The sequence below is a fragment of the Hymenobacter roseosalivarius DSM 11622 genome (genome assembly GCF_900176135.1).
Lineage (GTDB): Bacteria > Bacteroidota > Bacteroidia > Cytophagales > Hymenobacteraceae > Hymenobacter > Hymenobacter roseosalivarius.
Map to the genome: position 1 here is coordinate 1 of NZ_FWWW01000073.1, position 52627 is coordinate 52627.

The window sequence follows — 52627 nt, forward strand, 5'->3', positions numbered from 1 at the left end:
TATGTGGNGGGCTTTTTTATATTGGCAGCTAGGCTGCAACTACCTAGCGCACGGCCGTCGAGATGCGCGGCGCGTCGGCATCGGGCGTATCGGTGGCTACCGTAGCCTGACGGATTTCCTTGTCGCCGTACGTGTCCAAAATGATTGGTGTGGCGATAAACAGCGACGAGTACGTGCCGAAAATTACCCCAATAATCATCGCGAACGAGAACGAGCGAAGCGTTTCGCCACCGAAGATGTACAGTACAACTACCACCAGCAATACCGTGGTAGCGGTGATGATAGTACGGGAGAACGTGCTGTTCAGGGCCGGATTGGCCACCTGCTTAAAAGTCAGGTGTGGGTTCTCTGTCAAATACTCCCGAATTCGGTCGTAGATAACTACCGTATCGTTGATGGAGAAACCAAGAACAGTGAGGATAGCGGCCACGAATACCTGGTCCATCTCAAACGTGAGTCCGAACAGACGAGCAATGGGGAAGGCGGCTATCACAATCAGCACGTCGTGCAACAGTGCGATAACAGCGGCCAGCGAGAACTGCCACTTTTCGAAGCGGAACAGCACGTACACGAAGATACCCAGGATAGAAAGCAGCAAACTCACGGCGGAGGCTTGCTTGATATCGTCGGCAATGGTTGCACCCACTTTCGACGTGCTTACTATCGTTGGGTTGCTAACCGCATATTGCTGCAAGCCTGTTTTTACCGCTTGCTCTACCTTCTGATCCGCTTCGGTGCTTTCGTCGTTGGCGAGGTAGCTGGTCGTGATGCGCAGACGGTTAGAAGCACCGAAGGTTTTTACCTCAATGCCGGAGTTCTGCAAATCATCGGTTAGCGCGGCGCGCACGTCCGAAGCCACCATGTCTTTGTTGAAATCAACGGTGTAGCTGCGGCCACCCCGGAAGTCAACCCCCAGGTTTGGCCCGTCTTGCACGGCCATTAATACAAAACCAAGAACAATGATAGCTGTGGAGAAGACGTAAGCTATTTTGCGCTTGCCCACGATGTCATAGTTGACATTCTTGAACAAGTTGAGCGAAAGAGGCGTGGTGAACGTCATGTTCGACTTGTCTTTCGTGATCCACTCAATGATCAGGTGCGACAAGTACACCGCCGTCAGGAAGGAGGTAAGTACCCCGATGCCGAGCGTGATGGCAAAGCTTTGTACCGGACCCGTACCGAAGAAGCCCAGAATAACGGCGATAAGCAGGGTCGTAATGTTGGAGTCGAAGATGGCCGAGAAAGCACGACTGTATCCTTTATTGATGGCGTCCTTGAGGGTGAGCCCTTGCGCTAATTCCTCCCGAACCCGTTCAAAAATCAGTACGTTGGCATCTACTGCCATACCGAAGGTGAGCACCAGACCAGCAATACCCGGCAGCGTAAGCGCCGTGCCGAACTGGGCCAGTACGCCCAATACTAGGAAGATGTTGAAAATCAGGGCCAAGTCGGCCACTAAACCAGCTTTGCCGTAGTAAATCGCCATGAAAATCATGATGATGACCAGGCCGGCGAGTGAAGAATACAAGCCCTGATTGATAGCTTCCTGGCCCAGCGACGGACCAACTACCGCTTCTTCCACGATACGCGTAGGGGCAGGCAGCTTGCCGGCTTTCAGTACGTTGGATAAATCCTGAGCTTCCTCAATGGTAAAATTGCCGGAGATGCTGGAATTGCCCCCCGAAATTTCGGCCTGCACTACGGGTGCCGAATACACGTTGTCGTCCAGCACGATGGCCACCTGACGGCCCACGTTGGCGGCGGTCAGCTTCTGCCACTTGCGGCCCCCGGTGGGGTTCATTTGCATTGATACCTCAGGCCGGCCACCTTGGTCGTAGTCCTGGCGGGCGTCGCTTACTACCTCGCCACCTAGCGGTGCTATGGCATCGCGCGTCTTACGAATGGCATAGAGCTGCAAGTATTCCTGCTTGTCCACTACGGTAGGCTTCACATCCCATAGGAATACTAGGTTAGGAGGCAATACGGCGCGGGCCTCCGCGCTGGCCAGCAGGTCGTTTACGCGGGCTGTATCGCGCACATTGGAGCCCAACGCGCCCGGCATCGTAAACAGGCGAGCCAGCAGGCTGCTCTGCTGTAGGTTGGCCGAATCGGTGGGAGCGGCGGCGTTTTTCTTGGCCAGCTGGCTGGCCAGAGAAGTAGAGTCGCCGGTGGTGGCGGTAGCAGCAGTGTCAGTAGCGGTAGCCTGAGCTACCGCAGGCTTGGTGGTAGCATCTTTTGCTACCAGTACTTCATTGAGCTGATTGAGATAGGGAGCAAATTCGTCGTTGCGCCATACTTCCCAGAACTCCAGCTTGGCCTGGCCCTGCAACAGCTTACGCACGCGCTCCGGGTTATCCACGCCGGGCAGCTCAATCTGAATGCGGCCCGTGCCTTTTACCCGCTGAATGTTGGGCTGATTTACCCCGAACTTATCAACGCGGGTGCGCAGGATGTTGAAAGAGCGGTCAATAGCTTCTTCTACTTCCCGGTCAATAGCCCCGACAATCTGGGCATTCGTGGAGTTAATGTCGATACCACGGCTTTTGTTGGTGGTGTTGGCGAAAATGCGAGCCAGCTTGCCCTCAGGCGCAACTGAGCGGTAAGCCTGCGCAAACAAGGACGTGAATGGCGTGCCCGAGTTGGTTTTTTGCAGTTCCTGGGCTTGGGTGAGCGCTTTGGTGAAGGCCGGATCTTTGGAGTTGCCGGACATCGCCCGCACAATCTCAACCGGTGATACTTCCAGCGTTACGTGCATGCCACCCTTCAAGTCAAGGCCAAGGCCCAGCTCGCTCTGGCGCACGTCTTTATAGGTGTAGTCTACACCCAGTACGTTTATCACGGGTGCGCGCCATACCGAGTCGAGGTAGCGCTGACGCTTCAGCTGGTTTACCTGCCCATTGCGGGTGGCATAGGTTTCGGCCTGCTGCTGCACCCGGCGCGACACCATGGTGAACGACAGGAAGTAAATGCACAACACCGATACGATAAGGGTGAGGGCGATAATAAGTCCTTTATTACGCATACTAATAAGTTGTTTTGTTACTGTGCTATTGTGCTGAGTACTCTAAATGCTGATTCTTCTCTACTGAAGCGGATTGGCGAAAGCGATAAGCACCCGGCACTAGCGGCGCATCAGCTTTTTATTCAGTAGAAAGCAGCAAATCAGCTAGGGAGCCTGCGGCGAGAGCGCGGCCAGCAGCAGGCGGGCGCGGAAAAAATCCGGCAGAGCGCCGGGTTGGGGGGCAAATTTCAAGGTATGCGCCAGCAGGCGAGGCCAGGTAAGCGGCACCGATGCCGGAAACCAGGCGTCAGCGGCGGGAACAAGCCACACGGCCACGCTACCCGTGGCTTCCAGGGTTACTTTCTGCTTTACTACTGCTGCCTTCGGGGCGGCGCCAATACGCGCCATTTGCCCCCCAGCAACCCGCAGGGTAGCTACTGCCCGGTGGTTCAGTCCCAGCACAAACAGCAACGTCGCCGCGAGCAGCACGAAACGTAAATAAGCTAAAACAGTGAGGCGCGCTGAGACCATGAGCAAACTAAACGCTGCAAATATAGCCATTTGGGCTGCGCGGCCCAACAGAGCCAGGACGCACGCGAATTTTTAACCGCTAAATGCAACTGCCACCGCCGCTCATTAATTCAAAGGATACGTTGTCAAACACTTCTTTAGAGCCATTCTAAACCCAAAGAGCGCGTCCAGGCAGCCGCGCTCTTTGGGTTGACATCCCTATGAAAAAGACTACTCCTGGTGAGCAGCCGCTACTTTGCTGCGCAGAAACGATACGAGCACTTCCAGGCCTTTATCAAAGTGCCGATTGTTTGGAATCACAATGTCGGCGTCCTGCTTAAAGGGCTTGATATATTTCTCGTAAGTAGGTGCTACGTGGTTCGTGTAGCGGTACAGTACATCTTCCAAATCGTAGCCCCGCTCGTCCCGATCGCGCGCAATGCGGCGTTGCAGCTTCACATGCTCGCGGGCGTCGATGTACACCTTCAGGTCGAGCAGGCGAGCGACTTCCTCGAAGTAAAAAACAAAAATGCCCTCCACCACTACAATCGGGGAAGGGCGAAACACCAGCTCTTTGGGCTGAACATTCGGGTTATTAAACGTGTACTCCGGGCGCCGAACCTCCAGCCCTTGACTTATGCGCAGCACGTCGGCCGCGTAAGCCGCTGAGTCAATAGAGGAAGGTAAATCGAAATTGGTGACGCCGTTGGGGTCAACCAACTGGCTTTCACGCGGGTGGTAATAGTTGTCCTGAGATATCAGACAGATATCGTCTTCGGGAAAGGAAGCGAGCAAACGGCGCAGAAACGTGGTTTTGCCAGAGGCGCTGCCACCCGTAATACCGACGATGAAAGGATGTTGCATGGGGTGGGAAAGCGGCCCGTACCAACAGGGCCAACCGTGCAAAATTAAGCAAAATGACGCCAGCGTTACGCTTCTTTGAAAAAACGTGGTCTAGCTAAGCCCACTACTTCATTGTATAGAACAGGTTTAAACAGGCATTTGCCAACAGCCAGCGCGCAGCGAATAGTCGCGCTGGGGGGCTTTTTTCACAGAAAATAACGGTCCTTCCTAACCTTCCCTTCCAGCCAGAAACGCTACCAGCTGCGCTACTGCCCGACCCCGATGACTGAGACTATTCTTCTGCTCAGGCGTCATTTCAGCGAAGGTTTGATGATGGCCGGCGGGCTCGAAAATCGGGTCGTAGCCAAAGCCCGCCTGCCCGCGCACCTCCTCGATGATGCGGCCTTGCACTACGCCATTGAACTCCTGCCACTCCCCATCGGGGAGCACCAGCGCAATGACGGTGCGAAACCGGGCACTGCGGTCGGTGCTGGGGGGCAAATTCTGGAGCAGTTTGGCCATGTTGTCGGCGGCGGCGCGCTGGGGGCCGGCGTAGCGCGCCGAGTACACGCCGGGCGCGCCGTCCAGCGCATCTACTTCCAGGCCGGTGTCGTCGGCGAAGCACGAGGTGTGGTAGTGCTCCCACACGTATTCGGCCTTCTGCCGGGCGTTGCCCGATAGCGTATCCTGAGTTTCGGGCAGCTCTTCGTGGCAGCCAATATCCTGCAAGCTCACCAACTCAATCGTTGATGGCAGTAGGGCTCTAACTTCGGTAAGCTTGTGCTCGTTATTCGTGGCAAAGCAGATACGCATGTGACTCAATTAAAGTAAGGTGCAAAAACCAGCTGAGACGATGTCTAAAATAGGGTTAAATAGCTGCAAGCCCGTCTGGTACTGATTACCGAAGCAGAACTCTGATACTGCGCCAAGCCCGTTCCAACCCATCGGAAACCGAATCCCAGAACTGAAGAAAGCTATCCTGAGTGCTTGGCTGTTGCTGATAACCGGACAACCGCGTGGCTTCCGCACGCAAAGCGCTGGAGTCGGTTGTTCCACTGGGCAAATAGAGTTCACGGCCAAACTCAGGCGCTACTTTTTGGGCAAGAAACTGATACGCCAACACATTCGCAGCAAAGGGCAAGGGCGGAGTCGTACTCGCTGCATACTGAGTATAAGAGTAAATCGAACCAGCTGGTGGCAAAGTGGAAAAGCGAAGCTGTGAAGCAACCATAAACAAGAGGAAATCAGCCGAAGACACCATAAATCAGTAGTGGAAAACGCAATAAGGATAGTGTTCAAAACTAGTCAAAAACCGCTAGTGTGCTCACTATAAGGCGTAAGGAGTGTGAAATGCCGCCCGTAAGTTTTTAATTTCGAATGGAACGCGTACTTTTGCAATCCCTTCCGCAAAATCGGCAGGCTAAGAAGGCTTTAACGGTATTTCCGACCATGAGAAAAGACATTCACCCCGAGTATCGCGAAGTCGTGTTTCAGGACACCTCCAGCGACTTCAAGTTTATCACTCGCTCCACGATGAACTCTACGGAGACCATCACGATGGAGGATGGTAAGACTTATCCAGTTGTAAAAGTGGAAGTTAGCAGTGCTTCGCACCCTTTTTATACTGGCAAAAACGTATTTATTGACACTGCTGGCCGCGTGGAGAAGTTCCGCAACCGCTACCAGAAGAAGTAGTCATTCTGTTATCCGTTCCATGTCGTCCTTGGTGGCGACGTAGAGAAAGTAGTATTGAAACTCCCGCTGGCTTGTCTGGTGGGAGTTTTTATTTATGCCAACTTGCCGCCGAATACATCTAGGAGCCAAATTGCCCTCCAGTCCTGACAACCGATTCGTGACGTCTGTCACCAAAAAGCTATGCACGTCCTGCTCTTCGACGACCCTGCTATTCGGCCGCACCTGTTGCCCTTTACGTTTACCCGGCCCGTGGCTGCCTTGCGTTGCGGCATCCTGACTATCGCCGAAAAGTGGCAGTATCGCTTAGGACAAGACGTATTTTACCTGGCTCAGACTTACCTGCAAGCAAAATTTCCGGCCGGTGCCGTCAGCGGTCCGGCCCTGGTAATCAACGGTGCCGTGCTGCCCGATGACTTGTTGGCGCGACAGGTGCAAAATTTGACCCCCGGCCAAGCCCTTGTCGATGGCGACCTGCTGGTAGCTGCCCATCTACCCGACGCCAGCAAAGTAGCTGAGCTAATTCAGGATGGCCTAGCCAGCACCACCGAAGTGGCAGAACCCGTCACAGTAATCAGTGAATTGTGGCACCTGTTTTTGCGCAATGGGGCCGAAATTCGCCAGGATTTCGCTCTCCTCACCCGTGGTCGGCAGTCGGAGCCCATTGGCGATGCACATACCATCGTGTACGGAGCCGAAAACATCTTTATTGAGCCCGGAGTGAAAATTCGAGCGGCTATTTTGAATGCGGAAGATGGCCCGATTTATCTGGGCAGAAACTCCCGAGTTCACGAAGGTGCTATCATAAAAGGCCCCCTGGCTTTGTGCGAAGGCTCCCACATCAACCCAGGTGCCAAAATGCGCGGCGATAATACTGTGGGCCCCTACTGCAAAGTGGGCGGTGAGGTCGGCAACTCTATCTTTTTTGGCTACGCCAACAAAGGCCACGATGGCTACCTGGGCAACTCTGTAATAGGAGAATGGTGCAACCTCGGCGCCGATACCAATACCTCCAACCTCAAGAATAACTACGCGCCGGTTAAAATCTGGAGCCACGCGGCGGGTCGTTTCGTGAATACGGGTCAGCAGTTTTGTGGCCTCATGATGGGCGACCACAGCAAGTGCGGCATCAATACGATGTTCAACACGGGTACGGTGGTGGGCGTGGGGGCCAATATTTTTGGCGCCGGCTTTCCGCGCACGTTTATCCCGAGCTTCAGCTGGGGTGGCTCAGCCGGCTTCGAAACCTTTAAGCTGCCCAAAGTAGCCGAAGTGGCCGAGCGCGTAATGGCTCGGCGCCAGCTGGAATATGATGCCAAAGAGCAAGCAATTATGCAGCACGTATTTGAGGCCACGGCCAAGGATAGAGTTTGGGAAAAAAGAATTATCAATGAGCAATGAACAGTGAGCGATTCAACAGAATAGCCAGATAGCAAATTGCTCATTGATAATTGTCCCCCGAATGCGCTTTGCTGAAATTCCTGATCAAACCAAAGTCAAGCAGTTGCTGGTGCAGTCGGTGCAGCGGCGGCATGTGGCGCACGCGCAGCTTTTTCGGGGTGCTGAAGGCTCGGCCGCTTTAGGACTGGCACTAGCCTATGCTACGTTTCTGAATTGCGAGGGCCGCACCTCAACTGACGGGGATTCTTGCGGGCACTGCCCGGCTTGTCAGAAGCTGGATAAGCTCGTTCATCCGGACTTGAATTTTATAGTGCCCGTCACCAGCACCAAGCAAGTGCCGAAGGATGCGGTAAGCAGCAAGTTTGCCGCCGACTGGCGCACGTTTGTGCTGGAGAATCCTTACCAAGGACTTAATGACTGGATGCAGCACATTGGCGCTGAGAACAAGCAGGGCAGTATTTCCAAGGAGGAAAGCTTACAATTATTAAAGCTGGTATCACTGAAAGCATTTGAGGGGCGCTTCAAAATCGTGCTAATCTGGCTGCCCGAGCTGATGCACCCTGCCGCCTCCAATGCGGTGCTGAAGCTGCTGGAAGAGCCGCCGTCCGCCACTATTTTTTTGTTGGTCAGCCACGCGCCTGAGCAACTGCTGCCCACCATTATCAGCCGCGTGCAGCCCGTGGTAGTGCGACCTTTCACCGAAGATGAGTTGACGGCTTATCTGCACGATGAGCAGCACATACCCGAGGCCAAAGCTCGCCAACTCGCTCAGATAGCCGATGGTAACCTCGGTGCTGCCCTAGCCGCTCGCACCGCCCCCGACAACGACTATTTCACCTTTTTCACCGAGTGGATGCGTTTATGCTTTCAGGACAACTTCGCCAAAGTGCTCGAAAAAAGCGACGAGTTTCAGAAAATGGGGCGTGAAAATCAGAAGGAGTTTTTACATTACGCCCTCGGATTGCTCCGCAAAGTATTGCTTTACGGCCTCGACGCACAATTAATCCCGCATCTGCCGGCCGCCGAGCAACAGTTCGTGAGTCGCTTCAGCCGCTTCGTGCATCCGGGCAATGCTGAGTCGATTACCACTGAGCTGAACGATGCTCACTACCATGTGGAGCGCAATGCCAATCCGCGCATGGTCTTCGTGGATACCTCTTTGCGGGTAGCGGAATTGCTGAAAATCCCTGTTTAGAGGCTATTAAACTACAAAATACACTTTGCTAATTAGCTATAGCAGCTGCTAAACAAGCTATAGTCATGTCATTGCTAAAGGCATTTGTAGCTTTGCACAACGACACGAAAGGGACCGATAAAAGTAATCTAAGACCCCTCATGCCGGGCTTGCCAAAATGGGATGGGTTAAAAAAAGCCCCCCAGCGAGCTTTAATTAGTTGTCTTACCTTAAAATAGTTAGTTGAAAACCACGCTTTTTGATCGTTCTATCCGTATAGGTACCCGTGGTAGCCGGTTGGCGCTGTGGCAGGCTAACCACGTAGCAGCCTGCTTGGAGCGGGAGCTATTCCAAACCGAAATCGTCATTATCACCACCAAAGGTGACGTGGTGCTCGACCGCTCTCTCGATAAAATTGGGGCCAAAGGCGTGTTCACGGAAGAGCTGGAAGAAAGCCTACGCAATGGCACGATCGATATTGCCGTACACAGCGCCAAAGACGTGCAGAGTACTATCCCGGATGATCTGGAACTGCTGGCTTTTATGGAGCGCGAAAAAGTGAACGATGTAATTGTCAGCTTTGACCCCGCCTTTTCCCTGCAACAGCCGAGCATTGTGCTCGGCACCAGCAGCACGCGGCGGCGGTCCATGCTCAAGCGCTACTACCCTGATATTATCACGGCGGAATCTCGTGGCAACCTGCAAACCCGGTTGCGCAAGCTGGAAGAAGGACAATACGATGCGCTGGTGCTGGCCTTTGCCGGCGTGCACCGCATGGAGTACGACCACCTGATTACGCACATGCTGCCCGAAACGCAATTCGTGCCAGCGGCCGGCCAGGGAAGCATTGCTATAGAGTGCGCCAAGAATCTGGACTTAGGGCGTAAAATAGCGCTCCAAGGAATTCTGGACCACACGGATACTCATGCCTGCCTACGCGCTGAGCGGGCGTTTCTGCGCACTATGGAGGGCGGCTGCAGCATCCCATCCTTTGCCCTGGCCACTTACACCGATGAGGGCTTGCTACAGCTCCACGGCGGCCTGATCAGCCTCGATGGGCAGCAGTACGTAGAGGAAATCAGCGCCGTCACCGACGTAGATCAAGCAGAGAATATGGGCTTCAGTTTAGCTGAAAGCGTGCTTAGCCGTGGTGGCAAGCAAATATTGGCTGAAATCCGCGGCCACAGGGAGTCGGACTCGAGTACGTTTTAAGCTGAACAAGCCTGAAATCCAGATTCTACTGGCGTTAAACCCACTTGATCCAAAACCAATTACTGCACTAGCTTTTCGTATCATGAATACTATTTCCCGCGTTTGGGCGCTGAATTTGGTCTTTTTGTTGTCTCTCACACTTGTTGTTCAGGCTGAAAAAGCCCCCCGCAAAAGCAAAAAGGATGAAGTGGTAACACTCAGTACCAACCTGGGCGAAATGAAGCTGATTCTCTTCGACCAGACACCTGAGCATAAGGCTAACTTTTTGAAGCTGGCCCAAAGCGGGTTCTACGATGGCACAACCTTTCACCGTGTCATTCAGAATTTTATGATTCAGGGCGGCGATCCTAATACCAAAGACGCCGACCCTGACAACGATGGTGCTGGTCAGCCCGACGCCACTCCCATCCCCGCCGAAATTCGGCCAGAGCTACAACATAAGTTTGGTGCCGTAGCCGCCGCTCGTCAGGGCGACTACGTGAACCCCACCCGCGCCAGCAGCGCGTCGCAGTTTTATGTTGTCCAGAATCACCAGGGCACCAAGCACCTAGATGGGGCCTATACGGTATTCGGGCAAGTAATTAGTGGGCTGGATGTAATCGATAAAATCGCGGCCCAGCCCACCGGCCCCCGCGACCGGCCCATTACCGATGTGAAGATGACAGTGAAAGTGGATAAGCTGAAAAAAAAGAAAATCACGGAGCTGTACGGGTACCAGTATTAATCCATGCGTGAATGGAGGGGGGTATAAAGCTCGCAAGAGCGCTCCCCGCTCACTCACTCACCCATCCAATAACACACTATGCGTATTCTGCTCACCGGGTCTAATGGATTATTAGGCCAGAAGCTAGTTGAACTGCTCCGGCAGCAACAAGGCGTCGAAATCATTGCTACTTCGCGCGGCGCTAACAAGCTAGCTGCTCACTATCCTGATCTGCGCTTTGTGCCGCTGGATGTAACGGACCGCGCTCAGGTACAGCTGGTGCTAGGCACCGAAAAGCCTACGCACGTTATCCACACGGCCGCTATGACCAATGTGGATGAGTGCGAGCTGAATCGGGAGCCCTGCTGGCTTCAGAATGTGACGGCCGTAGAGCACCTCGTGGCGGCCTGCGAGCAGCATCAGGCTCACCTCACGCATGTGAGCACTGACTTCATATTCAGCGGCAAAAAAGGCCCCCTGACCGAGGAAGAAGTGCCAGCTCCCATAAATTTCTATGGCGAAAGCAAGCTGGCTGCCGAGCAGGCGGTGCAAGCCAGTAAAGGCTCCTGGGCTATTGTGCGAACGGTGCTGGTGTATGGTATCGTGCATGACTATGGCCGCACCAACATCGTACTCTGGGTGCGCGATTCGCTGCGAGCCGGCAAGCAGATCAACGTTGTAGACGACCAGTTTCGCACCCCTACCCTGGCAGAAGATTTGGCGCAGGGATGTTGGCTGGTGGCGCGGCAAGATGCGACTGGAGTTTACAACATTAGCAGTAGCGAGCTACTGACGCCTTATCAGATGGCGCTGCAGGTGGCCGACTACTTTGCGCTCGATAAATCGCTAATTGTGAAAGCCGACGGCAGCACGTTCACGCAGCCCGCCAAGCGTCCTCCCCGCACTGGCTTCATCATTACCAAAGCCCAACGCGACTTAGGGTATAAGCCTCATACTTTTCAGGAAGGAATTGCCTTGTTGGCGCGCCAGACTGAGGAAGCATAAACGCAAAAAACCCGCGGGCAGAACCTGCGGGTTTTTTAACACACCTATTGCAACAACCTTTATTGTTTCGACAGCGTCGCGAGCAAATGCCGCGTGCCGAAACCATTTATTTTAAAATTTACCAAGTACCATCCGTTGCTGAGGCAACCATGCCTACCAGCAGATTACCAACCATCACTGCCCGGCCACTGCGTAGAGCAGCTTGAGCCACAGCATAGGGAATCAAGTCTCCATCAATGGTTTCAAAATCTGACATCTGGGGGGCCGATTGCCGCGCCATTTCTATCAATAAGTAACGCAAAGCGTACCCCTGACGACGTTTGAAGAGTAAAGAGGACATAGGAGGGTAGAACAGGCAAGCGGAGTGAAAATCAGCAGCACTTCTAGGCGCTACCCGATCTTCGTTACAATAGTACAACCACAATAGGCCTTGTGGAAAGGAAGATAAACCTGCTTTTGTGACTTGAATTATTCTAACATTTTTTAATTATTCCTCTTTATCTAAACATTAACTATTAAGGGTTAATAGGGATATAAGCCTTTTTATGAGGTTTTAATGAATTCCAGGCTTCAAAATAGAATTTAACTGCCACCAAATCCCATTCACCTATATATCTGCCCAAAAGGAATAATTTGCTTGTATTTGTGACATATAGAAAAATATATATTAAGCAGAAATTTTGTTGGTGGTGAGTTGGCGGAGCGCTAAGGTGGTTGCAGCTAGTGCTAGGGCAGGAAAAAGAGCAAGCCACCAAGCGGTAGGGTCGAGCCTTGCTGCGGCTAATGTCCGGCCCCAACTAGGTATTTCGGGTGGAAGGCCAACACCAAGAAAGGAAAGGGTAGTTTCTAAACCAATAAGGGCGCTAAGACTGAGTGGAAAAGCCGTACGTGCAGTGCGCCAGGCATTTGGTAGAGCATGACGCCATAAAATTTGCCCCCCAGATAAGCCAATAGCTCTAGCCGATTCGATGTAAGGCAGCGTACGCACCCTCAAAAGCTCAGCCCGGACGAGGTGAGCCGGCTCGGGCCAGTGGGTGAGGGTTAGCAGTAGGAAAATCCCTGGCAAGGAAGCATCCTGCACGGCAGCTAACGCGAGAATAAGGACCAAGCGAGGTACTGACGATAATAGAGAGGCTGCCCCCAGCACGAGCCGATCGGTGGGAAAGGGCCAGGAGCGACGTAGCATAGGCACACGCATCAGCGATTTGCCTATGATAACAGCTGCCGCTAAGCTCAAGAGCAGGAGCCACCAAGCCGAAGGAGCAGTAGATACAATTTCTACTGCTCCCACTAGTAAGAGGCCCCCCATCAGCCAATAGACAATGGAAATACGAAGACCAGAATTGCCCCAAAAACCGGCTGCACTGCCCAAAAAAGTGCCTACTACGGTTGCAAATAAGGCCGCAGGCAGGCTCACCAGTAAAGCTGTGCGTGCGCCGTATACTAAAGCTGTCAACACGTCGCGGCCAAACCCATCGGTTCCCAGCCAATGCCGAGAAGTATCGGGGACGCTGGGGGGCAAAAATGGGGGCTGAGCTATATGATTCAGATCGACGGAATCGGCGGGAAAGGGTAAGGGCAACCAAGGTGCCAGTAGCGCGGCACTGACTATCAGTACCAGCCACCCGACCGCAATTGCGTGCTGCGCAGCGCCTTTTTTTCGAGGCCTCATGCCTGCAAACGAATTCGTGGATCCGTCAGAAAATACAGCGTATCAGCCACTACTAGCCCAATCAAGCGCATGATTGCCATCAGCAAAACGCCCCCCACGAGAACCGGAAAATCATGCGTTGCGGCTGCCTCGGCCATTAGTCGGCCCATACCAGGCAGCGCAAAAATGACCTCTACTACCACTGCTCCCGCCACAAGCGCGGGTAGCAAGTCGGTAAGCAGGGCTATTACAGGCAGCAGCGCATTGCGTAGGGCGTGCCGCGTAGCCACCTGATAAGCAGATAGGCCTTTAGCACGAGCAGTGGTTGCGTAATTGGCTCCCAGTTCATGACGAAGGGCATCATAAAGCTGAACCACCAAGGATGGCAGCTTCACCAAAACCAAACTAGCCAGCGGGAGAGTACTGTAATAAAGATAAGTACTGATTTGAACGTGCCAGGGAGCGTTGTCGGCGGTTTGTTGGCCCATACCATAGGCCGGAAAAAGTGGAAGAATATCGGGATTGGCAAGCAGTAGTAGCAGGCCCAATGCCACTACAAATAGCGGCAAGGCATCTATTGCATACAACATGCTGAGCAAGAATGCCGGGCCACCGCACACCAGCCACAACGCCAGAACCACGGAGAGAACAGTAGCCAATAGAGCAGCGCTAGTAGTTAGCGGCAACGTAAACCGCAAGGCCTCACCTAATACGGCTGTAACCGGCTGGCCGCTACGATATGATTGACCCAAATCGCCTTTTACCGCTTTTTTGAGCCACTTATGGTACTGATTATCACTGCCGTGCCACTGCCACACCGCGCCAGTAGTCGAATGAGTGCAGGAAAAATAGAAAACAGGCCCCGTAAGACCTAGCCGTTCTTGGATTCTTAGAAGCGCGGCCTCACGCTCGGCTGCGGTAAGGCCCCGATTTCCTACGCTATCATCACTTAAGGCCTGACCTAATAAATCATTGGTAGGAAGCGCGCGGCTAAGCAGAAAAACAAACGAAACAATGGCCCAGGTAGCCGGAATAGTGCGTAAAAGTCGGTACAGAAGAAAACGCCCCATGCTGATCTAGCCTTCCGGCAAGGGTTCGATCGCCATAACCTCGTAGCCCGGCCGTAGCCCCGATACGCGCAGATTGGTAAGCCGTCGGTTGGCAACTAGGCGGTAGCGATAAAAGAACAGAACGACTAGGGGGCTTTCTGTGCGCAAGATCACCTGAAACTTCCGCAGCAGCTGTGCTTTTCGGCCCAGGTCCTCCTCGCGCACAATAGCTTTTATCAGCCTATCGCTCGTGGGCGTCCCAAACCGAGTAAAGTTGCTGATACCAGTACTCGCAGAGTGAAGTAGGGGGCTGAAATCGTAGGCGAAAGGATTGCCTGATAGCGTACGCAGGTATATATCAAAGTTGCCCGCGCGCAACTTACCAAGCAGTAAGGTCGATTCGGTGGGTCGTAGCTGAATGGGGATGCCCAACCGCGCCGCGGCGTTGCGCAGCTGTAAAGCAATAGTTTCGAAGGCCGCATCGCCGGCCCGATAGGTTATACTCAACTCCAAAGCCTGGGTTTGGCCTCCTGCTAGGCGTCGTGTCCAGTTGCCTGTGCTTTGCCGTGCCCAACCTGCTTGCCTTAATAGCACTTCTGCCTGTTGGGGGGCATAAGTGAGCAGAGGCAGGCTGTCATTATACACTGCTTTTTCCTGTGGATTAATAAGCCCGACACTCGGATAAGCCATGCCATTTTGGGTAGCTTTAATGAGTGCTGGTATATTAAATAGGTAGCTTAACGCCTGGCGTGTCAGCCGGTCGTCAAGCGGCACGCGGCTGCTGTTAAAGCCTGCCAGAACCATTTCGTACGAGTCGGCCGTGTAAAAGCGCAACGCCTGCCTGCCACTCTCCGACTTACGAAGACGGTTGAATTCGTTCGCAGGCACCATTGGGTAAATGTCTATATCGCCTCGCCGCAACGCGAGCAATGCCGTGGCGTTATCAGGAATTATCTGGAAATCAATCTGTTTTGGCCGTGCTAGCAACTGGGGCTGCTGTACCGGCAATCGGTCGGCCCACCAGTTTGTTTTACGGCGAAAGGTTAGTGCCTGCCCATTACGCCAAGCTGTCAACTGATAAGGCCCCGAGCCGGGGAGATTCATTGGGCTCTTATCCAGATTGGCCGCGTTATAGCGTTGCACGAAAGCCGCTAGCACAGGATATTTACTCAAGGAAACGGGCGTCGGCTGAGTTAAAGCTGCCAAGGGGATAGTACGCAACTGCCGCTGCGGGTCCAAGGCGTACTCGGGTAGAATAGGATACTCGCCGGAGACGTATGCATACTCCGGGGCGCGGCCCTGGCATACGAGCGTGAATTGACGCGCGTCGGTTGAGTCTAACCGCACGTCTTGGATAAAGCTGAAGCGGGCTCGTGCTTCTTCATTCGGCAAACCCGGAGAGTTCATCACCTTCAAGGTAAAGGCCACATCCTGAGCGACTATGGGCTGGCCATTATCCCAAGTGGCAGCGCTTCGGAGCCGGTAGGTAAGTAAGGTCAACGAGTCCTGGTGTTGTACCATAGGCAGCTTTTCGGCCAGCCATGGTACATATTCCTGTTTCTGGTTGTCTACGGTTAATAAGTTTTGGTATAATAATCCAACAGCTTGGTTGGCAATATCATTAGGAATTGTAAGCGGATTTAAGGACTCGGGGTCACGCACCCACCGCACTCGCACAGCATCAGAAGTGGATGACTGTGGATTGCAGGCGGACAGCAAACCAAGAAATGTATAGAGCCACAGCCCCCAAAGTAGTCGCCGCATAAGCTAACAACCGCGTAGAAACGGCTCCGGGCAAGTTAGCTAAGATTCCCCAACTGGTGGAGATGAATCTCAGCTAACTTGCCCGGATTATTTTATAAAGAGGTAAATACAATAGGTATCTACCGAGCGTTTCTAGTACTTGTCGAGCCTAGCGAGCGTTACCATCGTTCCAGCCGCTGCTGCCCCCGACACTTTGGGTCGTCAGGTTACCATCGTTCCAGCCGCTGCTGCCGCCAGCACTTTGAGTCGTCAGGTTACCATCGTTCCAGCCGCTGCTGCCGCCTTTAGCAGTAGTGGTAGGAGACGAAGCTAAAGTGGTAAATTGGAGAAGTGCGAGAGCAAGTAATTGTAGCATGTTGTCGTTAGTTGTGTGTAGTTCGAGCGATGAACCATACAAATGTGAGGTGTTAGAGAGCCATAACAAAGGAAGATTGTCTGCTAAATATGACTAGGATATTATAAATATTAATTTGGCTGTATATTATTGAAGAAGATAAATATATGCTCGATTACATAAATTTTCTTATTATGATAGTGCTATACTACAGAGCCCTTAAGCAGCTTTAGTATAAAAAAGAGATATAGTATAATTATGAAATTACTCAGTTTTGAATCGATTATATATATGTAGGGTACTTACTGGGGAGCATAAATCACTGATATTTGCCTTTCCTACCAATGAAAGTATTAATGGAAGTATGTGCATTCATAAAATGGTACTCTATCTATGGAAGATATAAGTAATCTGGCTAAAATAGTTGTAGATAGACGGGTTGGCGTTCCTCCTCTAATTGATTTTAGCGCCAAGTCGTCTTCAAACAAAGAAATCGAGTTACTACAAATACTGAGTAGCGAACAACAAGCTACTCAACTCCAAGTAACTAAAGTATTGTATGGGAAAGCGAATACAACGAATCAGGCTGCTCTTCGCAAACTCAAGTCGAGGGTACAGAAGAAGCTGCTGAACCATTTATATTTTCTTGATCATACTGATCCGCGTCAATTTATTTCGAAGCGCTATGAATTACAGTGCTTAGAACTGTATCACCAAGCCAGTATCCTGTTCAAGGAAAGCGAAAGTGAACTGGCTGAGAGGCTGGCACGCAAATGTCTACGCTTAGCTCTGGACGGAGAATTTACTCAGTATGTAGTTATGAGTTTAGGATTTCTTCGTCATCTATATGCTCAACTGAGGAAGCCGAAGCATTACCGCGCTATTTCCAAGCAACTTAAGCACTACCAGGAAATAGCCAAGACAGAAGAAGAAGCACGACAGCTATACTTAGATGTTCGAATGGAGCAAACCCAAACCGTGCGGTCGCGACGCTTCTTACTGAATGAATTATCGGCCCACATAACTACAATGGAAAGCCTGCATCGGAAGGCTAATACATATAGTGCGTTCGAATATTTATATCGAATGCGCTTAATGCGAGAGGAGTTATTGGGTAACTTTGAGGAAATTATTGAGATAACAGGCACAACATCAGTCTTATTTGATAAGGGTAAAGTCAATAAGAAACGCTTCGATATTCGCTTCAACAAATTTATGAGTGTATGGGCGCACCTGCGTAGTAAACAAGTAGTTAAAGGATTAATTCTTGCGGAAGACTATATCAAAGATTTTCATCCTTCCTCTGATAATTGGTTTTACTTTCTTGAGCATTATATGCTGTTGGCATTACACGCCAAGGAATACAGCAAAGCCTATGAGATTTTGCGCTTAGCCCGCAAAAATCCATATTATAGTAAGCAGCGGGCGGCGGCAATACAGCGTTGGGATCTGTTCGAAGTGTATTTGCACTTCATTCAGCCTGAGAACTCTTCTTTGCGTCTACAGTTCAGCCAGTTTATTCAGACCGTGCCTGACTATAGCCGGGACAAGCAAGGTTATAACGTGGCTATTCTGGTATTGCAGTTTCTGTATTATCTGCGGCAGGGCAACTTGGATGCCTTGCTTACCCGCCTGGAAGGGCTGCGTAAGTATGAGCAGAACCACTTGCGTGACCCTGCTACTTTGCGAAGCCAGCTATTCTTTCGGCTGTTGCTGCTAATGGTGCGAGAGGATTTTGCCCCCCAGGCCTGCGAAAAGAAAGGTCAGACTTTGCTGAACCGTTTGCGGGAGGCTCCACAACCAGGTGACGCTTATGCGGAAAGCGAAATCATTCCATATGAGGATTTATGGGAATTAACGCTCAATATCCTGCGGGTAAATGCAGAGGCCAGAGCTACCGAAGAGGCAGCGCATGAACGATAAATGCCTGGCTACGGGCATAAAAAAGCCCCCAACATACCATTGAGGGGCTTTTTTATGCCCGTAGCCAGGCTATTTGGCAGTTACTTTAAACTCCGTACGACGGTTGAGCTGCCGGCCGGCCTTCGTGGTGTTAGGCACCACGGGCTGCGCATCCCCGTAGCCAGCGAAGCTGAGGCGAGCTTTATCGGTGCCTTTACTCACCAAATAATCAACTACCGCCTTGGCCCGGCGCTGCGATAAATCTTTGTTATAAGTGCCTTGGCCTACATTATCGGTGTGGCCGCTGATTTCGAGGCGCAGGGCTGGAGCCTCAGTTAGTAGTTTTTGCAAGCGCCCCAGCTCGCTGGTGCTTTCGCGGCGCAAGGTGGCTTTATCGAAGTCAAAGAAAATATTGTTGAGCACCACTTTGACTCCGACATCGAGCTTTTTGAGCCCGACGTCTTTTACCACTTCCGCGTAGGCAGCGCCGGCGGGCAAATCGAAGTTTTCGGAGTGGAACAAATATCCCTCCTGACGCACCACGATTCCGTAGTTAACCCCCGAGGGCAGTGACACTAGATAACGACCCGACTGAGCATTCGCCAAAAAGGAAGCAATTACCTCATTCCGTTGGTTATCAATTACTTCAATGGTAGCTTCCAGCGGTTGCTTCGTGAGGTCATCGGTCACTACACCTTTCAGGATAGTTACCTGAGCCGTGGCGATGGGCACGGGCGGAGCCAGTAACGTTTCCTTCACTGGTTGGGCCCGACTAGCCAGCAACTGATCCTCCTGGGAAAGCATGGGGAGCTTTTCTGAGCCGAGAAAAGTGATCTGATATATGTCTTTGCCCCCCAGTCCTTCTTCGCGGAAACTCGAATAGTAGCCGTGGCGACTGGAAGCCGAAATCACAAAGAATACATCGTCGTCGGGGGTGTTAATGGGCCAGCCAAGGTTTTCGGGCGTGCTCCACTTCCCGTTTTCAAGCACCGATTTAAAAATGTCGTAGCCACCCATCGAGTTGTGGCCCTCCGAACTGAAATACATCGTTTTACCGTCGGGGTGCAGAAACACACCCTCCTCGCCGTAAGGGGTATTAACAGTAGATCCCAGGTTTTGGGCCGGGCCGCGACCCTCCAGCTCTACTTTATAAATGTCACGGCTGCCAAGTCCTCCTTCCTTATCGCTCACAAAGTACAGGCTGCGGCCATCCGGCGTGTAAGCGGCCGACGACTCGTGGCCTTTACTGTTAATGCGCGCGCCCAGGCGCTGGGGCTTGCGCCACTCGGCCCCGCGTAGATTAGCTTCGTGCAGGTCGCCGCCATTGTCTTCTACGTATACCAGCATGCGCTGTCCATCAGGGGAGAGGCCAACGGTGGCATCGTGGCCATCGGTGTTTACGGGAGCGTTTAAATTGCGGGCATCGGTCCATTTTTGGCCTATGCGCGTGCTTTGATAAATATCTTCGAAGAAGCCGCCCGTTTCAGGGTCAGTCTGCCCCCCAGTAGAATTTTCGCGCCGAGAGGTGAACATCAGCACCGATTCATCGGCCGAAATAACCGGGCTGTAATCGGCATAGGGCGAGTTGACGGTTGGGCCGGCGTTATCAATAAAAGCCCGTACGGGCTTTTTGCTCATTTTCTGGCCGTTCTCACATTCGGTTATCTTCTTGCGAATATCAGCCAAAAGGGGAGCGGTATTTTTGCCCCCCGTCGCAGGCTGAGCGGCTTTGTATTCAGCAATGGCTTCCTGCCACTTCCCATTCAGGTGCAGGCCACGGCCCAATAGGTAATGAATGCGCGGATCAGCATCGGGGGTCAACTTATACGACTTCTGCAAATAGCTGAGCGCTCGCGGCTTGAAACCGGAATGCAGATAACAGTCGCCAATCTTCAAATTTAGTTCAGCATTATCCGGATTGAGCTTTTGGGCTGCCAGATAGTGAGGCAAGGCCTGCTCATAGCGCGGCGGGTCCGTATCGTAGCTGCCGTCGCCCTCTTTTATCTCGCGCAAAGCAGCTTTTAAGCCCTCTTTATCATTACCAAAATGGTCCTTGCTAAACTCGACGCTCTGCGCGTGGGCCGCTTGTGCGAAGAGCAGAATGGTGAATAGAAATAGTTTATACATCATCTCGCTGTGTTGTTCTGACGTGTTTTTCCTGAGCTTATTTGCCCTAGGAAGCATTAGGCATTTGTCGTCGGGCAGCTCGCCGGTGTCTATAATTTTGCTTTATTCGCTGCCGCAACCGGAGTTGGCGGCGTAGCTGCTGCCTGCTTCCAAGCCAAGCTCGGCGGCTTTGCGCCAGTCTTGGCAAGCGCCCGGCGTGTCGCGGAGCATTTCGCGGGCGTGACCCCGGTTGAGGTAGGCTTCCGCGTATTGCGGGTTGAGACCGATAGCTTTTCCTGCATCGGCGGCGGCCTTTTTATAGTCTTCCAGTTTTAGATAAGCTGCCGCACGGTTATTCCAGGCAAATGCATAGGAAGCGTCGAGGCTGAGCGCCTTGCCAAAATCTTCGGCCGCTCCGTGGTAGTCAGCGGCCTCGTAGCGGGCGCTGCCCCGGTTGCTGTAGGCAATGGCATTATCCGTTTTCTTCGCCAGATACTCATTATGGTCAGCTATAGCACCTTTTAAGTCACCCGCGCGGCGGCGAGTCGCTGCCCGGTTCAGCAGCGCCGGAAGCAACTCTGGTTGTAAGGTCAGGGCTTTCGAATAGTCTTGGATGGCCGCCGCGAAGTTGCCAAGCTGGCGCTGTGCACTGGCCCGGTCGTGGTAGGCGTAGGCATAGTTTGGGTCGGCTTTCAGGGCCTGATCGAAATCAGCCTTGGCCGCTTGATAGTCGCCTTTTTCGAAACGCAACGCTCCCCGATAATACCAGGCCGGAGCGAAATCAGCTTTGGTTTCGGTGGCTTTCGTATAGTCCTGCTCTGCTTCGGTCCGCTGACCCAGTGCTTCACGGGCCTGGCCACGCCCAAAATAGGAAGTATAACCCGTTGGCTCCAGTCGGATGGCAGCATCATAATCCTGCACGGCCTGCGGATAATCTTTCAGCTCATAACGGGTGGTAGCACGATTGTAGTATGCTTTGGCGAAGTCGGGCCGAGCAGCCAGTGCTTTATCAAAATCCTGAAGGGCAGCTTGGTAGCTTTTGCTGTTATACTTCGTTACGCCACTGTTGTACATCTTCTCAGCTAGCTGGGCGGGCGGCAGTGTAGTGGCGCGCACCGTGTCTACCTGAGCTTTGGCACCGATTGTAAAGCCCAAGGAAATAGCCAGAATATAGATTCGTAGCATAGTATTCTATATAAGTGATTTCTAGGTGTTAAATATAATTTTATTTGTTGAATAAGGTCTTTAAAGTGCTGTATTTGTTTGTTTAATTGTGTTTAATCAATAAAATTTATGCTGATTATATAATCTTTGCACTCTCTGTTTTTTTAGGTTGACCTTATACTCAGGCTATTTTATATTTAACATCTGCGCCACGCAACCTGCTCCACTTAATGATGGTTGTGCAGGCAGCCCCGAAGTTTGCGTATTTTTGCGTCGCCTACGGGCTCATCATTCGATTTTTCATCTTAGCCTATCTCACTCATGGCAACTTACCCCGAATACATGGTAGCTCCCATCCGCCAAGACCTTACGTCGGCGGGCTTTGAGCAACTTATGACCCCCGAAGAAGTTGATGCAGTACTGAACGAGCAGAGTGGCACTGTGCTAGTAGCCGTCAACTCGGTATGTGGCTGCGCCGCCGCTAAAGCCCGCCCCGCCCTAAAAATGGCCCTGGCCAGCGCCGACAAAAAGCCTGCTAAGCTGGTGACCGTATTTGCCGGCATGGAAACAGAAGCCGTCGACAAAGCACGTCAGCACATGCTACCCTATCCTCCCTCATCCCCCAGCATCGCCCTGTTCAAAGATGGTGAACTGGTCCATATGATTGAGCGGTACCATATTGAAGGCAGCGACACGATGCGTATCGTGAACAACCTGCAAGGCGCATTTGAAGAGTATTGCTAGATCACGGATTTAACCGGATTACACGGATTTTTCGATCACTGACTAGAGCAACAAAAAAGCCCCCCAGAACCTTTCTGGGGGGCTTTTTGCTAAACGGAATCAATCAGCTAAATCTGATCTGTGTAATCCGAAAAATCCGTGATCCTTAGTTGGCGTACTCGCTCAGGAACTTGATGCGCATAAGGCGCAAATCTTCCTCTGTGTATTCGTCGGGGCCAAGTTCTTTCAGAGCCACGGCAATATTGTCGGTATTCGACTGCAGGAAATAATCCGTGATTTCGGCTTGACGGTCGTGGTCCAGGATGCCATCGATATAGTAGTTTAGGTTAAGCTTGGTGCCGGCGTAGCAGATGTGCTCAATCTCCTCCATCAATTCGCGCATATCAATGCCTTTAGAGGAAGCTATTTCCTCCAAATCCATCTTCTTATCAATTTGCTGAATAATGTAAATCTTGATTTTTGACTTATTGACGGCCGATTTCACAACTACATCGGCGGCCGTCATTATGTCGTTATCCTCGACGTACTTCTGAATTAGCTGCAGGAAAGGCGCCCCAAACTTACTGGCCTTACCCTGGCCCACGCCGCCCACATGGGCGAGGTCGTCCATCTTCACGGGGAAGGTGGTGGCCATTTCCTTCAACGACGGGTCTTGGAATAGGACGTAAGGAGGCAAGTTTTTATCCTTCGCCATCTTCTTACGCAGAGACTTCAGCATTTCAAACAACGCTTCGTCGTGGCCGGCGGCCTGCTGCACCTCTTCCTGCTGCTGCTCCTGCTGCACCTCCTCGTCGTAGTTGTGGTCCTTGGTGAACTTGATTGAATGAGGATTTTCGATGAATTCTTGACCTTTAGAACTCATTTTTACGACCCCAAAATTTTCAATATCCTTTTCCAGGAAGCCATTGAGCAGTACTTGCCGGAGCACCGAATGCCAGAATGCGGCATCATGATCTTTACCTTGCCCGTACACTTCCAGCTTATTATGGCCGTAGCTTTCTACGTGGGCATTATTCATGCCCATCAGTACAGTGCCAATGTGCTCCAGGCCAAAACGCTCATTGGTTAGCACCACGGCTTTCAAGGCCATTAATACTTCTTCTTTCGCTTCAAAACGCCCCTTTGGGTGCTTGCAGTTGTCGCAGAAGCCACAGTCTTTCTCGAACGCCTCGCCGAAATAATGCAGTAGCTGCTTACGCCGACACACGGCCGAATCGGCGTAGTTGGCCATCTCCTGCAAGAGCAGCTTGCCATTGTCGCGCTCCGTGACGGGCTTGTCCTTATTGAACTTCTCCAGCTTCACGATATCATCGTAGCTGTAAAACATCAGGCAATTGCCCTCCAGACCGTCGCGGCCGCCGCGGCCGGTTTCCTGGTAGTAGCCCTCAATGCTCTTGGGCGTATCGTAGTGAATCACGAACCGCACGTCGGGCTTATCGATGCCCATACCAAAGGCGATGGTGGCTACAATAACGTCGGCTTCTTCATTTAAAAAAGCATCCTGATTTGCCATGCGCACCTGCGGGTCGAGGCCGGCGTGGTAGGGGAGGGCCTTCACGTCGTTTACGCGCAGCAGCTCCGCAATTTCCTCCACCTTCTTGCGCGAAAGACAATACACGATGCCAGCCTTGCCTTTGTGGTGCTTTACGTACTGAATCAGCTGTTTTTTGGTGTTGTGCTTGGGCCGGACTTCGTAATAAAGATTGGTGCGGTTAAATGAAGTTTTGAACACCGAAGCATCGTCCATCTGCAGGTTTTTCTGGATATCCAGCTGCACTTTGGGTGTGGCCGTGGCCGTGAGGGCGATGATAGGTACGTTGGCTCCCAGATTATCGATGATGCCGCGAATCTTGCGGTACTCCGGCCGGAAATCGTGGCCCCATTCCGAAATGCAGTGTGCTTCGTCAATGGCCACGAATGAAATAGTGGCCTTTTGCAGAAATTCGATGGTTTCGTCTTTCGTAAGTGACTCCGGAGCAACGTACAGCAGGCGTACCTCGCCACTGATCACGTCTTTCTTCACCCGATTAATCTCTGATTTCGACAACGTCGAGTTCAGAAACTGCGCGTTCACACCAAAAGCATTCAGCTGATCTACCTGATTTTTCATCAAAGCAATCAGGGGCGAAATCACGATGGCCGTGCCCGGCAGCACCAGCGCCGGCAGCTGATAACAGAGCGACTTGCCCGCCCCGGTAGGCATGATTACGAAGGTATTATGACCGTCGATGACGTTTCGGATGACGGCTTCCTGGGTGCCGCGGAACTGGCCGTACCCAAAAACTTCCTTTAACTTGCCTTTCAGATCAGCCGTTGGCGCTGTCACTTGTTTTAGGGCTGGCATGGTCTCTCTCACTTACTCGGTTATGGATTGCGAACGGGAGTGCAAACACGCATGTTGCACTCTCAATCTAATGGTTTTTTGGTATTTACGAAACAGTAGTTGGTTGCTAACCATTTAAATACAGTGTTAAAGCACCGGTATACACCACCAAAACAGCAACACAACTAACAGCCATAGGTCCAAGACTTGAAACCAACGACGGGATGAACAACCAACTACTCGGTACCGACTACTCAGTTCCGACTATCAAATTTAGATTGAAACCGCAGAACGAACTCAACGCAATTGCAAAAAAAGTGCTTCATGAAGAGGCAAGCGCCATTCAGTGTGTAGCAGAGGCATTGGATAGAACGTTAGATTTTGCACAATGCGTAGAAGCAATACTATCTTTGCGGGGTAGAGTAGTGGTGACGGGCATTGGCAAAAGTGCCCACATCGCGGCCAAAATAGTGGCTACGCTGAACTCTACGGGTACTCCAGCCCTGTTTATGCACGCCGCCGACGCTATTCACGGCGACTTAGGCATGATTCAGCCAGAAGATTTTGTCATTGCCATCAGTAAAAGTGGTGACACGCCGGAAATAAAAGTATTGGTTCCCTTACTGAAGCGGAAAGGGGTGCCCCTGGCCGCTTTGGTTGCCAATGCCGATTCCTACTTGGCTGTACAGGCCAACTACGTGCTGCACGCGCCCATTACCCGCGAGGCCTGTCCGCACAATCTGGCCCCCACCACCAGTACGACGGCCGCGCTGGCGCTCGGTGACGCGCTGGCCGTATGCCTGCTCGAGTCGCGCGATTTTACTTCCGCCGACTTTGCCCGCCTGCATCCGGGTGGTACTTTGGGCAAGAAGCTTTACTTGAAAGTCGGGGACTTAAGCCGGCAGAATCAGGCGCCGCAAGTGCTGGAAAATGCCCCCCTGCGCGAGATTATCCTGGAAATATCGGGCAAGCGCTTGGGTGCTACGGCTGTTCTTAGTGAAGATGATAATCGCCTGTTAGGAATCATCACCGATGGTGACCTGCGTCGGATGCTTACCAACTATACTAACCTAGAAGACGTTCGGGCCCACAACATTCTCACACCATTGCCTATTACCATCGACATAGATGACTTCGCTGCTGAAGCGCTGGCTCGCATGCAGCAGCGCAATATTACCCAGCTCATCGTGACGGATGCCGGCCGATTCAGCGGCTTTATTCATCTGCATGATTTGCTGCGTGAAGGCTTAGTATAGAGGCAAAATTTGCATTGAGGGAAGGGGCGCTTTGGTAGTACATTTTGGCCGGATTCGTGCAGAGGGGGCACAACCCTGAAATATTTCGGACCTTTGCCCCGATTTAACTTTAACCTGGTTTTGGTTAAGCCTATTCTATGACTCAAAACACCTACCTCGTTGTGATGGCGGGCGGCATTGGTAGCCGCTTCTGGCCCTTTAGCCGCACGAATCATCCCAAGCAGTTTCATGATGTGATGGGCGTTGGCCGGTCGATGCTGCAACTCACGGTGGACCGCTTTGCTGGAATTTGCCCCCCGGAGAATGTTTTTGTTGTAACTAACCGCGACTACACCGCGCTGGTGCAGCAACACCTACCCAAGTTGCCCCCCGACCAGATTTTGGGTGAGCCAATTGGTCGTAATACGGCTCCGTGCATTGCCTATGCCAGCTACCGCATCGCACAGCGCGACCCTAAGGCGGTTATCATCGTGACGCCCGCCGACCACGCCGTGCAACGTGAGGATGAGTTCCGCGACATTATCAGCCAGGCCGTAGACAGCGCCCGCACCCAGGATATTCTCATTACGCTTGGTATCCAGCCTTCCCGCCCCGATACCGGATACGGCTACATTCAGTTTATCGACGGCGACCAGAACGGGCTGTTCGGCAGCCTGCGGAAAGTGAAAACGTTCACTGAGAAGCCGAATCTGGAGCTGGCAAAAATGTTCATGGACAGCGGCGACTTTCTGTGGAATTCCGGCCTATTCATCTGGCGGGCCGAGGTGATTATGCAGGCCTTCCACCAATACTTAGGCGACATCGCCGAGGTCTTTGACGAAGGCCTTGACCAGCTCGGAACAGCGCAGGAAACCGACTTTATTACCGATGCGTATTCCCGCTGCCGCAATATCAGCATCGATTACGGCATCATGGAAAAGGCTGACAACGTATACGTTCTGCCCGCCGATTTTGGCTGGAGCGACCTGGGTACCTGGGACTCGCTGCATCGTATCGGGCGCGGCGACGAGAATGGCAACGTGATTGACGGTGACGCTATCCTCTATGACACCCGCGAGTGCGTAATCAAGACTCCCTCAGAGCGCCTGGTAGTGGTACAGGGCTTGGAAGGCTACATCGTGGCGGAGTACGATAACGTGCTGCTCATTTGCAAGCGTACGGAAGAGCAGCGAGTAAAGGAATTTGTGGCCGATGTGCGCGCCAAAAAGGGTAACGGCTATAATTAAAAAATCAAGGAATAATTAATAGTCAGCTCTTGCTCAACATAGAATTGAAATGAAAAAGCCGGACTCGAATTGTCCGGCTTTTTGCTGTTCCTAAACTTCAACAAGCGACCTTACTTATTGATGATTATTTATTGATTCAACAGCCGTTGGCGCAGTACCTCAAACAACATGATTCCGCTGGCTACCGATACATTCAGCGAGCTAATCTGCCCAGCCATCGGAATGCGAACTTTGTGATCAGCAAGTCTTAGATATTCAGGTGAGATACCGTCTTCTTCGCTGCCCATGAGCACTGCTACGGGGCCAGTGAAGTCTACACTAGCTGTTTCAAGGCTGGTGTCGGCCTTTTCCGTACACGCTACCACCTGCACGCCTGATTGCTGCAGGAAAGTGATAGTGTCCTTGAGGTTGGACTCCCGGCACACCGGAATTAGGTTGAGCGCGCCGGCAGAGGTTTTGAGTGCATCGCCATTGATTTGAGCCACGCCACGGCTGGGAACGACGATGGCATGTGCGCCCATACACTCAGCGTTGCGGGCGATAGCTCCGAAATTGCGCACATCCGTTATCCGATCGAGCAGGAGGAGCAAGGGCGTTTTGCCCGCCTCAAACAAGCTCGCCAGAATACTGTCCAGGGGAGCGTAATCGATGGGCGAAACGAAGGCTACTGCACCCTGGTGGTTCTTGCGGGTCAGGTCGTTGAGCTTCTCCAGCGGCACCAGCGACACGGGGATAGTCGCGGCTTTGGCCATCTCGGTTATCTCCTGGGTAATGCTGTTTTTGGTGCCGCGTAGTAGGTAAATTTTCTCCAGCGTCCGGCCAGCACTCAGGGCTTCCAAGATAGGACGCAGACCAAAAAGCATATCGATGCTGCGGTCAGCGGCTGGCCGATGGGGATAGCGCGGCTTATACTCAGAGCGGCCCGAGTTATCCCCCCGGCCGGCTTCGGGCCGGTCACGGTCGCGACGGGGCTCGTGGCGCGTGCCGTTTTCATCGTAAAAAGTACGGCGCTGCTCGTTCAGCGGGCGGGACGGGCGGTCGTCAGGGCTTTTCTCCATTGCTCCACGGCGGCATACCAAAGCATTTCGTGCTCGGGTCGGCGCACCAATTCATAGTGTTCGGGGGCAAAGGTACTGGGTTTGGCGCGGAACACATAGGTGCTATTGCCCACGTCGGGCTGGCGGTAGATCCAACGCTCCTCCGCAGCCGTGCGGTACACCACATCGGGTGGCCCCATGACCACGTAAAGCATGCCTCGATCGGTCATCCAGCCGGCTTTGTAAGCGGAGAAAAGCTGGTTAGCCGCTGCCACCCGGCCGTAGTACGTACGAATGAGCTGGCGAGCTCCGGCCTGCTGGCCATTAGCCGCATTAAGCCAAAATTGGTCGACTGCCTTCTTCGGGGAAGGAGCGTCGTACAGCTTTTTCCGCTCGACGGAGGAGGTAAGGTAAATAAGCGGCTGGATAAGGTCGGCAGCAGTTGTTAGCTCTGGGAAGTTGTTTTCCTCCACTAATAAACTGCTGGCCGGGCCGCCACAACCATTGTTCAGTAAGTACAAACCAGCGCGTTGCAGCGCCACCAATTGCCCAGCCTGAAAGGTGATGGAATCTTGGACGCCCAAGGTGCGCGGAGCCGGCGGCTGGGCGGCCGGATTGGTCATGGGGGGCAAAGCTGCCGTGAAATTGCTTTCGTAGCGCCGCAGCAGTAAGGGCTGATTCAGGCCGAAAGCGCTTACTTCAAACGGTTCGCTTGCGTGCACATAACGGCGCAGTAGAGGAACACCGACTGAATCGACTAGGATAAAGGGGCGAGCCAGTCGCTCGGTGGTTAGTAGGAGCCAGGCTTCGTCGCCAGTGTCTGCGGCGTTGGGACCAGGTTGCAGACTTAGTACTTGCCCTGCCCGCAGCCGGGCCAAGGGCACACAGAACTCAACCAGCGCTGCCGTACCTACGCGCTTTGTGTGCTTAAAAATTTGACTTATCGTGTCTTGCCACACGGGTTGTTGGGCATCGTAGCTTGACCACACAGACATGCGTAGTGGCTGTCCCGACCCAACTACACTCCCATTAGGAAAGCGCACATACAAGCGCAGACTATCGGCCTCCCGACGAGTATCAACCATAACACGGCGCGCCAAGCTGTATTGGCCGGCAAAGTCGCGGCGGGTGGCGGCGGGCCTACTAGCTATCAGGCAAACCAAAAAGCAGAGGAGTAGCAGGATGGGGCGTTTGGTCATGGATTACAGCGTATGCAGCCTTGAACGGATTTTACTGAATGTGAATGGCCAGCAACTAGGTAACGACTTATCTTTATTTTAATTGATGGATACTAAAAAAGCCCCCCAGGTTAAAGCTGGGGGGCTTTTTATAAAGGAAGTACCTGTCTGATTCCAGAAATCAGGTTAGTAGATGTATTACTGACGAGGATAATACTGATTCAGCAACTCCACCGCCTTGGCAGCGCGGGCTTGGTCCTTGATCTGCTCGGCGGCCTGATACACGCTTTGCAGGGTAAGCAGGTTGGTTTGAATTTCCATCTCAAACAGGCTGCCATTCGTTGTTGAATAATACGCCAGCGCCTGTTGGGCGCGGTTGGTCATCGTGTCCAGAATGTCGGTGGCTTTCTTCCGTTCGCCTACTGCCACTAGCGGCCCCACAAACTGAGGCGTGTAGTAGTCGTACGGAATGGACGCGTCGGGCATGACGGTGAAAGCCTTATCCATTACCTGCTTGGCTTTTACTTTGTCGCCGGCAGCCAGGTAAGCCTCCGTTAGGCGGGCAAACTTCTCACGATAATTGGCCGGGAAACGCAGGCTGTTCTCGTCGTAATACACGTTGGGGTCGTTGAGGTTGCGGAAGGCAAACTTCTTCATCATGTTCTCAAACATGAGGTCCTTGGCCACGTAGCCCTCATTGCCGCGCGGGTCGTAATTGGGGTCGCGGGCGGGCAGGATGCGATACGCCATGCCTTCGAGCTGGAAGTAGGGCTGCAAGTTCATCATGTCGGAAGGCACGACGGTGCTGGAGAAGTAAATGGGCCGCTGCCAGTTATTGCTCGCCAGCATGTCCAGAATTACCAGGTTTTTCTTCTCGATAGCGCCACCGCCCATGTCCCACTCCATGCGGGGCACCAGCTGCTTGCGGCGCTCGGCCGGAATGATGCCGGAGCGCATAACAGCGGCCGTATCTACGGGCAGGAAAAACTTCTTGGTAGGGAATGACAGCAGCGACCGTCCACTCTGCGTCTGCACCTGCAGTAGGGGGCTATTTTCATCAACAAGCTGCACAAACTCCTTCAGATTGACCTGCTGCACGGCCGGATTCTCCACGAAAGGCAGATAATCATTGGTGCCCTGCACGTAGTTCTGCGGCTTCATCGAAATAGGCAGCGGCTGCGACTTGTACGCCCGGCGACGCATCTGCTCGATGTACCAATCGGTATTCAGATAGCTGAGTACGGCTACTCGCACATCAGTGCGTACGCCTTCCACTTCCTGAGCATACCAAAGCGGGAAGGTGTCATTGTCGCCGTTGGTAAATAGGATGGCGTTCGGGGCCAGCGAGTTCAACAGGTTCTTAGCCGAATCCACGGAGCTGTAGCGGTCGGAGCGGTCGTGGTCGTCCCAGCCCTGCGCGGCCATAATGCCGGGAGCCAGCAAGCCAAGTGCCAGCGCTACGCCAGCCCGTACTGTATCGGCTTTGAGCACGCTGCGAAGTAACTCTGCCAAACCAATGACGCCCAAACCAATCCAGATGGCGAAGGCATAGGTAGAGCCCGTAAAGGTGTAGTCTCGCTCCCGCGGCTCAATGGGCGGCTGATTCAGGTAAAGCACAATGGCTAAGCCGGTAAACAGGAATAAAAGGCCCACGATGAAAGCGTTACGGCCGTCGCGTTGAGAATGAAAAAACAAGCCTACCAAGCCCAGAATCAATGGGATAGCTAAGAAATTGTTGTGGGCTTTGCTGCCCCCGATTCGTACCGGTAGCTCACTTGTACTTGCGCTGGCAAGCCACACCACACCGGCTTGTTGCACGTCGCTTTCGCGGCCCACAAAGTTCCAGAGGAAATAGCGCCAGTACATGTGCCCCATCTGATACCGAAACAGGAAGCTCAGATTCTGACCCATCGTTGGCTTCACGTCTTTCTGCACATCCACCCATTTCTGGTAGTAGCGAATATGGTCGGGCTGCGGGCTGTAGAGGCGTGGCAGGAGCATTTTGTCTTCGTCCCGATAAATAGTTTCGAGACGACGCTCCGCGATAACATACTTGTCGCCTTCGCGCACGTAGCGCGGCGCACCCTCAAGTTGGTCGACAGGCTGAGCGTTGAACTGCGGACCATAAAGCAAAGGCCGGTCGCCGTACTGTTCGCGCTTGAGGTAGCTCACAAAGGAGAGCACATCATCGGGCTTGTTTTCGTCGATGGTCGGGTTGAAGCCCGAGCGAATCGGTACAATCAGGTAAGAAGAATAGCCGATTAGAATAAACACGAACACCAGCATGCCGGTATTTACGAGCTGGCTGCCTTTGCGGTAAGAGTAGCGGAAGCCGAAATAAATGATGGCCAGCAGCAACAGCACGAAGATGATCACGCCCCAGTTGAAAGGCAGGCCCACGCTGTTCACGAAAAACACCTCGAAGCCACCGGCAATGGTTGGAAGGCCGGGGATGATGCCCGCCAAGATTGACCCCACGATAATCATGCTCACTACCAGCGTCAAAATGCCCCCCAGCAGCGTAGGATTGGCAGTGCGCCGGTAGTAATAAATAAAGCCCAGGGCCGGCAGCGCCAGCAAATTGAGCAAGTGGACGCCAATAGAAAGGCCAATGATGTAGGCAATCAGAATCAGCCACTTATCGGAATCGGCCTTATGGGCGCGGTTTTCCCACTTCAGCATAATCCAGACAACCACCGCCGTGCACAGCGACGACATGGCGTATACCTCGCCTTCCACGGCATTAAACCAAAACGAATCGGAGAAGGCAAAAGCCAGTGCGCCCACGGCACCAGCACCCAAAATCAGCAGCGTTTGGCCAAAAGTTGGCTCCAGGTTGGGTTCCAGATTCGGTACAGCACGATGCAACACCAGTTTCTTGGCCAACATGGTGATCGTCCAGAAAAGAAAGAGCACCGTAAAGGAGCTGCTAAGTGCTGATAGAGCATTCACTAGCACCGCCACCTTGGTCACGTCGCCGAAGGAAAACAGCGAGAATATTCGGCCAAGTAATAGGAAAGTTGGAGCCCCCGGAGGATGCGGTACCAGCAGCTTGTAGGAGCAGGCAATGAACTCGCCACAGTCCCAGTAGCTGGCGGTGGGCTCCAGGGTAATCAGGTAAGTAAGAGTGGCAATGGCGAACACGAGCCAGCCAATCAGGTTATTCAGACTTTTATAACGGTGCATACTTGCTTGTTCAAAGAAGGGCCAAAAGTAGATAATAAATCCGGCCGTACCGCAGATTTGCCCCCCAGTTCATTTCTGACTGGTTTTCAGCGCGTAAAAAAAGCAGCCGATTGGTTCGGCTGCTTTTTAGAATGCGGGATATGCTGTAAAAAACCGTCAGGCGAGGAGCGGCATGACGAGCTATTTAATCTAGTTCTGTAATACCAGACGCTTCGTGCTTACCACTTTATCGTTTACGAGCAGGCTGTAGAAATACATGCCGGCCGGCAAATCCGAGAGATTCATGGCGATGCCGGTGCTAGCCAAATCGGGGCGCAGGGGGAGAGTACGAACCTCGCGGCCAATGATGTTGCTAAGGCGGAATTTGTAGTTGGGGCCAGGAGCCTGCGAAAGGCTGACCACCACCATGCCACGCGCCGGGTTAGGATACACGCTCAACGTAGGCAGATTGAGTCGCGCATCCTGCACTGGAGTTGCCGCAATACTTACAGATTTTGCAGCAGATTGCCCCTCAAGGCCCGAAAATGGGCTGCGAAACGCAAAAATGGTAGACGCTGGCAAGTTGCTGAAAGGCGTATTCCGAAAGGTATTGGTAGAAAATTCTGTGCGCCGAGGCGTGGTCAGGCGGGCCGAACGGCTGCCTAGTCCCATTTGGTACTGCTTTGGGCTAGCGTCGCTGTTGCCGGGTGGAGGATATTGGGGCGGATGCACCGTAGTGGCAACCGCCGAAAGCTGCGCCAGAACTAGCGTCAGCACCAATAACAAACGAGTAGAGATGATCATGTTGGGTAGCTAGAATGAGATCGGGGCCGGATGGCAGCCAAGCGGTGGGGTTAATTTGAAAAAGCCCCAGACGTGGCACTGGTAACTAAAACAAGCACCATGCCTGCTTCAGGTAACTGGTATCGGTCTGGCAAACAGATACCACCTTAGATGCAAAGGTTGCAGGAAGGTTTATTGTTCCATTAAATTATTTGAATGTAATCAAAAAGTAGGATGTTACTATCTTTTATAGATAGATTCCGGTTCTAACTGCATGAAACCCTACTAATCATCGACTTTGACTTTCGTATTAGGAGGCAGTGGGTAGATATTTTATTTGTTGTAAACCAAAATGCCGCTGCTGCCCATCAATCTCAACAAGCAGTTGGCCGGCCTCATCTACCCCCATGATCCGTCCTGTTACTGTTTGCCCATCTACTTCATATGGGCAGGGTTCTCGATATCGGTAGAGCACTTGTAAATAAGTCTGACGCAGGGTCGCTACTTGCCCAGCACGCAGTTGCAGGTAGCGCTTCTCCAAGCACTCAAGCAGGCGGGCAGCCAGCGTGGGAAGCTCGTATTGCCGACCGGTGAGGCAAGCCAGCGAGGTTGCGGTAGCAACACCAAATTCGCGCTGATTTATATTTAAGCCCAAACCAACGATACTTGATTGAATTTTAGGACCGCTTAAGGTGTTTTCGATTAAAATGCCCCCCAGCTTTTGTTCTCCGAAAAAAATATCGTTCGGCCACTTCACCCGAAGCGCGGGGTCGGGACCGAGCAGGCCACTAGCCCAATCATGCACGGCTAAGGCTACGGCCTGGCTGAGTTGAAACTGATCGGGGGCAGGCAGGAACGTGGGACGCCAGACGACTGATAGCGTCAGGTTTTCGCCGGGCTGGGCTTCCCAGCGGTTGCCACGTTGGCCGCGGCCGGCGGTCTGTTTGTCGGTAATGACTACGCAGCCGTCGGTGGCGCGGTTTTGGCCATTTAAACGCTGTGCCTCCGTATTTGTAGAGGTACATTCGGGCAACCAGATTAGCTGTTGGCCCGTGAAGAGGGTTTGGGGGGAAATAACCACCGCCTGATTTTCTTACTTTGTGATTTCAAACCTAATAATACCCTATGAAAAGTACCCTGGTTCGGCAAGATTCGGACAGTTTGGCAGACGTAGTAGTGCGCGGCATGCAGGAGAAAAAGGCAGTTGACATTGTAGTGCTGAACCTAAAGGAACTTAAGAATGCCGTTGCCGATTACTTCGTTATCTGCTCTGCTTCCTCCGACACCCAGCTTGATGCCATTGCCCGTTCAGTAGAAGAGGAAGTAGAGAAGGTAACTGGCCAAAACCCCTGGCAAACGGAAGGGCGCACGAACCGCGAGTGGGTGTTGCTGGACTATGTAGATGTAGTAGTACACGTTTTTCTGCGCGACCGTCGTCAGTTTTACGCTTTGGAAGAGCTATGGGGCGATGCCGATATAAAGTATTTAGAGGAGGAAAACGTCGTCGTTCCTAACGCAGTGGGACCCAACAAATAGCGTGGGCGGCGTGTTCCGCCTTTGACTTTCCCTGACTTATCTTATTTATGCCAAATACAACACCCAAAAAGAAAAAGCCCATGCTGCCGACGCCCACGCCTCGGCCAAGTATGCAGCTTTTGGTGCTGGGCGGGTTGGTACTGTTCATCTTCGCGATGTTCTACTTCAACCGCAGCAACTCCACGACCGACATTAACCAGCAGAAATTTGAACAAATGCTGCTGGCTGGTGACGTCCGCGACGTAACCCTCGTGAACGACCGGGCCGTAGAGGTGACGCTAAAGCCTGAGGCTGCCAAGAGCGCCAAATATAACGATGAACTGTCCCGCCGCGGACCGCTCACCCTCGAGCAAGGACCGCAATTTGCCTTCCGGGTCGTGGATGGTAAAACGTTTAAAGAAGACCTCGATAAGATTCAGACAAACCTGCCGCGCGAGCAGCAAGTAGGCCTGAACATCGACCAGCGTCAGGATGGCTACGGTCTGCTGTCGAGTTGGGGCCTGATTATCCTGCTGATGGTGGGTTTCTGGTTCCTGATGCGCCGCATGAGCGGGTCGGGCGGACCTGGGGGGCAAATTTTCAACATTGGCAAGTCGCGCGCCGCTCTGTTTGAGGGCGGCGACAAGGTGAAGATCACCTTTAAGGACGTAGCCGGTTTGGAAGAAGCCAAAGAAGAAGTAGAGGAAATCGTAGAATTTCTCCGCAACCCTTCGAAGTTTACGGTTCTGGGGGGCAAAATTCCGAAAGGCGCGTTGCTTGTAGGCCCTCCCGGCACGGGTAAAACCCTGATGGCTAAAGCCGTGGCTGGGGAAGCCGACGTTCCTTTCTTCTCGCTGTCGGGTTCTGACTTCGTAGAGATGTTCGTGGGCGTAGGTGCTGCTCGGGTACGTGACTTGTTTAAGCAAGCCAAAGCCAAAGCGCCCTGCATTATCTTCATCGACGAAATTGACGCCATTGGCCGTAGCCGTAGCAGCGGTAAGATGCCCGGCGGCAACGACGAGCGTGAGAACACCCTGAACTCCCTGCTGGTAGAGATGGACGGCTTCGGAACGGATTCCGGCGTTATCATCCTTGCTGCTACCAACCGCCCCGATACCCTCGACTCCGCGTTGCTGCGTCCCGGTCGCTTCGACCGTCAGATCAGCATCGATAAGCCCGACATCAACGGCCGCACCCAGATTTTTCAGGTGCACTTGAAGCCCTTGACGCTGGGTCCTGATGTAGATGCTCGTAAGCTGGCTGCTCAAACGCCTGGTTTTGCCGGTGCTGAAATAGCTAACGTCTGCAACGAAGCCGCGCTTATCGCCGCCCGCCGCGACAAGAAGATGGTGACTATGCAGGACTTCACCGACGCTGTTGACCGTGTGATTGGTGGCCTGGAGAAGAAGAACAAGATCATTTCGCCCAACGAAAAGCGTATTGTTGCTTACCACGAGGCTGGCCACGCTATTGCGGGCTGGTTCCTAGAGCACGCCGATCCGTTGGTAAAAGTGAGTATTGTTCCGCGTGGTGTAGCCGCATTAGGTTACGCCCAATATCTGCCCCGCGAGCAGTTCCTGTACAACACGGAGCAGCTCACCGACGAGATGTGCATGGCCCTGGGCGGTCGTGCTGCCGAGGACTTAGTGTTCGGTAAAATCTCAACGGGTGCCTTAAGTGACTTGGAGCGCATTACCAAGATGGCGTACAGCATCGTGACCATGTATGGCATGAATGAGAAGCTGGGTAACATTTCCTTCTATGACTCGAAAGGTCAGAATGAGTATGGCTTCAGCAAGCCGTATTCGGAAGCTACCTCCCAGATGATTGACGAGGAAGTGCGCACCATCATTTCCGATGCCTACGAGCGCACGAAAGCGCTGCTCACCGACCGTCGTCATGAGTTGGAAATCGTAGCCAAAGAGTTGCTGGAAAAGGAAGTTTTGCTGCAAGACGATTTAGAGCGCTTAGTAGGCAAGCGCCCTTACGACACTCAAACCAGCTACCAGGCGCACATGGCTGGCACCGACCGCAGCGAAACGCTAAGCGAGCGTAAAAACGAGCACCCCATTCCGCTCAGCGACGACCTACCCGAAAGCAACCTGCCTGGCCTCGACTTCGGCACCGACGGTGGCACCGAAGGCCGTCAGGATACCCCGGTAGGCACGACTCTATAAGAATAACAGGCACAAAAAAGCCCTCCAGCGCTGCTGGGGGGCTTTTTTGTGCCTGTTGGTTTACGGGTGCGCCAGTTCTACTTCAATCCTTTTACGTTGGTATAGCTTTTTCCATTTCTGAGTCCCGCACGGACGATATCGCGCTCAAATTCCTTGGAGTTGTTCAACGTTTTATAAAACCCATCCAGATACCTGGTCGCAAACAGCTTCTCTTCCTGACTAAGATAAGGACACGATAAGTAGACCTTATAAATAGCTGCTCGTCGGGCATTATATAAAGCCCGAACCTCCGCGTAAATTTCAGGAGGGAAGTCGTAGCCCCGGAAGAGGCGTTGCCGCACGGAAGTGATGCCAAGTTGCTCAGGAGGTACGGCATAAGGCGCCATTACGAGCCCGCTGTAATCGAAATCATAGGCTACGGGGACCGGCTTGGCTTGCTCGTTTATACTCAGCATTCGGATGTTGTGCCGATAAGGAACCGACCAGTCCGTATTGCCTATCATGTATTGGAAGAGCGCGAGCATAGCCATGTCTTTCTGATTCATGTGCTCCATGCCGATGAAGAATTGCTTTGGAACTAGGGTCGCATCGTTGCGCGCCGCCATGGCCTTTGCATCCTCCAGAAAAAAAGCGTAGTGCACGTCTGCTCTGCCTTTACGGCCGTTATCCTGATAGGTGATGCGGCAGAGCCTCACCCGAAAACTCTTGTCTGTCAGAATATTGTAGACTTTATACACCAAATATTCCCGTAAGGTATAGGTGTCATCCAGGCAATGGGTTATGAGTTTCAGCTCTTCAACTTTGCCAAAAGGAGACCCCAATATGTCCGGCGGAAAGCTCACCAGCAGCGGCGGAAAGCCACATACCGTAGGGTCTTTGCGTCGGTTGCCCCGCACCTTCACCTGCACGGCCACCGTTTTTAGGGCAGCAGCGGTATCCCGATAAGTAAGGACAGCCGGATGGAAGCCAGGAGTAGCTCCCCGGTCTTTCAAAATGTTCTCCAAGGGCAGCGCGAGCGTAAGCTCTACTACTTCGTCTCGGGAAAAAAAAGGATTGTCGCTGGTGGTGGCAGATAGCTTTTCCTGGTTACCGGCCGGGGCAGTTGGCGGCTGGTAAATCAGCAGGCTCAGGCTTGCTAAAACCGATAGAATCCGGACTATCACAGCGAAATGCCATCTTACAGCAAAGGATTTAAACAGTCAGCCTAATCAAGCAGTAAACAGCCGTATGGGAACTGCTTTTTCGCTTCAGAGTACTTCGAAAGTAGTTAATTATCAGCGTTTAAACAAGCTTTCAATCACCTTTCCCTGGCTTTGCTCCAGCGGGAACCCTAGCAAAAAGGCCACGGTAGATGGGACATCCGGCAGGGTGTAAGTTTCAGTTATAGTCAGGCCTCTTTTGAAGTCCGGCCCGAGGGCCAGCAGGCTAATGTGTCGGCAGCCTTCGCAGTCGTCGCCGTGGTCCACGAAGCCGGAGCCGATGCCGTCGAGATGACGGCCGTGGTCGTTGGTAATAAGTAAAGTCGTAGTGTTTCTGTAGGCTTTATTCTTCTGCAAGAAATCGTAAAGCTCGCCCACATATTTGTCATCGCGGGCTATGCCCCGGAGGTAATTATTCCAATTTCCGGCGTGCGCGAAGCCATCGGGTTCCATAAAGTTGATGAGCACCAGATTGGGCTTGTGCTGGATCAGTATGCGCTTGACAGCTACCAACGTGAGCGAATCGGCGCGGTAGCCACTGCCGGGGCCACTCACTCCACAGTCGACCGAGGGCTGAAACTGGTCTTTCCATTCCGGATTTTGGGTATTGGCCAGAATGTGCAGCTTGTCTTTGCTGGTAACTAGCCAGGCGGCAGTAGCAGGCTTGCCGGTAGCTTTGCGCCAGATTTGGAAGATGGAGGGCTGCTGCGGTAATTCTGCCTCAAAGTTGTCGATAGGCTGATTGAGGCCCGTGGTCAGGGCCGTATGGCCGGAGTTGGTATAGGTGAAGCCGTTATTGTAAAAGTTGGAAAAGAATACACCGCGGGGCTTCAGCCGCGTAGCCATCTGAGGAATGATGCCGGGCGTGGCCCCCCAGGTTTCGGAATATCGGGGGCCATCGATGACTATAATGATGACGTTTTTGGTACGCAGGCCCTTTTTCGCGGGCGGGGGGGCAAATGAAAAGAGCAGTAGCAGCCAAAAGAAAAGGGCATACCGCCGCCAGCTGCTACCAGCTACAGAGGGGCTTCGTCGCGCACGATTGGTAGAGAGAGCCATAACATTTGGCTAGATAAAGAGCGTTTTTGCCTTGGATAATACAGGGTAGCGAATTGACGAATGATGATATATAACTGGTAATCAATATATAAAATAATCGCCACTTGTCCTACAGCGAATGGAGCGTTGCTTGGTTTGACTCTGCTACCTTTGCCTATCATGTCTGATACCTCCCGCGACCGTATGCTGCGCCGCATTCGTGAGGCGCTGCTGCAACCGGCGCCCCAGCCAGCTGCCCCCGATTTTTCTGCCCCGCTGCATCCTCCGCTGACCGATGATCTGGCTATTCACTTCGCCCAGAGCTTCGCGCGGGTCGGGGGGGCTTTTTACTACTGCGAGTCAGAGGAGCATTTCTTCGATCAGCTATTTGTCTACAAAAAAGACAAGCAACTGGATAATCTATTCGTGTGGGAGCCGGAGTTGAAAAAGATGCTGCACGAGGGCGGCGTTGCGTTTAGCGGCGACGAAGCCAACTTTATCAAAAAAGCCGATGCTGGCCTGACGACTTGCGAAGCGCTGGTCGCCCGCACGGGCAGCATACTGGTAAGTGCCGCTTCGGCCGCGGGCCGCCGCCTGAGCATCTACCCCGATCAGCACCTGGTACTGGCCCGCACCTCTCAAATTGTGCCCGACATCAGCGACGGGCTGGCAGTAGTTACGGCCCGCTACGGCGACCGGCTGCCTTCCATGATTTCGCTGACTACGGGTCCCAGCCGCACGGCTGATATCGAAAAAACGTTGGTACTCGGGGCGCATGGCCCGCGCAGTCTCGTGTTGTTTTTGTTGGATGACGCGCCCCTTGCAACTACCTGACCTCACGCTGCCGCCCGGCCGCAAGGTGTACTTCGCCTCCGACTTTCATCTCGGCGCCCCCGACGCCGCCAGCTCCGCCGCGCGGGAGCGCCGCATTGTGCGTTGGCTCGACACGGTGGCCCAGGATGCGGGCGCTATTTATCTGCTGGGAGACATTTTTGACTTCTGGTTTGAGTACCGCCACGCGGTGCCGCGCGGGTTTATTCGCCTGCAGGGCAAGCTGGCTGAGCTAACCGACGCGGGCCTGCCCGTCACCTTTTTCACCGGCAACCACGATATGTGGATGTTCGACTATTTTACTAAAGAGCTGAACATACCCATTCTGCGCCACCCGGTAAGCCAGCGCATTGGCAATCAGCTGTTTCATATCGGCCACGGCGACGGGCTAGGTCCAAAAGACTACACCTATAAGGCACTAAAACGCGTATTTGCGAGCCCGCTGTCGCAGTGGCTGTTTGCACGTCTGCATCCTAATTTCGGAATCGGGTTAGCTAATAAGTGGAGTCGCCGCAGCCGAATCCAGAACGCGGCCGCCGATGAAAAGTACTTTGGCGAAGATGAATGGCTGCTGGTCTACTGCCGCGAGCTGGAGCAGCGCCACCACCACGACTACTACGTTTTTGGCCACCGCCATCTCCCTCTCAATGTGCCCGTGGCGCCCGGCAGCCGCTATCTTAACCTGGGCGAGTGGGTCAATTATTGCTCCTATGCAGTGTATGACGGACACTATCTGGCTTTGCGGCATTTTGAGCAATAGACGCTTGCTGGGAGGTAAATTTCTGGCTCTTCTCGCGGTATTACTGTTTGTAAATCCGTTGCAAGCGCAGACAACGGCGCCTCGTGCCGGCTCTGTCGTGCCGCCCGCCCGCACCGCGCCCGACTCTGTGAACAAAGGGAAAATTGCCCCCCAGAGCGCAGTAGCTTCCACTAACAACGGCTGGACACTGGTGCGTACTATAAGGCTGCGCCAGCCCGGTGCGGCTTCTCTGGATCGGCGCGGCAACCTCTACGTAGCCGACGCCCAGGATAATATTCATCAGTACGGACCCGACGGCCAGCCGCTTAACGTGTACTCGCCGCCCCTGCCGGGGCACACCGCCCAGCTGGAAGCCTGGAACGTGTCCAAAATCATGGCTTTCTACGATGACCGCCAGGAAATACGTCTGCTCGATCGGTTTTTGGCTCCCATCACGCAGATTCGACTCAGCGACTATTTCGATGGCCTCGTCCGGGTGGCTACCCTGGCGCCCGACGATAAGCTCTGGCTGCTCGACGAAAGCGACCTGACCCTGCGCCAGTTCGACCCCACGCCCCAGCGCCTCGGACAAACTACGCCCCTGGATTTGATAATTGGCCGTAGCAAACCCGATTTTCGCTTTCTGCGGCAATATCAAAACAACCTGTATCTCGTAGACCGCAACAGCGGAATTTATGTGTTTGATAACCTCGGCAACTATCGGAAGAAGCTACCCTTTGTGGGCCTGACTACGGTAGGTTTTCGCGGCGACGAGCTATATTATCTAACAGATGGAATACTGCATTTCTTTCAGCTTTATACCCTCGCTGAGCGCGCACAGTCCCTTCCTGCCGTGGAAGGCGGCATCAATCAGGTGTTGATGGGGGAGCAGTTTGCGTATTTGCTGACGCCGACGGCTGTGATGGTATACAAACTTTAACTGCTTGCCAAGCAAAGGCTGTAGAGATGCGTATTCGCGTCTTGCCGTTACTGATGTTGTTTATCCTGTCATTCCCTATTTGTCTCTGTCATCCTGGGGCACGAAGGATTTATAACAGTTTCAAGCAATATTCAGGCGTGAGAAGGTCCTCCCTTCGTTAGGATGACAGAAGCGGGTTCAATTCAAAGAATAGATAAGACTACGCGTCTCTACAAGCTGCAACGCTATTAGCTGAGAAGCTAGAGCCCTTCAACCTTTCCGCCCTGCACGGAAAGGTTTTTTTTTGTGTCATTCCTTTACGATTCGCAGGTCCGCCCAAAGTAACCTCAGCCAGAGCCTCCCCGTTAAGCCTTCTAATACCCAGGCGCTTCGCGGCGCTTCCGCTCTTTTTCCTTTTATCCAAAACCAACCCTATCACTATGAAAGCACTCGTGTTTCACGGGATGAAAGATGTTCGCGTTGATAACGTGGATGATCCCCAGATCGAAGAGGCTCGCGACGCCATTATCCGCGTAACTAGTACCGCCATTTGCGGCTCCGATCTTCATATTTATAACGGCGGCATTCCCCAACCCCGGCCTATGGTACTGGGCCATGAGTTTATGGGTATTGTGGAGGAGGTAGGCAAGGGCGTGGGCAACCTCAAGCGCGGCGACCGGGTGGTGGTACCCTTTCCGATTGCGTGCGGTACCTGCTTTTTCTGTAACCACGAGCTACCCGGCCACTGCGAAAACTCTAACCCCGAGCATTATGGCCCCGAGGGAGGCGTAGCTACTCAAAAAGGCGGTGCTCTGTTTGGCTACACCGATTTATATGGCGGCTACAACGGCGGCCAGGCTGAATATGTGCGCGTGCCTTACGCCGATTTTGGCCCCCGCATCATCCCAGATAGCCTGACCGATGAGCAGGCCCTGTTTCTGACGGATATTTTCCCCACGGGTTATTCCGGTATTGACTGGGGCGAAGTGAAAGGTGGCGAGTTTGTCGTCATTTTTGGCGCAGGCCCGGTAGGCATTATGGCCGCTAAATCGGCGTGGCTGCGCGGTGCGGCACGCGTACTAATTGTTGATCCGCTGGAGTATCGCTTGGATAAAGCTCAGCAAACGGCCCACTGTGAAGCGTTGGTATGGCATGACCATAAGCAGGTAGTGGAGGTCATCCGCGACCTGACCGGCGGCCGAGGCGCTGATGTGTGCGTGGAGGCTGTTGGCTTTGAGCCCGTGCGCAGTCTGGCCGACCGGGCTAAGGCGGTAATCAACTTTGAAAAAGGCTCTATTAAGGTACTGGAAGCCTGTATGAGTGCCGTGCGTCGGGGTGGTATCGTAACCGTTCTAGGTGTATACGGCACTCCTTACGACAACTTTCCCGTGCATCAGTTCTTCGATAAAGGCATTACGCTACGCGGCGGCCAAGCACCGGCTCATAAGCACATCGACAAGCTGCTTAAGTACGTAGTCGATGGTAAAGTACAGCTCGATGATATCATCACGCATAGCCTGCCCCTGAGCGAAGCAGCTCATGGTTACGACATCTTTCGCAATAAGAAAGATAACTGCGTGAAGGTGGTGCTCAAGCCATAATTGAGTAGGTTTTTCCCTCATAAAAGAAGCGCCCATCACCAATGATGGGTGCTTCTTTTATGAAAGTAGGAGCCTGCGAAGGCCAGCTTTATAAGGAAAGTAGAACACTACAGCGTAGGCAGGATTCTGCTTATATTTGGTCAGGAACATTAACTTAAATCGGGCTGCGCCCGCTGCCAATCTATACGTTCGGTGCATGAGTAATAACTACGGGTCTAGCACGCACGGATTGGTAAGAAAAAGCGGGCTGTTACTGTTATGGCTGCTCTGCGTGCCGGGCGTAAGCTGGGGGCAAGACCACTCGCTGGCTCAGTCGGCAGCGCACTTGAAGCTAGCCCCACCGCTACGAGTTGCTGCCGCACGGCCGGCTACTAACTCTTACCGTGTCAGTGTGCAATCTGCCACTGAGTTTAACGCCTGGATGCGCCGGGAGCTGCCTTCTATGCGTGTCAGTTGGCATGCTGCGTCCGTTGGTGTATACACACTAAGTGGCGTAAATGCCCCCCGCTTAGGCAAGCTGCTTACTTGTCCCTGGGTAACTTTCGTGGATGTGGGCAGCCGTCAGGCCCGCGAAGAACGCCCTCTGGACAACTCCGATTTAATCACCAATACTATCTCCCCGCTTCACGCCCGCTTTCCTGGGCTGGCCGGTCAGGGAATGACGGTATCGGTAAAGGAGAGGCCCTTTGATGTCAATGATATTGACTTTCGTGGTAGAGTGGTGGCCCCTGAAGGAGCAGCGAGAACTGCCTCAGCACACGCCACGGCGATGGCTACGCTCATCGCGGGCGGCGGCAACTCGGCACCATCCGGGAAAGGTACCGCCTGGCAAGCCCGGCTAATTACCGCCGACTTCAGTGAGCTGATGCCTGACGATGGTGCCCGCCTAACACAAACGGGCGTGTCGGTTCAAAACCATTCCTATGGTGTCGATATCGAGAACTATTATGGTCTGGAAAGCCGCGCTTACGATGCCCACGCCACGCAGTATCCGCAGCTGGTACACGTTTTTTCCTCCGGCAATGATGGGAATAAAACCAGCCCGAGTGGGCGCTATGCTGGCTTGCAGGGCGTCGCTAACCTGACTGGACAGTTCAAAATGTCGAAAAATACCCTGAGTGTAGGGGCCACCGATAACCGTGGGCAGGTCGCGCCCCTCAGTTCGCGTGGCCCGGCCTACGATGGGCGCGTAAAGCCAGAGCTGGTAGCGTACGGCGCTGATGGCTCTTCCGATGCGGCAGCCTTGGTTTCGGGGGTGAGCCTACTGGTACAACAAGCCTACAAAGAACAGCTAGGGGGCATTTTGCCCCCCGCAGCGCTCGTAAAGGCCGTGCTGCTCAATAGCGCCAACGACACCGGCCGCCCGGCCATAGATTTTGAAAGTGGCTATGGCCAGGCTGACGCGCTGGGAGCCGTACAGACGGTGGATGAAAAACGTTTTTTCACCAATTTCACTATTCAGAATGCTGAGCAGGTATTTACAATCTCAGTGCCGGCTGACAGTCCTGAGCTCAAGGTTACGCTGGTCTGGCATGATCCTGCCGCTGCCCCCGACGCGGCCCAGGCGCTGGTAAATGACTTGGATCTGGAACTGGTTCGGCTTTCCACGGGACAGCGCTGGCAGCCGTGGGTATTAAATACTTACCCCCATCTTGATTCCCTGGCCCAGCCCGCCCGTCGCCGCCCCGACCACCTCAACAATATTGAGCAAATCACCGTGGCTGTGCCCGCGCCCGGGATATATGAGCTGCGCGTACGGGGTTTTCGGGTACCCCAGGGGCCACAGGCGTTCAGTGTTGCCTATGAGTTTGGAGAGATAGGGTTTGGTTGGCTTAATCCGCTCGTAGGGTCGGCCTTTAGCCCAGGTACTGCTCAGGAACTGCGCTGGCAGTGGGTGGGTGCTGCCACTACGGCACGCCTCGAATATCGGCCTGCTGGCAGTCCCACTTGGCAGGTAGTTAAGCCAGCGGTAGAGCTAAAAGCAGGATCTGCTACCTGGACAATACCCACTATCGCTACCGCCGCACAGCTGCGAATGGTAACACCAACAAGTGTTTATCCCTCTGAAACGTTCGTAATTCATGCGCCGCTGAGCCTACAGGTCGGCTATGCCTGTCCGGAGGAAGCGCTGCTGCATTGGCCGGCTGTGCCCGGCGCTACCGAATACCAGCTGTATGGGCTAGGCGCTATCGGTCTGGAGCCCCTACGTCGCACCCCAGATACGGTAGCTATTCTTTCAGCAACTGAATTGCCGTTGCGTTATTTTACTGTAGAACCCTTGCTGGGGGGCAAAATAGGGGCGCGAAGCCCGAGTATAGAATATAGTCAGCAGGGTACAGGCTGCTACGTGCGTTCTTTTATTCCGCGTCAGGTCGTAACGGATACGGTTTTGCTCGACCTTGAAATCGGTACCGCCTACGGCCTGGCGAGCATGCATCTGGAGCGGCAAGCCCCCAATGGTAGCTACGAAACTGTCCAGACTATTGCGCCCGTGCGGGACTTGCAATTTGCCCTCACTGATCTGACGCCCTATTCCGGCCTCAATCACTACCGCGTTCAGTTTAATACAACGGGGGGGCAAATTTTCTATAGTTCGATTGAAGACGTGCAGTACGCGCGCACGCGGGAGTTGCTTGCCTATCCCAATCCGGTGCAGGCGGGTGAGCCCCTCCAACTTATCACGGGCTCCACGGGCTCCGTCCATATCGAGCTGTATGACCTGTTAGGGCGCTTGGTGCGTGAGGCCACCGCTACTGGCGCCATCAACCCCCTCGACACGAGCGGCCTGCGCGGCGGCACCTATCTCGTGCGAGTGACGCCCGAAAGTGGCCCCATGATTACGCAACGCATTATGGTGCTATAAAAATGCCGCAACCCGCGAAGCTCTTAAAGGCAAGAAGCCCCAACTCCGCTGGAGTTGGGGCTTCTTGTTAGCATCCGTTCAGGTTACGTTTAACTCTTGATGCGCACGGGCATCGGTGCTAGGCCAGCGGGTGAGACAGGCTAGTACAAGTATCTAAGCGCCGTACGGTCGTTAGTATTGAAATAGCGGTTAGCACCAGTGCCGATGCAAGCCAGCATCCAAGAGTTTGGATCGGCGCTGCTTGGCGTGCCGGGGATAAGAATTGCCCCCACCGTGCTGGCTCCTTCGTTGGTGTACTGACCACCGCAGCTATAGCTCCTGTCCATATAGTCGGTGTGGCGGAAACCGATGCAATGACCAACTTCGTGGGCCAAAATGGTAGCCAGGTAGTTCGTGTTTGGGGCCGAGCCAATGGCTCCTACGTTTACTTGCACAGTATTATAAGGGTTGCCACCTGAAGGGAAGCCAGCCGACGCCAAGTAAGTAGAGCCGCTGGGCGCGGCCGTCAGCAGAATGCCATAGTTGGACGACACGCGCTGAAAGTGAATCAATAGCCCTTCCGCGTTATAGCGACGAATAGCTTCGTCAACGGATGCTATATAAGTAGAGGGCAGGCTGGTCGAAACGGCTATACCAATCGTGCGACCCGAGCCTACGCTCACCAGATTATTGGTGCGATACTGCTCTTCTTCACCTACACGAAGCATTTTATAGTCGGGCTTGCTGTTCAGGTCGGCATCCGATAGCAGAATGTCGCCTTCTACTAGGTAGCCGTCATTCACGCGCTGCGCGTTCTGCGTGCTCAGGCCTAGTGCCTGGATTTTGCTGATGGCCTCCGCCGAAATTTCATTTTTAGCGACTACTTGGTTACCATCTTCTTTTTGGCAGGAAGAAAGGGCTAATACCGAGCAGGCAAGCAGGGTAAGCGAAGTGAGGTAATTTTGGATTTTCATACAGAATTGATTTGGTTTGGGGGTGAGAATGGGTGGAAAATGAACGGATGCGATATGCGGAAAATATTCTAAAAACTCAAAAGGGTCAGGTTAGAACTTTACATAGAAATCCCTGGCTGCTTTCCGCAAAAGGAAAAACACGTTTGAAAGCCGGAATAAGGAATGGCTAGGTAGCCCAGTAAAGGCTATAGCCAAGGAAGAAGTATGGCCAGACGGTGCCTAAGCAACGGCTGCCAGCATCATACAAGCAGGAAAAGCTGGAAGGGGAGGTACTAGGGGGCGAAGTTGGCCTTCGCGCCAAAGAGCAAGATTCACTTGCAGCCTAAGCGGTAGGCAAGTTGAACAGACAATGCACGTGCGACTCAGCCGAACTGGGGCGGAGCGGTTAGCAGATGCAGTAAATAAAACAGGGCCCATAGCACACCTTCATATCGGGCGAGGAGTTTCACTCGATGGTACTGTTGCCGGAAAGGTGCGGATTAGCGGGGCGGAGTAGAATCAGAATAATCTAATTCTGGGTGGTTTTACGAAGATATATAAATAAAGTGATGATCCAAATAAAAAAAAGTCGAAAATATTCATCCTTCTATTCTATGTGTCTGATAATCTGTAAGATTATTTTATAAAAAAAGTATCAGAAGTATAAAAAGCTATCTTCCAGCTAAGCCGTTGCTGGGGCAAATGGTAAAGCCAGCTGCCTAGTAGATTAAAGCTGAACAGTAGTTTGATGGCTTCTGCCGTTCTTACCATAGCATCTGATGGCTGGAGGCTTGGGTAAGGCAGCCATTTCTTCTAGCTGATAGGAATAAAACAGAGCCCTTGTATTAGTAAGGCCGCCGACATCAGATAGGTTAGTTGCTTCTAAGGTAAGCTTAATGAAAGGCCCGGAAGCACGCCTGCTAAATGCCTATCTTTGTTCATAATGGTTTTCGCGCGGATATTACTGCCGCCTCACTATATATATACTCCAAGCCGTGGCTTGCACTTCATGTTCCTCCGGTGGAGGCTGTTCTACAACTGCTAAGGGCTGCGGCTCGAAGGGCAGCTGTAGCTCCGGCTGTACCCGTCTCAACGTATTCGACTGGCTTCAGGACGTAGCCCTGCCCAGCGACTTTAAAGAATTCGACATTGTGGAAATCCGCTTCAAAGGCGGCCGCAAAGAGTTTTACCGCAATAAAACCCGATTGCCTTTAGTCACGGGTGACGCGGTAGTAGTAGAAGCTGCCGGCAATGGCTGGCATCTGGGCCATGTATCGCTGAAGGGCGAATTGGTACGCCTGCAAATGCGCAAGAAAAAGGCGGAGGTAGATGCTAAAGACATGCGCAACATCCTGCGGGTAGCTACCGAGCAGGACGAGGAGCGCTGGCAAGCTGTGCGCGACCTCGAAACGGGTACCATGTTTCGGGCGCGCTCGGTAGTGGAAGAGCTGCGCCTCAAAATGAAGCTGTCGGACGTGGAATACCAGGCCGACCGCACCCGCGCTACCTTCTTTTACTCCGCCGAAGACCGCGTCGATTTCCGCGACCTTATTCGTCGCCTGGCCGATGAGTTTCGGGTGCGAGTTGATATGCGTCAGATCTCATTACGCCATGAAGCCGGCCGTCTGGGGGGCATTGGCTCCTGCGGCCGCGAGCTGTGCTGCTCCACCTGGCTCACCGACTTTAAGAGCGTGAGCACGACGGCCGCCCGTTACCAGAACCTAAGCCTGAACCCAGCCAAGCTCTCGGGCCAGTGCGGTCGTCTCAAGTGCTGCCTCAACTACGAGCTGGATACCTATCTCGATGCTCTCAAGGATATTCCGCAGGTACAGCGCCCCTTGCTGACGGAGAAAGGAGAGGCTTTTTTGCAGAAAACCGATATTTTCAAAAAGAAGATGTGGTTTGCCTTACGTGGCGACAATAACTGGGTAATGCTGGACACGGAGCGCGTACGCGAAATTCAGGACATGAATAAGCGCGGCGAAAAGCCCGAGAGCCTGCTGCCTCCCGTTCGGGAAGAGGAGCGCGCGCCCGAGGTTTCGGCTCACGTCGAAGGCAACCTCGACCGTCTCGACGACAAGATAAAAGGCGGCAACAAGCGTCCCAAGCGCCGGAAGAAGAAAGAGGGCACCGAAGGCAGTGCGCCTTCTGCCGCCGCACCAGCTCGTACGGCCGTATCAAAGTCGAATCCTGATACTACCAGTGGCATAGAAGTGCCCGCGGCTACTCCCTCCGACGAGGTTCGTCGGCCCAGGGGCGCGGCGGCGCGGCCCCTCAATCGGCGTAACAACCGCTCCCGTTCCGAAGGTGGCCGCTCAGGCGAAGCCCGCTCCGAAAACAAGCGCCCGGACACTCCCCGGCCCGAAGACAGCGTAGCCCCCCCGCGCCCCCCACGCAGTGAAAATCGCCCCGCGCGCGAGGGTGGCGTCCGGCCAGCCGGTGATGTCAATGCCAATCGGGAGGCTGGTGCCAGCCGAGGCGGCCGCGAAAATCGCCCCCCACGGCGCGGCGCACGACCACCACGGCCAGCAGGAGGCGAAGGCAATGCAGGTATTTCACCTACCCCCCCAGCTTCCTAAGTATGCGCGCGTTACTCCGACTTTGGCCGGTGCTCTCCTTATTACTGCTGGCCGCCTGCGACCCAAATCAAGTGTTCGAAAAGAACGCTGACTTCGACAACTATACCTGGACCATACAGGAAAAGCCCACGTTTGAGTTTGAGATTCAGGATACTACCCAGCACTACGACATTAGCTTCAATGTCCGCAATGCTTCCATGTATGGCTACTATAATCTGTATGTAAAGCACCAGCTATTCGGGCCCGATGGCAAGCCAATTACTACGCTGCTTCACCAAATGATCCTGATGGACCCGCTGACGGGCGAGCCCCGCGGCAAAGGCACCGGTGATATTTATGACCACCAGTTTTTGGCTTTGCGTAACCAGCAGTTCCACCAGCTTGGCACATACAAAATCGTGCTGGAGCAATACATGCGCCAGGATCAGCTATCCGGCGTTATGGCTGTGGGAGTGCGTGTAGCGAAGGCTGTGAATAAGTAAAGCATACGTGTTCAAAAAAGCCCCCAGCCATGTGCTGGGGGGCTTTTTTGTGGAAATGCAACAAGGCTAAGATGAATTGCTACTGCTAGAGTAAGCTTTACTTGCGACGATAATCCACAAAAAAAATCCCGTCTCAGCAAGAGCTAAGACGGGATTCAGAGTGCAGCGCTAGCTGTCCGAAAGGACTATTGTACGATGCGCACGTTTACGGCGTTCAGGCCTTTTTTGCCTTGCTGAACCTCAAACTCTACGCGGTCAGTATCGCGGACAGGCTGCATGAGGCCGGTAGCGTGAACGAAGATGTCCTCGCCCCCGCCGTCGGGTGTGATGAAGCCAAATCCTTTGGTTTCATTGAAAAATTTTACGATACCGGTGCTCATGATAAATGAAATGTGGTGAAGAATGGGGTAAAGATAGCGCTAATTCCGGTTTATGGAAGTCAGCCTCAGCTGCAACATTAGTTGGAAGCTGGAAAAGCGTGGTAAAACCGGAGCGTGAACAGCTTTCAAATGAGAAAAAATGCGGCCCAGAAGTAAGTAAAACAGCGTTTTACGTTAACTCCAACTAAAAAAGTATTCTGGAAATTTACTGTTCAGTTGGGGCTAGATACGCTCAACCTTCACAGCATTCAGCCCCTTTTTGCCCTCAATTACATCAAACGATACCCGATCATTTTCGCGAATCTCATGAATAAGGCCCGTCTGGTGCACGAATATTTCCTGATCGTCCTCATCCTGAACGATAAAGCCGAAGCCTTTAGACTCATTAAAGAATTTTACTTTGCCCGTTTTCATTGACTGCTGCTAACTAAGGTTGGGGGTTAAATAATGACCAAAATTAAGGCTATTTTCTTATCCCTGTCACTAGTTGAGTTGATAAATACCCGAAAGCAAGGCGCTTTAAAAGCTTGTTTGGGGGGTATATGGCTACTAATGATGCGTTAAACCGCCTGTTTTTATCACGCAATAGGGTAGCGCCGGCGGGGTTTAGCACCCGCTCTTGATAATCAACTCTGCGCCGGAGCGCGCGTATAGTTTAGCAGTATCATCCTTGTTTTTTCATCCTAAATAGTCCGCCTCATGAAAAACGAACCCATAAATCAGAACGAGAATACTATGCCAGAAGGGCTGCATACTGATTCGCACGCCGCCGCGTCGAGCGAGTCGCTGGCTGCTTCGGAAATGAGCGTAGGAAAAGGCGCCGTAACGGGCGAAGAAGGGAAGGAAGTAAACAAAGAGGCCAACCCCGTAGTGATGGGGCAAAACCCGGACAGAGAACGACTCTCGGGCAACCGGACCAACTAAACTGCCAAGAAGGCGGGGCTATGGCCTGAGCGGCTCATCGCCACTTGCTACCTGAACTTATGGAAAACGAACAGCCCGAACAAAACACTAAGCTTGATCCTGAAGCGGGCAATCCGCTGGCGAATAGTAGCACGCAGCCCGAAACGCCGGGCATGACGGGTCATTCGTCTACCGGGGCTTCGCTTCCCAAAACGGCCCCGGCTGCGGCCGCAAGCCCCGAGAATATTGATGACCGGCCCGCATTGGCCACCCCATACATTGACCTCGCCAGCAACCCGACTATAGAAGTGCCATACGGCGGCAATTTTGGCAATAGCACCCAGCCCGTTTTTCACGATGATGATCGGCGGGAAAACCAGTTGAGCGGGCCCGGTCGGGGCGAGTTTGGGGCTCAGGATGCTGGCTCTACGCAAGGCGGCTACGGCGACCAGTACCGCGCCGATGAGGTGTACGGTGGAAAACTGGGCACCCAGCAAACAACCAGAGGCGGCTACGCGGGGGGCAAACCAGAAAATAATACGGCCCCAACCGACGCGCAATATTCCAGTGCACCGCTTCCTGATCATGCGGAAGGCAGCACGTTTGGTACCGAGCCCGGCACGCCCCGTAGCGCTACCACAGTGGATAGCCATTACCAGAACGACAACGATTCGCCCCGAAGTGGGACCGGGTTTAGCGAGGATTATGGTCGTACGTCACTGGGTGGCGGAGCAGGCAGTGCCTCGTCAACGGCGGGCGCTAATTTGCCTCCCAACCAACGCAACCAGACCGAAGACTACCGACCCTCGCAGGATGGCCATGACAGTGATGGCCTGGCTTTCCGGCCAGTAGCAACGGAGCCGCGCACCACCGAGCTGGGTGGCCGCGATGAGCCCGGTCCGGCTGGTGAGCCAGATACGGCTGACACTGGCTCTGCATCCCGTACCGGGTACGTGGAGTCGGATGGAGAGCGTAGCCAAAGCGGTGATGCCGCGGAAGGTATTGGGTCGCGCGGTGGCTCCTACAACGACGTCAACGCCAATAAAAACACCGGTGGCGCATCGGCCGAGGAATCTAGCCGCGCCGAAGACAATCAGGCCCCGGTGCCCCCGCGTACCGCTGACAACAGCGACTACGGCACTATGCCGCGCCGCAATGCCGGCCGCGATAATGACCCAGAACGACAGTAAAGCTGAATGGCTTGTAGGTTGTCAGTTTAACCCTATTACCTAAAAAAGCCCCCNCC

Annotated in this window: 43 protein-coding genes; 21 read left to right on the forward strand and 22 right to left on the reverse strand. The window is 53.3% G+C overall.

Going from position 1 to position 52627, the window contains the following annotated elements; genetic code table 11:
- Positions 1–43: 43 nt before the first annotated feature.
- The 4 genes from secDF to B9A24_RS12225 all read right to left on the reverse strand — a co-directional run bounded on the left by secDF (position 44) and on the right by B9A24_RS12225 (position 5167).
- Positions 44–3022, reverse strand: coding sequence for a protein translocase subunit SecDF (gene secDF, locus B9A24_RS12210; protein ID WP_084446247.1), 2979 nt, complete (start codon positions 3020–3022; stop codon positions 44–46).
- A 144-nt stretch (positions 3023–3166) separates the two neighbouring features.
- A complete protein-coding gene (locus B9A24_RS12215) occupies positions 3167–3562 on the reverse strand; it encodes a hypothetical protein (protein ID WP_234997241.1) in 396 nt (131 codons plus the stop codon).
- A 180-nt stretch (positions 3563–3742) separates the two neighbouring features.
- On the reverse strand, positions 3743–4375 hold the full coding sequence (locus B9A24_RS12220) for a uridine kinase family protein (RefSeq protein WP_084446251.1): 633 nt from the start codon (positions 4373–4375) through the stop codon (positions 3743–3745).
- A gap of 207 nt (positions 4376–4582) precedes the next feature.
- Positions 4583–5167 (reverse strand): non-canonical purine NTP diphosphatase, encoded by a 585-nt coding sequence (locus B9A24_RS12225; protein ID WP_084446253.1) that lies wholly within the window; start codon positions 5165–5167, stop codon positions 4583–4585.
- Positions 5168–5803: 636 nt separating this feature from the next.
- Between B9A24_RS12225 and B9A24_RS12235 the strand changes: the two genes are divergently transcribed.
- The 6 genes from B9A24_RS12235 (at position 5804) to B9A24_RS12260 (ending at position 11541) form a co-directional block, all read left to right on the forward strand.
- Positions 5804–6049: a type B 50S ribosomal protein L31 gene (locus B9A24_RS12235; protein ID WP_084446324.1), complete on the forward strand. Its 246-nt coding sequence runs from the start codon at positions 5804–5806 to the stop codon at positions 6047–6049.
- A gap of 180 nt (positions 6050–6229) precedes the next feature.
- Complete coding sequence (locus tag B9A24_RS12240) at positions 6230–7447, forward strand: GlmU family protein (RefSeq protein ID WP_084446257.1); 1218 nt, start codon at positions 6230–6232, stop codon at positions 7445–7447.
- A 61-nt stretch (positions 7448–7508) separates the two neighbouring features.
- Positions 7509–8642 (forward strand): DNA polymerase III subunit, encoded by a 1134-nt coding sequence (locus B9A24_RS12245; RefSeq protein ID WP_084446259.1) that lies wholly within the window; start codon positions 7509–7511, stop codon positions 8640–8642.
- Positions 8643–8864: 222 nt separating this feature from the next.
- Positions 8865–9833, forward strand: a complete 969-nt coding sequence (gene hemC, locus B9A24_RS12250) for a hydroxymethylbilane synthase (protein WP_084446261.1) — start codon at positions 8865–8867, stop codon at positions 9831–9833.
- Positions 9834–9915: 82 nt separating this feature from the next.
- On the forward strand, positions 9916–10557 hold the full coding sequence (locus B9A24_RS12255; protein WP_084446263.1) for a peptidylprolyl isomerase: 642 nt from the start codon (positions 9916–9918) through the stop codon (positions 10555–10557).
- 78 nt (positions 10558–10635) lie between these two features.
- Positions 10636–11541 carry an SDR family oxidoreductase gene (locus B9A24_RS12260; protein ID WP_084446266.1) on the forward strand — a complete coding sequence of 302 codons (906 nt, stop codon included), beginning with the start codon at positions 10636–10638 and terminating at the stop codon, positions 11539–11541.
- A 118-nt stretch (positions 11542–11659) separates the two neighbouring features.
- Here B9A24_RS12260 and B9A24_RS12265 read toward each other — a convergent pair whose 3' ends face one another.
- The 5 genes from B9A24_RS12265 to B9A24_RS21680 form a co-directional block, all read right to left on the reverse strand.
- Positions 11660–11881, reverse strand: coding sequence for a hypothetical protein (locus B9A24_RS12265; RefSeq protein ID WP_084446267.1), 222 nt, complete (start codon positions 11879–11881; stop codon positions 11660–11662).
- A 327-nt stretch (positions 11882–12208) separates the two neighbouring features.
- A complete protein-coding gene (locus B9A24_RS23240) occupies positions 12209–13213 on the reverse strand; it encodes an ABC transporter permease (RefSeq protein ID WP_084446269.1) in 1005 nt (334 codons plus the stop codon).
- Positions 13210–14262, reverse strand: coding sequence for an ABC transporter permease (locus B9A24_RS12275; RefSeq protein ID WP_084446271.1), 1053 nt, complete (start codon positions 14260–14262; stop codon positions 13210–13212). Before B9A24_RS12275 ends, B9A24_RS23240 begins: the two co-directional genes overlap by 4 nt.
- 6 nt (positions 14263–14268) lie before the next feature.
- Positions 14269–16005: an ABC transporter substrate-binding protein gene (locus B9A24_RS12280; protein WP_084446272.1), complete on the reverse strand. Its 1737-nt coding sequence runs from the start codon at positions 16003–16005 to the stop codon at positions 14269–14271.
- Between the two features lie 148 nt (positions 16006–16153).
- Positions 16154–16360 (reverse strand): hypothetical protein, encoded by a 207-nt coding sequence (locus tag B9A24_RS21680; RefSeq protein ID WP_143434919.1) that lies wholly within the window; start codon positions 16358–16360, stop codon positions 16154–16156.
- A gap of 372 nt (positions 16361–16732) precedes the next feature.
- Here B9A24_RS21680 and B9A24_RS12285 point away from each other — a divergent pair, with 372 nt between their 5' ends.
- The gene (locus B9A24_RS12285; protein WP_084446274.1) at positions 16733–18262 is read left to right on the forward strand and encodes a hypothetical protein; all 1530 of its coding nucleotides are present in this window, start codon (positions 16733–16735) and stop codon (positions 18260–18262) included.
- Positions 18263–18331: 69 nt separating this feature from the next.
- Here the strand turns inward: B9A24_RS12285 and B9A24_RS12290 are convergent, their stop codons facing one another.
- Together B9A24_RS12290 and B9A24_RS12295 are read right to left on the reverse strand one after the other, a co-directional pair.
- Positions 18332–20371: an OmpA family protein gene (locus tag B9A24_RS12290; RefSeq protein WP_159452037.1), complete on the reverse strand. Its 2040-nt coding sequence runs from the start codon at positions 20369–20371 to the stop codon at positions 18332–18334.
- 99 nt (positions 20372–20470) lie between these two features.
- Positions 20471–21532: a tetratricopeptide repeat protein gene (locus B9A24_RS12295; RefSeq protein WP_084446277.1), complete on the reverse strand. Its 1062-nt coding sequence runs from the start codon at positions 21530–21532 to the stop codon at positions 20471–20473.
- A 300-nt stretch (positions 21533–21832) separates the two neighbouring features.
- Here B9A24_RS12295 and B9A24_RS12300 point away from each other — a divergent pair, with 300 nt between their 5' ends.
- Complete coding sequence (locus tag B9A24_RS12300; protein WP_084446279.1) at positions 21833–22255, forward strand: BrxA/BrxB family bacilliredoxin; 423 nt, start codon at positions 21833–21835, stop codon at positions 22253–22255.
- Positions 22256–22400: 145 nt separating this feature from the next.
- Here the strand turns inward: B9A24_RS12300 and recQ are convergent, their stop codons facing one another.
- A complete protein-coding gene (recQ, locus tag B9A24_RS12305) occupies positions 22401–24599 on the reverse strand; it encodes a DNA helicase RecQ (protein WP_084446281.1) in 2199 nt (732 codons plus the stop codon).
- A 257-nt stretch (positions 24600–24856) separates the two neighbouring features.
- Here recQ and B9A24_RS12310 point away from each other — a divergent pair, with 257 nt between their 5' ends.
- On the forward strand, positions 24857–25834 hold the full coding sequence (locus B9A24_RS12310) for a KpsF/GutQ family sugar-phosphate isomerase (protein ID WP_394334637.1): 978 nt from the start codon (positions 24857–24859) through the stop codon (positions 25832–25834).
- A 137-nt stretch (positions 25835–25971) separates the two neighbouring features.
- Positions 25972–27060, forward strand: a complete 1089-nt coding sequence (locus B9A24_RS12315; RefSeq protein WP_084446284.1) for a mannose-1-phosphate guanylyltransferase — start codon at positions 25972–25974, stop codon at positions 27058–27060.
- Positions 27061–27188: 128 nt separating this feature from the next.
- Here the strand turns inward: B9A24_RS12315 and rlmB are convergent, their stop codons facing one another.
- The 5 genes from rlmB to B9A24_RS12340 all read right to left on the reverse strand — a co-directional run bounded on the left by rlmB (position 27189) and on the right by B9A24_RS12340 (position 34304).
- A complete protein-coding gene (rlmB, locus tag B9A24_RS12320) occupies positions 27189–28118 on the reverse strand; it encodes a 23S rRNA (guanosine(2251)-2'-O)-methyltransferase RlmB (RefSeq protein WP_084446286.1) in 930 nt (309 codons plus the stop codon).
- The gene (locus B9A24_RS12325) at positions 28079–29296 is read right to left on the reverse strand and encodes a GWxTD domain-containing protein (protein ID WP_084446288.1); all 1218 of its coding nucleotides are present in this window, start codon (positions 29294–29296) and stop codon (positions 28079–28081) included. Before B9A24_RS12325 ends, rlmB begins: the two co-directional genes overlap by 40 nt.
- 177 nt (positions 29297–29473) lie before the next feature.
- On the reverse strand, positions 29474–32461 hold the full coding sequence (locus B9A24_RS12330; RefSeq protein ID WP_084446290.1) for a glycosyltransferase family 117 protein: 2988 nt from the start codon (positions 32459–32461) through the stop codon (positions 29474–29476).
- A gap of 189 nt (positions 32462–32650) precedes the next feature.
- On the reverse strand, positions 32651–33244 hold the full coding sequence (locus B9A24_RS12335; RefSeq protein WP_084446292.1) for a T9SS type A sorting domain-containing protein: 594 nt from the start codon (positions 33242–33244) through the stop codon (positions 32651–32653).
- A gap of 289 nt (positions 33245–33533) precedes the next feature.
- Positions 33534–34304, reverse strand: coding sequence for a biotin--[acetyl-CoA-carboxylase] ligase (locus tag B9A24_RS12340; protein WP_317044244.1), 771 nt, complete (start codon positions 34302–34304; stop codon positions 33534–33536).
- Positions 34305–34348: 44 nt separating this feature from the next.
- On the opposite strand from B9A24_RS12340, the gene rsfS reads away from it, so the two are divergent.
- Positions 34349–34759, forward strand: coding sequence for a ribosome silencing factor (gene rsfS / locus B9A24_RS12345; RefSeq protein ID WP_084446294.1), 411 nt, complete (start codon positions 34349–34351; stop codon positions 34757–34759).
- A gap of 47 nt (positions 34760–34806) precedes the next feature.
- Positions 34807–36915, forward strand: a complete 2109-nt coding sequence (ftsH, locus tag B9A24_RS12350; RefSeq protein ID WP_084446296.1) for an ATP-dependent zinc metalloprotease FtsH — start codon at positions 34807–34809, stop codon at positions 36913–36915.
- A 77-nt stretch (positions 36916–36992) separates the two neighbouring features.
- Here the strand turns inward: ftsH and B9A24_RS12355 are convergent, their stop codons facing one another.
- Positions 36993–38078 (reverse strand): hypothetical protein, encoded by a 1086-nt coding sequence (locus B9A24_RS12355; protein ID WP_084446297.1) that lies wholly within the window; start codon positions 38076–38078, stop codon positions 36993–36995.
- A 111-nt stretch (positions 38079–38189) separates the two neighbouring features.
- Positions 38190–39173 carry a sulfatase-like hydrolase/transferase gene (locus tag B9A24_RS12360; RefSeq protein WP_084446299.1) on the reverse strand — a complete coding sequence of 328 codons (984 nt, stop codon included), beginning with the start codon at positions 39171–39173 and terminating at the stop codon, positions 38190–38192.
- A gap of 159 nt (positions 39174–39332) precedes the next feature.
- Here B9A24_RS12360 and B9A24_RS12365 point away from each other — a divergent pair, with 159 nt between their 5' ends.
- The 5 genes from B9A24_RS12365 (at position 39333) to B9A24_RS12385 (ending at position 46105) form a co-directional block, all read left to right on the forward strand.
- Positions 39333–39986, forward strand: coding sequence for a LutC/YkgG family protein (locus B9A24_RS12365; protein WP_084446301.1), 654 nt, complete (start codon positions 39333–39335; stop codon positions 39984–39986).
- Entirely contained in the window at positions 39961–40743 is a 783-nt protein-coding gene (locus B9A24_RS12370; RefSeq protein ID WP_084446302.1) for a UDP-2,3-diacylglucosamine diphosphatase, read from the forward strand. The genes B9A24_RS12365 and B9A24_RS12370 overlap by 26 nt, the downstream gene beginning before the upstream one ends.
- Entirely contained in the window at positions 40703–41662 is a 960-nt protein-coding gene (locus B9A24_RS12375; RefSeq protein ID WP_143434920.1) for an NHL repeat-containing protein, read from the forward strand. The genes B9A24_RS12370 and B9A24_RS12375 overlap by 41 nt, the downstream gene beginning before the upstream one ends.
- A gap of 419 nt (positions 41663–42081) precedes the next feature.
- Entirely contained in the window at positions 42082–43242 is a 1161-nt protein-coding gene (locus tag B9A24_RS12380; RefSeq protein ID WP_084446306.1) for a zinc-dependent alcohol dehydrogenase, read from the forward strand.
- Positions 43243–43633: 391 nt separating this feature from the next.
- Positions 43634–46105, forward strand: a complete 2472-nt coding sequence (locus B9A24_RS12385) for a S8 family serine peptidase (protein WP_159452038.1) — start codon at positions 43634–43636, stop codon at positions 46103–46105.
- A gap of 140 nt (positions 46106–46245) precedes the next feature.
- Here the strand turns inward: B9A24_RS12385 and B9A24_RS12390 are convergent, their stop codons facing one another.
- Positions 46246–47058, reverse strand: coding sequence for a M57 family metalloprotease (locus tag B9A24_RS12390; RefSeq protein WP_084446310.1), 813 nt, complete (start codon positions 47056–47058; stop codon positions 46246–46248).
- A gap of 974 nt (positions 47059–48032) precedes the next feature.
- Between B9A24_RS12390 and ricT the strand changes: the two genes are divergently transcribed.
- A complete protein-coding gene (gene ricT / locus B9A24_RS12395) occupies positions 48033–49616 on the forward strand; it encodes a PSP1 domain-containing protein (RefSeq protein ID WP_084446312.1) in 1584 nt (527 codons plus the stop codon).
- Between the two features lie 2 nt (positions 49617–49618).
- Positions 49619–50098 carry a gliding motility lipoprotein GldH gene (locus B9A24_RS12400; RefSeq protein ID WP_084446314.1) on the forward strand — a complete coding sequence of 160 codons (480 nt, stop codon included), beginning with the start codon at positions 49619–49621 and terminating at the stop codon, positions 50096–50098.
- 185 nt (positions 50099–50283) lie between these two features.
- Here B9A24_RS12400 and B9A24_RS12405 read toward each other — a convergent pair whose 3' ends face one another.
- The gene (locus B9A24_RS12405) at positions 50284–50478 is read right to left on the reverse strand and encodes a cold-shock protein (RefSeq protein WP_084446316.1); all 195 of its coding nucleotides are present in this window, start codon (positions 50476–50478) and stop codon (positions 50284–50286) included.
- A 222-nt stretch (positions 50479–50700) separates the two neighbouring features.
- Entirely contained in the window at positions 50701–50892 is a 192-nt protein-coding gene (locus B9A24_RS12410; RefSeq protein WP_084446318.1) for a cold-shock protein, read from the reverse strand.
- A gap of 285 nt (positions 50893–51177) precedes the next feature.
- On the opposite strand from B9A24_RS12410, the gene B9A24_RS12415 reads away from it, so the two are divergent.
- Together B9A24_RS12415 and B9A24_RS12420 are read left to right on the forward strand one after the other, a co-directional pair.
- Complete coding sequence (locus B9A24_RS12415) at positions 51178–51402, forward strand: hypothetical protein (RefSeq protein ID WP_084446320.1); 225 nt, start codon at positions 51178–51180, stop codon at positions 51400–51402.
- Positions 51403–51461: 59 nt separating this feature from the next.
- The gene (locus B9A24_RS12420) at positions 51462–52571 is read left to right on the forward strand and encodes a hypothetical protein (RefSeq protein WP_084446322.1); all 1110 of its coding nucleotides are present in this window, start codon (positions 51462–51464) and stop codon (positions 52569–52571) included.
- Positions 52572–52627: the final 56 nt, after the last annotated feature.

Excerpts from the sequence above, each read along its gene's own strand:
- secDF (WP_084446247.1), bottom strand. The coding sequence starts at position 3,022 with ATGCGTAATAAAGGACTTATTATCGCCCTCACCCTTATCGTATCGGTG.
- B9A24_RS12215 (WP_234997241.1), bottom strand. The coding sequence starts at position 3,562 with ATGGCTATATTTGCAGCGTTTAGTTTGCTCATGGTCTCAGCGCGCCTC.
- B9A24_RS12220 (WP_084446251.1), bottom strand. The coding sequence starts at position 4,375 with ATGCAACATCCTTTCATCGTCGGTATTACGGGTGGCAGCGCCTCTGGC.
- B9A24_RS12225 (WP_084446253.1), bottom strand. The coding sequence starts at position 5,167 with ATGCGTATCTGCTTTGCCACGAATAACGAGCACAAGCTTACCGAAGTT.
- B9A24_RS12235 (WP_084446324.1), top strand. The coding sequence starts at position 5,804 with ATGAGAAAAGACATTCACCCCGAGTATCGCGAAGTCGTGTTTCAGGAC.
- B9A24_RS12240 (WP_084446257.1), top strand. The coding sequence starts at position 6,230 with ATGCACGTCCTGCTCTTCGACGACCCTGCTATTCGGCCGCACCTGTTG.
- B9A24_RS12245 (WP_084446259.1), top strand. The coding sequence starts at position 7,509 with ATGCGCTTTGCTGAAATTCCTGATCAAACCAAAGTCAAGCAGTTGCTG.
- B9A24_RS12255 (WP_084446263.1), top strand. The coding sequence starts at position 9,916 with ATGAATACTATTTCCCGCGTTTGGGCGCTGAATTTGGTCTTTTTGTTG.
- B9A24_RS12260 (WP_084446266.1), top strand. The coding sequence starts at position 10,636 with ATGCGTATTCTGCTCACCGGGTCTAATGGATTATTAGGCCAGAAGCTA.
- B9A24_RS12265 (WP_084446267.1), bottom strand. The coding sequence starts at position 11,881 with ATGTCCTCTTTACTCTTCAAACGTCGTCAGGGGTACGCTTTGCGTTAC.
- B9A24_RS23240 (WP_084446269.1), bottom strand. The coding sequence starts at position 13,213 with ATGAGGCCTCGAAAAAAAGGCGCTGCGCAGCACGCAATTGCGGTCGGG.
- B9A24_RS12275 (WP_084446271.1), bottom strand. The coding sequence starts at position 14,262 with ATGGGGCGTTTTCTTCTGTACCGACTTTTACGCACTATTCCGGCTACC.
- B9A24_RS12280 (WP_084446272.1), bottom strand. The coding sequence starts at position 16,005 with ATGCGGCGACTACTTTGGGGGCTGTGGCTCTATACATTTCTTGGTTTG.
- B9A24_RS21680 (WP_143434919.1), bottom strand. The coding sequence starts at position 16,360 with ATGCTACAATTACTTGCTCTCGCACTTCTCCAATTTACCACTTTAGCT.
- B9A24_RS12285 (WP_084446274.1), top strand. The coding sequence starts at position 16,733 with ATGGAAGATATAAGTAATCTGGCTAAAATAGTTGTAGATAGACGGGTT.
- B9A24_RS12290 (WP_159452037.1), bottom strand. The coding sequence starts at position 20,371 with ATGATGTATAAACTATTTCTATTCACCATTCTGCTCTTCGCACAAGCG.
- B9A24_RS12295 (WP_084446277.1), bottom strand. The coding sequence starts at position 21,532 with ATGCTACGAATCTATATTCTGGCTATTTCCTTGGGCTTTACAATCGGT.
- B9A24_RS12300 (WP_084446279.1), top strand. The coding sequence starts at position 21,833 with ATGGCAACTTACCCCGAATACATGGTAGCTCCCATCCGCCAAGACCTT.
- recQ (WP_084446281.1), bottom strand. The coding sequence starts at position 24,599 with ATGCCAGCCCTAAAACAAGTGACAGCGCCAACGGCTGATCTGAAAGGC.
- B9A24_RS12315 (WP_084446284.1), top strand. The coding sequence starts at position 25,972 with ATGACTCAAAACACCTACCTCGTTGTGATGGCGGGCGGCATTGGTAGC.
- rlmB (WP_084446286.1), bottom strand. The coding sequence starts at position 28,118 with ATGGAGAAAAGCCCTGACGACCGCCCGTCCCGCCCGCTGAACGAGCAG.
- B9A24_RS12325 (WP_084446288.1), bottom strand. The coding sequence starts at position 29,296 with ATGACCAAACGCCCCATCCTGCTACTCCTCTGCTTTTTGGTTTGCCTG.
- B9A24_RS12330 (WP_084446290.1), bottom strand. The coding sequence starts at position 32,461 with ATGCACCGTTATAAAAGTCTGAATAACCTGATTGGCTGGCTCGTGTTC.
- B9A24_RS12335 (WP_084446292.1), bottom strand. The coding sequence starts at position 33,244 with ATGATCATCTCTACTCGTTTGTTATTGGTGCTGACGCTAGTTCTGGCG.
- rsfS (WP_084446294.1), top strand. The coding sequence starts at position 34,349 with ATGAAAAGTACCCTGGTTCGGCAAGATTCGGACAGTTTGGCAGACGTA.
- ftsH (WP_084446296.1), top strand. The coding sequence starts at position 34,807 with ATGCCAAATACAACACCCAAAAAGAAAAAGCCCATGCTGCCGACGCCC.
- B9A24_RS12360 (WP_084446299.1), bottom strand. The coding sequence starts at position 39,173 with ATGGCTCTCTCTACCAATCGTGCGCGACGAAGCCCCTCTGTAGCTGGT.
- B9A24_RS12365 (WP_084446301.1), top strand. The coding sequence starts at position 39,333 with ATGTCTGATACCTCCCGCGACCGTATGCTGCGCCGCATTCGTGAGGCG.
- B9A24_RS12370 (WP_084446302.1), top strand. The coding sequence starts at position 39,961 with ATGACGCGCCCCTTGCAACTACCTGACCTCACGCTGCCGCCCGGCCGC.
- B9A24_RS12375 (WP_143434920.1), top strand. The coding sequence starts at position 40,703 with ATGACGGACACTATCTGGCTTTGCGGCATTTTGAGCAATAGACGCTTG.
- B9A24_RS12380 (WP_084446306.1), top strand. The coding sequence starts at position 42,082 with ATGAAAGCACTCGTGTTTCACGGGATGAAAGATGTTCGCGTTGATAAC.
- B9A24_RS12390 (WP_084446310.1), bottom strand. The coding sequence starts at position 47,058 with ATGAAAATCCAAAATTACCTCACTTCGCTTACCCTGCTTGCCTGCTCG.
- B9A24_RS12400 (WP_084446314.1), top strand. The coding sequence starts at position 49,619 with ATGCGCGCGTTACTCCGACTTTGGCCGGTGCTCTCCTTATTACTGCTG.
- B9A24_RS12405 (WP_084446316.1), bottom strand. The coding sequence starts at position 50,478 with ATGAGCACCGGTATCGTAAAATTTTTCAATGAAACCAAAGGATTTGGC.
- B9A24_RS12410 (WP_084446318.1), bottom strand. The coding sequence starts at position 50,892 with ATGAAAACGGGCAAAGTAAAATTCTTTAATGAGTCTAAAGGCTTCGGC.
- B9A24_RS12415 (WP_084446320.1), top strand. The coding sequence starts at position 51,178 with ATGAAAAACGAACCCATAAATCAGAACGAGAATACTATGCCAGAAGGG.
- B9A24_RS12420 (WP_084446322.1), top strand. The coding sequence starts at position 51,462 with ATGGAAAACGAACAGCCCGAACAAAACACTAAGCTTGATCCTGAAGCG.